A 57,107-nucleotide genomic window follows, 5' to 3' on the forward strand; every position below is an offset into this window, starting at 1 on the left:
CCAGGTGAAGATCGGCCATGCTCCAGACCGCGATACTCTCAGCATGTGTTGGCCGTGATCAACGCAGCCCTTAACGACTTGGCGGCCACCGCAAGATGACACCGAGGCTGCTGCTGGCCGCTTGACGTACTCGACATGCCTCAAGAGATCCCGTGCGGCAGCGGGCCCCAGCCGTCGTCGGCCGGCTGACCAGCGCAGAGATCGAACGAGGGCGGTGAACCTCGTGCACCGAGCGCCGAAGAATCCGACCGCTACGGCTGCCGGCACGTCGACCGGCTGAAGCGCGCCAAAGGCAGAAATGCTTAGCGGCGGCTCGCCGACGCCTGATTGAGCGGTCATAGGGGATAGCTGCACATTCATCTTGGCCAGTCGATGACGGGGCGAGCCGCTGTGCAAGGCATGTGGCCCAATGTGTCCGAGCTACCATTCATGCTCACGCACAGTGATGTGGATTTTGGGGATTGAACCAATCCTGGCCATGCCGTAACCTATGAGCATGTGCACCCACAATGGTGCACAAATGATGCGTACAAGGGTTCGAATCCCCCCTCGGACACAAACAAATTCCTGACGGTGTGCGCTGAGATCGACTGCGGCGCGCACCGTTTGCGTTTCCGGCTGGTAGTTCAGTCGGAGGCCGAGTTGCCGGTAGACCCCGGCCTGTCGGCGGGATCCGCGTTCCGGAGCACGACCAGTCTTCACATCTTGGCAGCGACGTGCGCCTCCGCTACCGTCCATGGGAACGCTCCCATGAAGTTAGAAACATCTATGTGATCAGGAGGCAACACGTCGTGCCTAACCTCTCCTCGCTCCGCCGCAGATCGGCGGCCATCAGCGTGGCGGCCGTCGGGGCCGCCACCGCCGTCGGCGTCTGCCTCGCCGTCGGCACCGCCTCCGCTGGCACGCTGTCCGGATCGCTCTACCGCGACCCGAGCTCGGCCGTCGTCCGCTGGGTCGCCGCCAACCCCGGCGACTCGCGTACCGCTGTCATCCGCGACAAGATTGCGAGTCAGCCGCAGGCCCGCTGGTTCGCCAACTTCAACCCGTCGACCGTGCAGTCCGAGGTCTCCGAGTTCGTCGGCGCCGCCAACGCGGCGCAGCAGCTCCCGGTACTGGTGGTGTACGAGATCACCAACCGGGACTGCGGCGGGGCCAGCGCCGGTGGGGCCCCCGACCTCAACCAGTACCAGACGTGGGTGTCCAACTTCGCAAGGGGACTGGGCAACCAGACGGTCCTGATCATCCTGGAGACCGACTCGCTCGCCCTGCAGACATGCCTGAGCAGCGCCGAACTCAACGCACGCAACCAGGCGATCACGACGGCCACCCGGACCATCAAGTCGGCCAACCCCAACGCCAAGGTGTACCTCGACGGCGGTCACTCCAGCTGGAACAGCGCAGGTGAGACGGCCAACCGGCTCCGGGCGGCCGGCGTGCAGTACGCCGACGGCTTCTTCACCAACGTCTCGAACTTCAACTCCACCTCCGGCGAGGCGAACTTCGGCCGCTCGGTCATCTCCGCCCTCGCCGGCATGGGTATCGCGGGCAAGCGCCAGGTCATCGATACCAGCCGCAACGGGGGTGCCAGCGGGGACTGGTGCGGCGACGACAACACCGACCGGCGCATCGGGCAGTACCCGACGACCAACACTGGCGACGCCAACATCGACGCGTACCTCTGGGTGAAGCCGCCGGGGGAGGCGGACGGCTGCCGCTACACGGCCGGCTCGTTCCAGCCCGACCTGGCCTACAGCCTGGCCAACGGCGCGCCCAATCCGCCCACCGCCCCTCCGACCACGACCCCGCCGACGACCCCGCCGACGACCCCGCCGCCGACCACGGAGCCCCCCACCACCCCGCCGCCGACCGGTAACGGCTGCGTGGCGTCGGTGGCGGTCAACCAGTGGGCCGGCGGCTTCACCGCGAGCGTGACGGTCACCGCCGGCTCTGCGGACATCAACGGCTGGACCGTGACCATCACGCTGCCCGGCGGCGCCGCGGTCACCAGCGCCTGGAACGCCCAGGCCAGCGGCACCAGCGGAACCGTCCGGTTCACCAACGTGGGCTACAACGGACAGGTAGCCGCCCGGCAGTCGACCAACTTCGGCTTCCAGGGCACCGGCACCGGCCCGGGCGCGACGGCCACCTGCGCGGCCGGCTGACAGCACCCCGATGCCGCGGCCCGGCGCGGAGGACCACTCTCCGCGCCGGGCCCGTCCCCGTCCTGCGGGACGGGGTGATCGGTCCGTCGCCGGGCGTCGCGCTGATCGCGCGTTACCGCTCGAGACGGAACCCGTCCGGCGATACGGTCCACCGCCTGCGACCGCCTGTTGGGCGGCCGTCTGCTCTCCCCGCGCGCGAAGCAGGACACGCCGCTGATCCTGACGCAGCCGCGGCCGTCGGTGTCGTCGTTGCTGATCCGGTAGGAGGGGCGGCAGGGCTGGTCAGGGTCGGGCAGGGGCGCTGATGGCCATGACAGCGGTGTCGTCGGTGAGCCCGGCGCCGAAGGTACCGAGCAGGTCGGTGACGGCGGTGATGGCGTCGGCGGCGTTGGTGGGTGCGAGCTGGGCGGCGAACCGGGCGAGGGCGGCCGTTCCGTAACGGCCATCGGCGGTCTCGCTGCTGGCGGGACGGGCCTCGGTCAGTCCGTCGCTGTAGAGGAGCAAGGTGTCGCCGGGGTTCGCTACGACGGTGGTGTTGGTGTATTGGGAGGTCGAGAACGCCCCCACGATGCGGCCCTTCGTCTGTTGGTAGTGGACGGAGCCATCGGCCCGTAGCAGCAGCGGTTCGGGGTGCCCGCCGCTGGCGATGACCGCGGTGAACCCGCCCGTGGCCGGTGTGGGTGTGAGGATGCCGAACACGACCGTGCAGTAGCGGGCGTCCTCGCGGTATTCCTGCCAGAGCACCGTGTTGAGGCTGCGCAGCGCGGTGGCCGGGTCCGGGTTGTAGACGGCTGCGGCACGCAACGTGTAGCGGGCCAGGGCGGTGACGGCGGCCGCTTCGACGCCTTTGCCGCTGACGTCGCCGAGGAAGAATCCCCAGCGGTCGTCGTCGAGGGGGAACAGGTCATAGAAGTCGCCGCCGACTTCGTCGGTCGAGGCCATCCGGTAGTACGCGGCGCTGTCCAGTCCGGGCGGGGTTTGCAGCACGGCGGGGAGCAGGCTGCGTTGCAGTTTGCTGATGAGTTGCCGGAGCCGCTCGTCCTCGCGTTCGGCGGCTCTGCGGGCGTTGAGGAGTTCCTGTTCGTAGGCGCGGCGCATTCTGGCGTCGAAGATGGCCGTCCGGATGAGTGGGGGCTGGCCTTCGCTGCCGGCCTTGACGACAGAGGTGACGAGGACCGGCATGCGGGAGCCGTTCTTGGCGCGAAGTTCGAGGGAGACGCCGCCGATCTCGCCCTGCATGGCCAGCATCGGTGCGAAGTGGGTCTCGTGGTAGATACGGCCCCCGCCGGTGAGAAGGTCGCTGAAGCGGCGCCGGCCGACGAGTTCCTCGCGGCTGTAGCCCAGCCATGCCAGCAGGGTGCCGTTGATCTTCGCAATGGTGCCGTCCAGGAGAGTGGACAGGCTCCCGCAGGGCGCATTCTCGTACAGGTCTTCGAGGTTGTCTTCCAGCAGCGCAGGGAACCCCGCCGCGCTCGGTCGGGCGCTCCCGTCATCGCCTGGACCTTGGCCGCGAGGATCACGCCCGGCGATGGCGGTCATCGGTAGGCGGCCCTGATGAACGACGTGATCTCCGCGGCCGTGGCCTCCGGCGCGCTCAACTGCGGGCAGTGCCCGGTCGCGTCCAGGGTCACCAGCCGACTTCCGGCGATCTGCGCGTGCACGAACGCGCCGACTTCAGGCGGCGCGATGGCGTCCTGGGCACATTGCAGGATCAGGGTGGGCACGCTCACCGCGGCGAGGTCGGCGCGGTTGTCGGACAGGAACGTGGCGCGGGCGAACACCTGCGCCATAGCGGGGTCCGTCCGACAGAAGCTCGCCGTCAGCTCTTCACCCAGCTCCGGCCGTTCCGGATTGCCCATGATCAGGGGTGCCATGTTCGACGACCAGCCGAGGTAGTTGCTGTCGAGTGACTCGAGCAACTCGTCGATGTCATCGCGGGTGAAACCGCCTCGGTAGTTCCCGTCATCGATGTAGCACGGTGAGGGGGTGACCAGGACCAGCGCGGAGAAACGATCCGGTTCGCGGTTCGCGGCGAGCACGCCGATGCTCGAACTGACCGAGTGCCCGACGAAGACCGGCTGCCGAAGGTCCAGGTCATCGCAGATGGCCAGCACGTCATCGGCGTAGCCGTCGAGGGAGGCGTACCGGTCGGCGTCCCACGCCGCCGGATCAGCCTTGCCTGATCCGACGTGATCGAACAACACCACCTGGGCCCATTGTCCGATTTCGGCAGCCACGTGGCGCCACATGTGCTGATCGCACCCGAAGCCGTGCGCGAGCACAACGGTGGGACCGTCCTCACGGCCGGCCAACACCACGTTGTTGCGGTTCCGTACACGCATTCACCTATCCTCCACCACCCGCACCTCGGGACCAACTGCTGCTCACCTGCGCGAACGTCGCCGCGGACCCGCGGTGCCTGCGTCACCGACGCCAGGTGTGGGCATCCGCTCATGCCGCCGACACGGCACGGCTCGTTCGGGGGCGGTCGTCGTCCCATGCGGCCGCGCTGATACGCCAGCCGGCGTCGGTGCGCACGAACTGCATCGACTTCATGCCGCCGCCGGTGTGGGGGGCGCCGTTCACGCGGCCCTGCTTGGAGTACCTCCCGAACCACTGGGCGATGTCGCCGAACACGTCCAGTCGGCCCGACCGGGCTTCTTCGTGGAAGTCGGTGAGCGTGCCGTCGGTGAGCATGGCTCGCCGCGGCTCGATGAACGCGTCGATGTCGTACACCGCAGGGTTCATCCCGCACGTTCGGACGATGATGGCGCCGGGCAGCATCGCGTCGCGCAGTGCCGCCATGCGTTCGTCGACTCCGGAACCGGAGGTGAAGGCGTCGAAGTAGCAGCGGATGAGGGCGTGGATCTCCTCCTGGTCCCCGCTGGTCCTTGCAGGCGTTCGCCAGTCGTCTTCGGTCAACGCGAAAACGAGCTGAGTGGCCCAGCCGCCCTTGAACCAGATGTTGTCGACCAGCCGCGCTTCCTGGACGAAGCCCAGGCGTCGCAGGAGACGGGCCGAGGGCTCGTTCTCGTCGACGCACACCGCGGTGATGCGGTGTAGGCCCAGATCCTCGAAGCCCAGGCGCAGCATCTCGGCGGCGGCTTCGGCGGCGTACCCCCTGCCCTGATGGGCACGCCCGAAGGCGAAGCCGAGCTCCCCCTGCTTGTGCTCGGCGCTGGCCCACTTCAGGAGGACCTCTCCGATCACGGTCCTCGTCTCGCGCAACTCCACGGCGAGCACCAGCCATTGGCCCGGTTCGGTGAGGGTCGCCTGGTCCAGCTTCGCGGTGAGCGCAGCGTTCGTCGCCTCCCGGTCGCGGAGGGGCCACGGAAGGAATCGCACGACCTCGGGATCGCCGTGGAACTCGAGCAGGTCGTCGAGGTCGTCAGCGCGGTGCGGCCGCAGCGCCAGCCGCGGCGTCAGGATCGGGTAGTCGGGTCGAAAGGCTTCGTGCATCATGCGACTCCTCTGGTCGTCCTCGTGGTCAGGGCCGGATCGCGATCTTGACTGCCTGGCGTGTGTCCATGGCTTGGTAGGCGGTGGCGACGGCATCGAGGGGGATCTCGGCCGAGAAGACCGGTGACGGGTCCAGCCGCTCGGCGAGGACGTCGGCAAGGAGGGGCTCCATGTAACGGCGGGCAGGGGCGACCCCCGCCCTCAGGCCGATGTTGTCGCGGAACAGCCGGTAGAGGTCGACACGGTCCACACCGTTCGGCACGCCGACGGACCCGATCGTGCCACCGGACCGGACGAGGTCGATCGCGAGGTCGAGGGCGGACTGGGTTCCTGCGCATTCGGCAACACCCGGCACGCCACCCTCGGTCGCCTCCCGGATGAGGCCGACGGTCGCGGGGTCGTCCGCGGAGAGAACGTCAGTCGCCCCCATGCGTGTGGCGAGAGCGCTCCGGTCGCGGTGACGGCCGACGAGGATGACCCGTGCTGCTCCCGCACGGCGTGCGGCGAGCGTCGCGCAGAGCCCGACGGCACCGTCGCCCACGACGACGGCGGTCGCACCAGGCTGGACTCCGGCCAGCGCGATGGCGTGGGCGCCGGTCGCCATCACGTCGGTCAGCGGTAGCAGCCGGCGCAACAGCTCCGCGTCCGCATCCGCACGCACCGGGACGAGCGTCGCGTCGGCGAACGGCACGCGGACCGCCTCGGCCTGCCCCCCGCCGTTGCCGCCACCCCAGAAGCCGCCGGCAGGGCAGGAGGTGAACCAGCCGTCGCGGCAAGCGGGGCAGGTGCCGTCCGCGAAGGCGAACGGGGCCAGGACGAGATCTCCCGGCCGGACACGAGCGACGTCGGCGCCGACCTCCTCGACGACCCCGACCCACTCGTGCCCCATGCGATCGCCAGGCGTGAACGACTCCTGCCCCCGGTACGGCCACAGATCGGAACCGCACACGGCCGCCAGGGACACCCTCACCACAGCGTCACCACGATGCTCGATCGCCGGGTCGGGGACGTCGATGACGTCCACCCAGCCAGCCGCGTGCAGCACCGTTGCTTTCATGGTGGATGACAGTAGGCTGCAGCAGGCCCTCCGCCCATGCCACTTCGACGGCATCAGCGGGCACCGACCGTCGATAAGGAGTTGATCCCTCATGACAGGCGACAAATCGTCATCGTGGGATGCGGCGGACCTCGCGATCATCCGCGAGCTCTCCCGTGACGGCCGGATCAGCGTCGCCGAGCTGGGCCGCCGTGTGTCGCTGAGCCGCCCCGCAGTCGCTGAGCGGATGCGCCGCCTCGAGGACTTCGGCGTCATCAAGGGCTACGGGGTCCACCTCGACCTCGCCCGGCTCGGGCTGGGCCTGCGCGCCCATGTGTCCCTGCGTCCCCGGCACCGTTCCGTCCGCAATGCCCAGGGCGTGCGGGAGCAGCTGCTCACCATCGGGCACGTGCTCTCCTGCGTCCATGTCACCGGGCACAACTGCTACGAGCTGACCATCGCCGTGCGGGACGCGGAGCACCTGGAGCAGGTCATCGAGCGCCTCACGGAACTGGGCGACACCACCACCAGTGTCGTCCTCTCCGAACCCGTACACCCACGTGACGTCGACATCGCCGCATGGATCCCCGAGAGACGGCCGAGCCAGGCTGCTATCGAATAGCTTGAGCGCGTTCGGCTGTTCCGGACGCCTCCGCCGCCTGCCCGCCGGTGCGGCCGCGGCGCGCGTCCACGACGAGCAGCGTGAGGGCGGCCAGCGTCAGCAGCCCGCCGACGAGTGCCAGCGGGCGTGCCCCCGAGGTGGACAGGAGGGCGCCGCCGAGCAGCGATCCGCCGGCGATGCCGGCGTTGAAGGCGGTGCTGACGCCGGCCGACGCGATGTCGGTGCTGCCCGGGGCCAGTTGCAGCATCCGGCTCTGCACGGCGGAGCCGAACGCCGCGTAAGCGAGACCGATCCCGGCGAGGAGTGCGACCGCGCCGGGCCGGAGCGCGCCGAGCGCGTACAGGCCGAACAGCGACGCCGTGCCGATGCTCAGCGGCGTCAGCAGGGAAGCGATCGGCCGGGTGTCCAGGGTCCGGGCCGCGGCCAGGGTGCCGACGACGCCGGCCGCACCGGAGACGAACAGCAGCGGCGCCAGCACCGCGTCGGCGAAGCCGCTGACGTCGAGCAGGAACGGCGTGACGTAGGTCTGCAGGGTCATGAAGCCGCCGATGCCGAGGGCGGTCGCGATCAGCAACAGGGCGAAGCGCCGCCCGTCCGGTGCGGTGCCCCGGGCGGCGCCGCCAGCGGCCGGGGGATAGGAGGGAAGCAGGACGAGCACCGCGGCGGCGATCGCCAGACCGACCCCGGCCAGCACCGCGAACGCCGCGCGCCAACCGGCCTGTTGCCCGAGCCAGGTGCCGAGGGGTACGCCGAGCACCGGGGCCAGCGTCGCCCCGGTCGCGAACAGCGCTATCGCCCGGCCGCGCACCGCGACCGGGAAGGGCCCGGCCACGGTCGCCGTGGCGATGGACCAGAACAGCGCCTGGGCGAGGGCGGTCACGATGCGGGAGCCGGCCAGCACGGTGTACGTCGGCGCGAGCGCGGCCGTGGCGTTCGCGGCGGCGAACAGGAGCATCGTGGCGCCGAGCAGTTGACGGCGGGGGATCCGCTGGGTCAGCCGGGCCAGCGGCACGGAGGCCAGCACGACCACGACGGCGTACCCGCTGACCAGCAGACCGACCTGCGTACGGGACCGGTCGAGGTCGGGTGCGATGTGGGTCAGCAGGCCGACGGGCAGCAGCTCGGTCGTGATGAACGCGAACGCGGCGAGGGAGAGCGCGACGAGCACGGCCCTGGCCCTTCGCGGCGACACCTCCGGCGCCATGGCCACCCCCTCTGATGGTCACCGTATAGAGGGCGCCCGACCACGACTCGACCCGGGTGTCCGCACCGCTGTAGCGACGGCGACTGTCAGCGGTCCGTAGGACCTCCGCTTTGTGACATCGGGCTTGGCGTCACCGGTTCAGACCCGGGTGATCCGCACCGCGTCGGCGACCACGATCCCGGTTCCGCTGGTCCAGCGGCTCACGCCGACCTTGTTTCCCGTGCCGGCGGCCAGGGTGAACACGCCGATGGAGACCCACCGACCGCCGTTGGCCCGCTGGTCGACGGACACGGACCTGTTCCCTGTGGTGGTCGCTACCAGGTACGGCGTCTGGTTGTTGTAGCCGGCGTCGGCTGGGTACCAGACCGAGATCTCGTAGTTTCCGGTCGCCGGGATGGTCGACCGGTACCAGGCGACGTCGCTGGAGGACAGCGGATTGGCGAATCGGTAGTCGGTGCCGAACCGTTGGCCGGAGTAGGCCGACGTGCCCCATTCGGTGCTCGCCGTGAATCCGCCCGAGGTGCTGTTGTCGATGGTTGTGGTCCACTGCTGCGGCGGGGTCTGGGTAACGCTCACGTCGAGGTAGTTGCGGTCGATGTTCATCGTCACGCCGCCCCACGTCTCGGTGACGTCGCCGGCGTACTGGTGCAGGCGCTGGTGGTTCGCGTAGTAGGCATCGGCGCAGTAACTTCCGGCGTCGGTGTCGGCCACCCCGTTCCACCAGGCGATCCAGATCTGGTCGAGCCGGGTGTAGGTCGGGTTGCCGTACGCGTCGCAGACGTCCTTGATGCCGGACGAGCCGCTGGAGTACATGCCGGCGAGGTAGCCGCGTACGTGCAGTTGCTCGACCCAGCCGGACAGGAACGACAGGACGGCGGCCCGGCACGACGCGTTCGACGGGTACTGCTCGATGTCGTTGTAGATGGTGCTGGCGCTGCCGATGCCCAGTGCCTGGGCGGCATTCGCGGCGCTGTTCGCCGCGGAGGCGCCCTGTGACCGGGCGGTGGTGGGATCGGCGGACATCTTCGGCGTGCGGGTGCCGCACGGTGCCTGGTACCCCAGTTCGATGGGGATCAGCCGCCATCCGTTGCCCGTCTGGTTGGCCACCCAGGTCGCGGTCAGGTTGGGCTGGGCGCAGGAGCGGCTGGCACCGCTGATGTAGATGCCGATCGCCCCGTAGGGCGAACTGGCCCGCCACGCGTTCATCGCATTCTGTGAGGGCGCGGCGCAGGTGTCGAATCCCCGGCCGGTGAAGGTGCCGGGTTGCGGGCCGGTGGCCAGGGGCGCCACTGCGGTCGATGCCTGTGGTTGTGCGGCGGCGACAGCGGTCGACGTGGCCGGTGCCACCAGTCCTGCGGCAACGGTGAGACCGGCCAGCCATCCAGCAATGATCCTCATCGTCGCCTCCGCATGAAAGAATTCTTGCTACCGAGTAGGCGCTGCGAAGATTCTTACCATGAATCGATGAGTAGCGATAGCTGGCCGGGTCGTCCCGGGGCGCGCGGACGCCGCTGGGGGCCAGGCGGATCGCCTGGCCCCCACCGGTCGGTCTGGCGCTGTCAGCCGAGGTACTTCTCCCACGGGCCGGTGATGGCCAGGGTGAGGCCCGGGTCCTGCATGTTGACGAAGAGCACCTTGCCGTCGCCGGTGAAGGTCGGCCCGCAGAACTCCGAGTCGTTGAGCTGGTTGCGGGCGATCGCGTACGTCGGGCCGCCCGGAACCGTGCTCAGCACGTGGGAGGCGCCCGACCCGTCCTCGGCCAGCACGAGGCTGCCCCACGGGGTGACGGTCACGTTGTCCGGGCCGTCGAAGGTGAGGTCGTTGTACTTGACCGGCGTCCCCTCCTCCGAGGCGGTCTGGTGCGGGAAGTACGTCACGAGCTGGATGGTCTGGGCCTTGTAGTTGTAGAACCAGACCATGCCGTCGTGCGGAGCCGCGTCCGCCGGCAGGTCACCCTCGTCCCAGGCGTAGGAGTTGACCACGTACACGCCCTCGTCGGTGCCCCACACGCCCTCGAACTTGCGCCCGCGGGTGACCTGGCCATCGGTGAACTGCTCGCGTACGGGCTTGTTCCGCGCGTCGCGGTCCGGCACCTCGATCCACCGTACGGGGAAGGGGCGGTTCAGCTGGGCGGAGGTCAGGTAGGCGACGTCCGGCAGCACCGAGCCGTCGTCCATGATGATCTGCATCGCGGCGAGGACGCCGGCGTTCGGGGCGAGGCGGGTGAGCACGCCGGGACCCAGCTTGACGCCGCGCGGCGCCGTCCAGCGGTAGAAGAGACCGTTGGGCTCGTCGGCGTCCTCGGACAGGTAGATGCTGGTGCGGTCCTTGTCGACCGCCAGGGCCTCGTGCGAGTAGCGGCCCAGGCACTTGATCGGCCTCGGGTCGGCGCTACCGTCGGCCCACACCTCGAAGACGTACCCGTGATCCTTCTGGTAGACGCCGGACCGGCCGTCCTCTTCCCACTCGTCGCCGGCCCGGTCCTCGGTCTCCTCGCAGGTGAGCCAGGTCCCCCAGGGGGTCGGCCCGCCGGCGCAGTTGGAGATGGTGCCGGAGAGAGCGACGAACTCACCCAGGTTGCGGCCCGCACGGTCCGTTTTGATCACGGTGCAGCCGCCGGCGTCGACTGCGCCCGCGTCGTAGACCGTTCCCTTGACGTGCGGTACGCCGAACTCGGCGCCCGGGTCGATCTCGTGGTTCTGGATCAGGTGGTAACGGCCGTGGCCGGCGTCGTAGACGGCCATGCCGTCGTGGTCGGCCGGGGTCACGCCCTGGCCGCGGTCGAGCCGGGTCACGCCGGTCCGGGTCACCACCGTGTAGCGGAAGCCCTTCGGCAGGGCCAGGATGCCGTCGGGGTCGTCCACGAGCGGCGGGAAGGGCACGTTGCCGGCCGTGAGCGGCGGGTGGGGCCGGCCCGGGCTGGCCTGAGCGAGGGACGGCAGGCCGCCGGCGACGGCAAGGCCCACGCCGGCAGCGGCGCCGCCAGCGAGGAAGGTACGACGAGAGGAAGGCACGTGGATCAGCTCCTGGTCACGACAAAGTGCGGCGACTGACAGCCAACTCCTGCGGACGGACACCGACACATCACCTGAGGGATCGCCGGGTGACATCGGAGTGAAGAATCAGGGCCACTCAGGCGCACCGCCGAGCCGGCGGCGTACGACCTGCGACGACACGGCGGAGCGCGACGGTGCCCGCCCTGTATGTGACCAGGACGGGCACCGTCGCCGCTACCGAGGCGGGTCGCTCAGGTGCTCGCGCCCCGAACCGTGACAGCGTGGCTGGTGTAGGCGTACGCGTAGGTGGCATCGCCGTCGAAGCGGACGTGGTACGTGTACTGGCCGGCCACCGGGGGCTTGTCGGTGATGGTGAACGAGCCGTCGGCCGCGAGCGGCACCAGCGGCAGGTCGGCCCCGACGGAACCATTCTTGTTGGTGTAGACCCGGTACACCACGATCGACCCGGGGGCCGGCGTGGGGACGTTGCCGGCGGTACTCATCCGACCCGTGAGCGTGAGCGGCTTCGTGGCGGTGCCGGTCGTCGGGCCGGTCACGACCAGCGAGGTCGGGTGCTGGGCCACGTCGACCCTGGTCGTGGTCTGTGACCAGCGGAAGGCGGGGCTGCCGTCCCAGGTGGCGGTGTAGCTGACGCTGCCGCCGACCGGTGAGGCGTCGGTGACGGTGAAGGTGCCGTCCTCGGCGGTGGTCACGCCGGGCAGGGTGGCGGTGGTGCCGTTGGGCAGCGTGCGGGTGATCTCGATCGGCTGTGCGCCCGGCGCGGAGTCGTCGGGGAAGGCGAGCCGACCGGTCATGGTGAACGGGTCCAGCGCGGTCGCCGCGGTGGTGGCCGACAGGCTCAGCGTGGACGTCGGCAGGAGGGCGCCCTCCACGCGCCACAGGTAGTACCGGTTGTACGGCCAGTCGTTGAGCAGCGCGTAGAGGTCATCGCCCAGCACGGAGAGACTGCCGGTGACCAGGTCGCCCTTGTAGGTCATCTGGGCCTGCGTGGTCTTCGCCCCGGTGGCGGCGTTGTACACCTCGGCGTAGGGGCCGTAGTTCGCGCCGTAGAAGGCGGTGGCGACGTTGGCGCCGTTCGGGCTGAGTGCGACCGCGCCCGGTGCGCCCGGCTGGTCGGCCCTCGATCCGTAGCTGCGGACCTTGGTCAGGGTCGTGGTGTCCCAGACATCGAAGCCGGAGGTGGCGAAGACCGAGATGGCCTGGGTGCCGTCGGGCGTGATGGTGAGGTCGGTCAGGTTCGACAGGTCGTTGTCGGCGCCGTCGATGACGCCCCGCAGCGTCGCCGGGATCGTGCTGACGTCGTACACCCGAGGACTGGCGGGGTTGATCCCCGCCTCGGCGGTGAAGACCGTGTCGCCGGCGCCGGCGACCAGGGGTGCGCCGTACATGCGGGTGGCGACCTGGACGGGCGTGGGCGCCGCCAGGGACAGGTCGAGGCCGAGGACGCCGCCGACAAAGTCGTTCTTGATGCCGTAGCCGACCCAGAGCTGGTCACCGTCGAGGGACAGGTTCGCCGGGGACCGGTACCCGGCCAGGCTGATCCGTCGGACGACGGCGAGGGTGGCCGCGTCGATCTCGGCGATCTCGTTCGAGCCGGACAGCGCGGCGTAGACCCGGTTGCCGTCGGGCGTGACGGCCAGGCCGGTCGGGCTGGCCAGGCCGGTGATGCTGCCGGTGAGCGTGCCGTGGGAGTCGGCGACCACGATGCGGTCGTTCGCGGAGACGAAGACCCGGCCGCCGGCCGCGGCCGTGTCGACGACGCCGGTAACGCCCTGGATCAGGGTGGCGGTGTCCCTGGCGGCGGCGGGTGCGGTGGTGGCGACGAGGCCGACTGCGGCGGCCATCGTCGATGCCAGGACTGAGCCGATCACTGTGCGGAATCGCACGTGCGGTCCCCTTTCGGTGGTAACCCCGTTGGGCCGCGGCGGCCGGCGGAGCCGGTGCCGGGCCTGCGACAAGATCGTCGCGTCATGGGTTAGGCGGCCGTCCGGCCGGCAGCGTTACACAGTGGACGAAGTTCCAGGATCGTGCGGGGCGATTCGGGGATGATTGCCGTCTCAGGGGCAGGGCACTCCCGCGCAGACGTCGATGATCTTGCCGGTGAGCAGGAATGTCGCCTTCTGCTCCTGCGCTCCAGGCTGGGCGCGCGGGAACTCGTGCGAATCCTCGCCGTACTCCGGGCCGACCGGGGCGAGGTTCGTCGTCGGCGGTGCGTAGGTCGCCCCGCTGTTCCAGATCACGATCGCCGAGCCGGTGTACGGATACGCCCGGATCGGTGTGATACCCCAGTACGGCTTCACGTCGAGTGACCAGCCGTCGGCGAGGGCAGGGGTGTGCAGGCGGGCACCGATGGTGCGGGCCTGCACCTCGGCCGCGGCGGGGGAGACCTGGTGGTCGCCGAAGGCCACGTGCATCAGCACCTGATGCGCCGGGGTGCCCGGCAGCGGATTGCCGGTCATGTGCTGGGCGTACCCGTTGGCCTCGGATCGGTCCCAGAGCATCTGCAGCAGTGCGAAGATCAACTGCTGGTCGACCTCGTCCGGGTAGTACCCGTCCATGACCGATTGGAAGGGGGCGAAGTCCACGCTGCGCTGCAGCAGCGTGGAGTAGTTCATCGCCGGCACGCCGAGCACCGACCGAGTCCAGTCCTGCGCGATGGCGGTGAGCGCCCCGCCGTTGATGCCACCCTGGCTGTTGCCGTCGTAGTGCAGCCCGCCGGCCACGTCGATCAGCGGTTGCCCGACGGCATCCTGGAACGCCGGGTCGGCGGCGAACCCGTCCGGGTGGATCATCGCCCGGCCCAGGAAGAGGAAGTTCAGGAAGCTCTGTTGCAGCCGGTCGGCCACCGCGGGAAAGGCGCTGAGGTCGGAGAAGGCGCCAGCCACGTACGGGACGTCGGCGGCGGCCATGCCGATCCAACTGGTCGCGCAGAAGGTGAAGTCGTACGTGGCCGACATGGTCTTGACGTTGCCGGCGTTGATCTCGGTCGGCCTGCCCAGCAGGCCGTGGCCGTAGAGCGACAGGTGTGCCGGATCGGCGGCGGTGGCGCTGCGCGGGATGTTGCAGACGAAGTCCGCCCGCAGCGTCGCGCCGGACGGCGTGGGCAGCGAGTCCGCCGCCGGTGCTGTCCCGTCGCCGTCGGCCGGCCCGTAGTGCAGTCGCGAACCGGGTTCGCCGCTGCCGACCAGATAGGACGGTACGCCGATGCTGCCGGTCACCTGCCGGGCGATCCGCGCATCCTGCTGGGGCGGGTAGTCGGTCACCTGGGTGACGGTGAACGACGGTGCCGCCTCGCCCAGGGTTGCGAAGGCGCCGTCACGGATCGCCAGCATGCGCCCGGTCAGACCCTGCCGGCTGGCCACGGTGAAGTCCCAGGCCAGGTGGAGGCTGTGCCGCTTGACGCCGACCCTGCTCAGGTCGGCGAGGATCCGCTTGATCTGCGGAGTGCGGCGGTCCCGGGGGCTGAGGCCGGCGCCGGTGACGTACTTCCGGAACGCGGTCGGCGCCGGGATCAGCTCCCTGCTGCGGTCGCGCATGCCACGCAGGCCCACGACGTACCGGGTGCCCTCGGCCAGCGCCACCGCCGGCCGGATGATGAGCAGCTGCCGGTCGGGCTGGCCGGCGGCGTGCGCGTCCAGCTCCGCCCAGTACGGTGTGCGTTCGCCGGTGACCGTGTTGAGCAGCACGATCGGCGCGTCCGGAGCCAGCGAGCGGCCGATGTCGGTGACCGGGGCGATCCCCGTGGCCGCTGCGTCCAGCCCGGGCACGCGCACCAGGATCGGCGAGCCGGGGCTGAACCCGTCCTGTCGGTTCCATTCCGTCGGGTCGATCGGGGTGCCGTGCACGTTGGTGGGCATCGAGGACGCCGCGAGTCGTACCCGCTTGCCGGTGCGGCTGGCTGGATCCGGCACGGTGAAGTAGTCGTTCGGGAACGGCAACAGGCAGGCGGTCGGGTCGATCGGGTCGCAGGCACCGTGCGTGGCCGGGCGCATCGGCACCGCGGGCGGCGCGGCGGGGGCGGCCGTGCCGAGCAGTACGGCACCGGTGGTCACCAGCGCGGACACGGCAAGACGGAGCCGTACGGGGGTGGTCACACGCATCTCCTTTGACGGTGGACGGAGTGGACGGACCCACGGGCCGAGGGTGATGGGAGGAGCCGGAGCTGAGGGTGGGCGTGCTGTTCTTCCTACGCCGCACGGGGGGATCGCGGCAAGGGCGAGGGCACTGTCCCGCGTACGCTGCCGTGGTGCAGATCGACTTGGTTGCCCTGATCGTCGACGAGTACGACCCCGCGATCGCGTTCTTCACCGACGTCCTCGGCTTCGACCTCGTCGAGGACTCCCCATCGCTGACCAATGACGGTCGACCCAAGCGGTGGGTCGTCGTGCGGCCGCCGGGCGCCCAGACGGGGATCCTGCTCGCCCGCGCCGACGGAGACCACCAACGCGCCGCAGTTGGTAACCAGGTGGCCGGCCGGGTCGGGTTCTTCCTCCGCGTCGACGACTTCGACGCGGCTTACCGGCGGATGGCCGAAGCCGGTGTCACCTTCGTCCGGGAACCTCGGACCGAGTCCTACGGCCGGGTCGCGGTCTTCCTCGACATCGCCGGCAACCGGTGGGACCTGCTCGGGGCCAGCTGACCGTCAGTCGGTCCGGGTGCGGAGGCACCGGGTCAGGGCGGGGATCATCACCGTCGCGGCGACGAGATGTAGCCCGAGGAGGGCGGTGGTGGTCGCGGTGTCCGCCCCGGAGATGAGGGGCGGGACCAATGAGATCGCAGTCAGCGACACTGCCGTCCACATGAACCGGTCGGCGGGGCGAGCGCTCCAACGACGAAGAGCGACGGCAACGATGATGCCCACGACCGCGAAGAAGCCGGTCACCACGGCGATCCCGGCCAACGGGATCGTCTCGCCACCATCGGGGACCTCGAAGTCGACGCCAACGGCCCGGGCAAGCGCAGCGGCGAGGGTGGTGGTCACCATCGCTGCGGGCGTGGCGATGAGGCCGGTGCCGGCGAGCCCGCGAAGTCGGTGGGTGTGGCTGGTCTGGCCCGATGCCGGGCCTGCGACGACGCCGGTGTCATTCGTGTTGCTCATGTCGACCTCGCGTCGCGCCACTCCGCCGGGACCACCGCGAGACGCGCGCCACCGCGCAGCGCGAGCGTCCGCACCGGACTACTCTGCGCCGTCCGCCGGCAGGCGCTCCGGCAGCCCGAGCCGCGGGAACTGGTCGTCGTGGAACGTGACGATCTCGGTGATCGCCCCGCCGGTGACGCGCAGGACGTCGATCGTCAGCGGCAGGTACGCGGCCTCCCGCTCCTGCCACAGGTAGAAGGCGACGGCGGGCTGCCGGTTCACCGAGGTGGGGACCGTTCGCAGACCCTTCATGCCATCGAATCCATCCTCGATCCAGCTGTTCACCACCGCGTCGCGGCCGACGTACAGGCCCGGCGTGGGCGGCATCGAGGAGCGGACGTCGTCCCGCAGCATGGCAGCGAGCACGTCGATGTCCGTGGCCACACTGGCGTCGGTGAAGCGGCGCACCAGCTCGCGCGTCCCGGCGTCCTCCTCGCCGCCGGTCCAGTCCTGCCGCTCGGCGGGCAGGTGCTCCCGCATGCCGGCACGAGCGCGCTGCAGCGCGCTGTTCACCGAGTTCACGGAGTCTCCGAGGAGCTCCGCGACGTCCTTCGCCGGCCAGCCGAGCACATCCCGCAGGATCAGCACGGCTCGCGGGCGCGGCGCGAGGTGCTGGACCGCGACCAGGTACGCCAACTCGATCGTCTCCCGCGCGACGGCGACCGTCTCCGGCTCGTCCGCGTCGCCCGCGGGCAGCTCGTCGAGCAGCCGGTCCGGGTAGGGCTGCAACCACGGCACCTCGCCGCCGGTCGCGGGCTGTGGGCGGCGCCTGGCGAGCAGGTCCAGGCAGGCGTTGGTGGCGATCCGGTACAGCCAGGCCCGGAACGTCGACCGCCCCTCGAAGGTCTCCCGACGCCGCCAGGCACGGAGGAACGTCTCCTGCACGGTGTCCTCGGCGTCCTCGAACGACCCGAGCATCCGGTAGCAGTGCACGTGCAGCTCCCGCCGGTGCCGCTGCGCCAGCACCGAGAACGCCGGCTCGTCGACCTCGCCCAGACCGCTCACGCCCAGCTCCTCCAGCCGTGTGTCCGCACTCATCACGTCATCCTTCCGTCTCATGGTGTCCCGACGTAGGTGTGACGGCTGCGGGCACGACAACTCATCACCACGGTTGCCTGGTCAGGATTTTTCGAGCGCCAGGCGGTGGGCAAGATCCACCTGCGGGACCCGTCCGGCGCTGCCGGATCGAATGCGATCACTTTGTTCGGATCTCCCAGACCGGCTCCTGGGGCTCGTCATTGTGCACGATGATGTCGACGTGATCGGTCGGGCGGACCGTAGCGAAATAGAACTGCTGGGAGGGGATGTAACGCTCGCGCCAGCGCCGTTCGACTTCGGCCCGAGATGACACCCGGCGCTCTCGGATCACCGCACGGTCCACTGTCTTCTCGAGCGCGGTTGACACGAAGATGCGCAGATCCCACCTATCGATCAGCTCCGGGCGCATGAGGAAGACGCCGTCGAAGACCAGCACGGCGTTGGCGGTAGCAGTGGTGACCGGCGGGGACAGCACAGTGTCGGCTGTGCGGTCGTAGACCGCGTGTTGAAAGCTTCGATCTCCGCCTGGACCGAGCGGATCAAGCAGAACCCGGGTCAGCGAGTCGTGGTCGTGGGTGTCGAAGTAGCAGCCTTCGGCCGAGTACTCGCCGCGCGGATAGCGCTGTGCCCGGGGGAAGAGGAAATCGTCGATCGTCGCGCGGATGACGTCGCGACCCTGGTCGCGCAAGATTACGGCCAGCTCGTCGGCGAGGGTGGTCTTACCGGCGGCCGGCGGTCCGTCGATGGCGACCCGCGTCGGGTGTGCGACGGTGATGGACCCAACTGCCTCAGCCAGGCGGCCGAGCACGTCGTTGCGGGTGCCGTGGTCCATGTCCTGTCCCCTCGATCAAGCACGAAACGCCCGGATCGTGAGTGCGGCGAAGCGGCGGGAGGCAGCAACCCGAGCGTTTGTCGATGTGCTGTGCAGGCCGCTGTTCGCCATCAGCATGAGGATGAGATCGTCCAGAACGAAGTCGGGCCGCAGCGCACCGGTGTCCTTGGCGCGGCGCGCGAGCTCGGCGAGCGAGTTGAGCGCGCGCTCGCGTCCTGCGGCAAGATCCAGGGCGCGGGGAAAGGCCGAGGTGAACGCGGTGATGAAGCCCCGGTTCCGTGCTTGCAGCTCACAGAGCTTCTCGATCACGTGGCAGAAGCCCTGCCACGGATCTGGGTCGGCGAGCCCTTCCTCGACGATGGCGTGGCACGCGTACATCTGTTCGGTGAAGGCCTCAGCGGCCAGCGCCTGCTTAGTGGGGAAGTGGCGGTACAGGGTGGCGGGGCCGACCTCGGCGCGCCGGGCTATCTCGCGCATCGGTACGTCCATGCCTTCGGTGGCGAATACCGCCCGAGCCGCGTCGAGGATGCGCTCGCGATTGTCGAGGGCGTCCGATCGCAGCTTCTGAGGCAGACGGTTGACCACTCTCTCATATTAGCTAAACGGACGCCGGCGTCCGTTAGCGTTCCCAGGCAGGCAGGGCCGCCACGGCGGCTTCGGTCCAGCTCACGGAGGAACAACTGTGAAGGCAGTCGCGATTGAGAGGTTCGGGGCTCCCGAGGGGCTCGCCGTCGTCGACGCCCCCCGCCCGACGCCGACTCGGGGACAGGTGTTGGTCGCTACTGAGGCGATCGGCGTCGGAGGCGCTGACGTCTTGATCCGAACTGGTGCTCTCGCCGCCTACGGCTTCCGGGAGGGGCATATCCCAGGCGGCGAGGTCGCGGGAACGGTGACGGCGGTGGGCGGCGGCGTCGACCCGGCATGGGTCGGGCGGCGTGTGTGGGCGTTCGCCGGTACGGGTGGCGGCTACGCCGAGCAGGCAATTGCGCCGATCGCGGAGGTCGTACCCCTCCCGGCGGGGCTCTCCGCTGTCGACGCCGTAACGCTCGGAAGCTCCGGGGTCGTGGCCCACTTCGGTCTCTCCCAAGCCCACTTCTCTCCGGGCGAGGCCGTGCTGGTGCGCGGCGCGGCCGGCAGCGTCGGGATCATGGCGGTCCAGCTCGCGAACCGCGGTGGTGCCAGCGCGGTGGCAGTCACCACATCCTCTCCTGGACGTGGCCGTCGACTGCGCGACCTCGGTGCGACCCACCTCCTGGACCGCTCCGGAGCGGGAGGGCCGGACGATCCCGCGGGCTACGACGTCATCATCGACGTCGTAGCCGGTCAGGAGATGCCTTCGTTCTTCGACAGGCTCAACCCCAACGGTCGACTCGTGGTCGTGGGCGCAGTCGGGGGCCAGCCGCCGGCAGACTTCGGCACGAGGTTGATGGCCGCATTCCAGAAGTCGATGTCTTTCGCCACCTTCAGCGCTGCCACGATTGCGGAGCCCACTCGAAATGCCGTCAGGATGGAGCAGTTCGCCGCCGCGGATCGCGGCGACCTCCAGACGGTGGTGCACGAGGTGCTGCCGCTGGAGCACGCCGTACTGGCGCACCAGAAGATGGACGCCGGCGAGGTTTTCGGCAGGATCGTCCTGACCCCGTAGTCACCTGACCACGCGCTCCATGACCTTCACCCGGCACACCTCTGCGCCCCGGGACGGCGTCGGGGCTGCGAGCAACCTAGCGGCTCGGCGATCCGGCCAGGGCGGGCGTCAGGCGCTGCCAGGGGCGGGTGGGCACTATCGTTCTGGCGTGCACATCCGTTTTGACGTCCCAGCCGATCCCGCCTACCCGGGCCGCGTGGCCGCTGCACTCGCCAGTGCTCGGCTGCGCACGTTCGGCTATATCGGCGCCGTGCTGGCGGCGATCGGCGCGATCGGTCTCGCCGTCTCCCGGGGGTTCGCGTGGGGCGAGCAGATCTCGCCGCTGTGGTTGGCGATGATCGTGGGTGGTGTGCTGTCGATGCTGTACTCGCCATGGGTGCGGTTGCGCGCCCGGCGCCGCTCCAGTCGCTACGCGGTCGAGGGCGCCTACGACATCACCGACGACAACATCATGATGCGCAGCGGCTCAGAGTCCGGTGGCATCGCCTGGGACGGAGTCGCCCAGGTGAGGGACACCCCTGACTTCTGGATCGTGTACGTCGGCCGGATGCCGGCGACCGTGATCCCACGCCGGTTGATGTCCGCCGAGGATGCCGAGACGTTGCGAGCCTTTATGGCCGAACGTGGGCTGCTCCGACTTCGGTGAACTCATGTGCCGCGGGCCGCGGGTCCTGGACTGGCGGGTAGCGACGCGCGCACTTCACGCTGCGGGGTAAACGGGGCACTGCCAGGGCGGCTGGCTCAGGCGGCCAGGATGGCGTCGGCCACGGCGTCCGGGTGGGTAAGCATGCCCTCGTGTGTCCCGGCGACCATGACCGGTTCGAGTCCAAGCCGGGCGGCGAACTCGGCCCCGGGTCGAGGCAGTGCGTGGTCGTGCTCACCGAGGACGTACCGGGCGGGAAGACCGAGGGCGGCGAAGTCCGGTACGTCGGGCGCGTCCAGGAAGTAGGCGCCGGGGTGGGGGGTCAGCAGCTCTGCGAGCAGGCGTTGCGCGTCCTCCGCGACGTCCTGCATGAAGGACTGCCGGACGAACTCCACCGTCGGCGGGATGGCATTGTCCGGCGCGGACTCGATCAGGTCGCGGAGGAACGCCGCGATCTCCGGCGGATTGTCGTCCGCCATCGAGCCGCCGGGCACCGGAACCTGCGCGTTGTAATAGACCATCGTGGAGATCCGGTCGGCCAGCCGGTGAGCGGCGGCGGTCATCGGGTAACCCGCCCAGCTGTGACCGACCAGGGTCACCCCGGTGAGCTCTCGCCGTTGCACCTCATCGATCACGTGGTCCACCGCGTCCCGGAGCCGCAGCCCGGCCCGATCATCGCCGTCTGCCAGTCCGGGCAGTGTGAGGGCCACCGCCCGATGCCCGGCGGCGCGTAGGCGCCTAGCCACCGGCCACCAGGACCACCCGCCGTGCCAGGCACCGGGTATCAGCAGGTAGGTCGACGGCTGTGTACGCATGAGGCACTCCAGGGTGTGTGGTTGAAGGGCTTGGCGGGAGGACACACGAGGATCGGAGATCGCGGCGGTCCAGGGCGGTGGCGGTGCCCGCCCCGCCGGCACCAGGGGTGCCGACGGGGCGGCATCGGCTAGGAGTTGGCGGGCTGCTGGGGGAGGCGGCCGGGTGCCACCTCGGCCTGAAGCCAGGCGGGGTACGCGACCGGCGGGGCGCTCACCGCGTCGAGGTCGGCCAGGTCGGCAGGGGTGAGCGTGACGTCCAGCGAGCCGAGGTTGTCGATCAGCTGTGCCGGACGCCGAGCGCCCACGATGGCGCTGGTCACGCCGGGCTGGGCGAGCACCCAGGCGATCGCAATCTGCGCGACGCTGGCCCCGTGCCGCTCGGCGAGCGTCATCGCCCCGAGTGCGATGCGGGAGACGAAAAGACCGGTGTTGCCTAACGTCGCGTACTGCACTGTTTGTCCGTTGCTTGAAGGGGGTGACCGCTCAAATTGCGAGCGGGCAGCTGGTGATGGCTCTTGCGACGGACCGGTCCGGCGCCGGGCCGGAGCTTGAAGACGACGAGGTGGTCAGATGTGGTGCCGGAGCCAGGACACGGCCCGCCTGAGCAGGGCGATGTGTCCCGGCGACTCGTACGACCTGAGGTCGTGGCCGAGGCCGTCGTAGATCACCCGGCTGCTGCCGACGGTGCGTGCCCAGATGAGCGGGTGGGTGACGCCGTTCTCCGTGTGGACGTAGAGCGGCTCACTGTCTCCGTCGTCGATCAGATCCAGGTTGGTGAAGCGCTCGTCGTAGACCTCGAAGTCGCCGAGTCCATCGACGATCGGGTGGTCGACGTCGCTGCGCCGGATGAGGGTCTGGCCGATCGGCGGGTGGAAGGTTCTGTCGTAGTCCCAGACGGCGCCGATCGTGGAGTGCCAGCTGTGCAGGCCCGGGAAGGCGATTGTCGCGCTGTGGGTGGCGAGCAGGTTGCCGCCGCGGGCGAGGAAGGCGTCAAGGATGCGGGCAAAGTCGTCGTCCTCGGGGATCGGCGCCGAGCGGTTGGCGCTCGCGTTGACGACCAGCAGGCCGACACTGTTGAGGGCGGCGTCGAGCTGACCGACAGACGTCACGGTCGTCACGGAGTTCGCGTCGCCGACGATCTCGGCGATCTTTGCGCTGGTCTCAGCCAGTGGGTGCCACGGGTCGGCGTGCGGGCCTTCTCCGCTGAAAATGATGGTGTCGACGGGCTGCGTCATGATGCTCCGATCCTGCTTGTCAATGCCAAGGTGACTGGCCCACGTACGGCCGCGTGAGCGAGCGCCCTGCCGATCGTCGACCGCTGCGAGAGGCGGTCCAGGTGGGTACGGGCCCGGGGCGCTCGGGCGTCAGATTTCGATGATTCCCGAAATCACGAAATGAACGGTAGCATGGCGCCCATGAGAGCTCTGCATCATCCCGACCTTGCCGCAGTCGACCTGGCCACGCTGCTCAACGCGCTCGCCGACCCGGTCCGCTTGAGCGTCGTACGGCAGTTGGCGCAGTCGGGTGGTGTCGTCTGCGGTAAGTTCGAGGCGCTGTCCGAGGTGAGCATGTCGACCCTTTCGCACCACCTGAAGGTCCTGCGTGAGGCCGGTGTCCTCCGCGTCACGCCGAACGGGAGCTTTCGCCGTCACGAACTGCGTGCCGACGAGATCAACGATCGGTTCCCCGGGCTGCTTCCTGCGGTCACCGCCAACCTGGGCGTCTACGAGAGTGCGGGAGCGCTGGCATGACCGACTCCGGATCGGCACCGCGGAGTTCCGCGGGCAGGCTCGGCCTGTCCGCCGACGAGGTCCTGACCACGACCCGCGCCGTGCGCAAGCGTCTCGACCTGGGGCGCCCTGTGCCGCGCCACGTGATCGAAGAGTGCCTGCGCATAGCCATGCAAGCGCCGAGCGGCCGGAACAGGCAGCGCTGGGACTTCATCTTCGTCGAGGACGAGCGGACCCGGGTGGCCGTCGCGGATCTGTGGCGGCGCGGCCTGATGGCCCCGCCGCCGGCTTCCGGGGCGGCCGGCCCCGCCTTCAGCCGCATGGACTTCGCCTCAACCGAGTGGAGTCGCATCGCCGGCAGCCTGCAACACCTCGCCGAACACCTGCACGAGGCACCGCTGCTCCTCATCCCGTGCCTGCGCGTCGAGTCGCGCGCCGAACTTGACAGCGTCCGTGGGCAGGCCGGTGCCTGGGGTTCGGTCATACCGGCGTTCTGGAGTTTCATGCTGGCCGCGCGCGAACGCGGGCTCGGCACCGCGTGGACCACGAGTCATCTCAGCTACGAGCAGGAGATGGCCGACCTGCTCGGCATCCCGTACGACACCGTCGTGCAGGTGGCCCTCACGCCGGTGGCCTACACCCTGGGCACGGACTTCAAGCCTGGGCCTCGGGCCGAACCGGCCGGGTTCGCCCATTGGGATCGTTGGTAGGACGCCGACCGGGCGGGCCCTCGTCCGGATCCGGCGATTCCTTGTCAGATGGTCGCCGAATTGCCGGGCCGGAGGTCGACGAGCACGTCAGTCAAGCCCGCCTCTTCGAAGGCGCGCACGACGTCGTCGGCGTCCTGGGTGTAGTGCCCCCACCCGTCCTGGTGCACCGGCACCACCGCCCGGACACCGAGCAGGGCCGCCGCTCGCGCTGCCAGTTCTGCGCTGAGGGTGAGGAGCCCCTCGCCGCGTACCGCGATCCGGGCCGCGCCGAGGTTGAGAATCGCGATCTCTATCGCTGGGAACTGCTCCGCGACGACCGCCACGACGTCCAATGAGGCATTGTCACCGCTGACGTAGACCGTCGGCCAACCATTCGCCTCCAGCACGAATCCGATGACCGGGCCGTTGACCACGCCGATCTCCGGCGTGCCGTGCAGCGCCGGAACCGCCGTGACGCGGATGTCGCCGACTTCGGCGTGCTCGAACGGCCGGAGGCCGACGGAACGAGGGCCGAGATTCTTTGCTCCCGCCTTGGTGGTGAACACCCGTTGGGCCTGGCGTGCGTACTCCCGTCCGGAGATGTCGAGGTTGTCGATGTGGTGCTCGTGCGATACGAGCACGACATCGACCTGATCGAGGTCCTCAGGCGGCGCGCTCGGGCCGCTCAGCTTGGTCGCGGTGACCGGACCGTTCTGGTACGTCCGCGGTCCGTCGAAGGTCGGATCCAACACGATCCGAGAGCCCGCGTAGTCGAGGACGGCCGTCGGCCCGCCGATGGTGCGCACGGTCAGCGTGTTCATGGTGCTCTCCTTGGTTTTCCTGTTTGTCGGCGTCAGGCCGCAGCCGGCTTTCTGCGGTGGACCCGCGGCGATCCCGCCTCGCTCCACGGGGCTCGTTCGCACGAGGTGCGCAGCCTTGCTTGTGTCCCGAGGCTCCGCCACCGCCTGCTGGGGACCCTGGGGTCATCCCGCCGGGCACCCGGTGGCTGTGTCACCGAAGCGGGATGTCGGTGTCGCTCCCAGGCAACTTCCGGCCGTGGATGCGACGCTCGTCCGCCGTGATGGGGACGTCGTTGATGCTGGCTTCGCGGCGGGTCATGTAGCCGCGATCGTCGAACTCCCACTGTTCGTTGCCGTAGCTGCGCCACCATTGGCCGGTGGCGTCGCGCCACTCGTACTGGAACCGTACGGCGATGCGGTTCTGGTGGAACGCCCAAAGCTGTTTACGCAGGACGTAGTCGAGTTCGCGTTCCCACTTTCCCGTCAGGAACGCTTCGATCTCGTCGCGGCCGGTCAGGAAGGTCGAGCGGTTGCGCCAGGTGCTGTCGGGTGTGTAGGCGGCGGCGACGCGCTGGGGGTCGCGGCTGTTCCAGGCGTCTTCGGCGGCCTGAACCTTGATTCGAGCGGTGTCGGCGGTGAACGGGGGCAACGGGTGTCGCAGCGGTCGGGTGGTGTCGTCGGCGTCAGTGCTCATGGCTGTCCCGGTCTCGGCGCTGGTTGGGGAGGGCGCGGCATCGCAGTTGCTCGCGTAGGGCGTGGTTGTCTGCGCGGAGGCGGGCTAGTTCGTCGCGCATCGGTGCGAGCGCGTCCGAGAGTTCCGCCTCGCTGAAACGAGGTGTGATGTGTTGGGGGCAGTTCCAGTCGTAGCCCTGCACGTCGACGGTGATCAACCGTTCCACCTTGCCCAGTTGCCCGGGCACGCTGAGCCCTTCCATCAGGTCCTCGGGCGTACGGTCCCGCACGTCGGTCACGTGGGCCGTGCCGATGATTTTGAGGCGCCGTTGGTGGGCGTAGTCCATGAGCAGCAGTGATACCCGCGGTGAGGTGCCGAGGTTGCCGACCGACAGATACTGCCGGTTGCCGCGCAGGTCGGCCCAGGCGAGGACGCTGTGCCCGTCGACGGGGTCGAGGACGTGCAGGAAGCCGGGTGGGCCGCCGCGGTGCTGCAGGTACGGCCAGCCGTTCTCGCTGACGGTGGCAAGGTAGAAGCTGTCACGTTCGGCGATGAAGGTGGCCTCACTGGCACCGAGCATTGCGTCGGTGTCCCAGCCGGCGACCATACGCTGGATGGCGGGTCGGCTGCCGTAGCGCTGTTGCGCCGCGGCCACCGACGGAGTGGTCAGTTCTTGCAGGTAGCGATGTGGCATGACGTCTTCCGGGTTGTGGGCCGGGACTGGCGGCGACGGCAGACGCCAGGCAGACGGATGGGTCAGGGCAGGGTTCGGCCGAGGAAGCCGCGAATGAGCGCCGTGATCTCCTCGCCGTGGGTCTCGAGGGCGAAGTGGCCCGCGTCGAGCAGGTGCAGCTCGGCGTCGGGGACATCTCGGGTGTAAGCGCGGGCACCGTCGGCGCCGAAGATCTCGTCGTGTTCCCCCCAGACGATCAGAGTCGGGGGGCGATGGGTGCGGAGGTAGTCCTGGAAGGCGGGGTAGGCGTCAAGGTTGAACTGGTAGTCGTAGAAGAGCTGTAGCTGGACTTCGTTGTTGCCGGGCCGGTCCAGCAGCGCCTGGTCCAAGGCCCAGGTGTCCGGGGTGAGTCGATCGAGGCGGTCGGTGGGCACACCATGCGTGTACTGCCACCGCGTGGCCTCCGGCCGCAGAAGCCTCCGGACCGCGGCTTCGTTGGCGGCGCGGTCCTTCGCGTGGGCGAACAGTACGTCCCAGAACGGAGTGAATCCCTCGGTGTAGGCGTTCCCTGACTGCACGATCAGAGCGGTGACCCGGTGTGGTTGACGTGCGGCGATCCGCAGGCCGATCGGAGCGCCGTAGTCCTGGATGTAGAGCGCGAACCGGTTCAGGCCCAGCTGGTCGAGCAGGCCGAGGGTGACCTGGGTGAGATTGTCGAACGAGTAGTCGAACTCGGTGACCGGCGGGGCGTCGGAGTAACCAAAGCCGATGTGGTCCGGCGCGATGAGGTGGTAGGAGTCGGCGAGGTCGACGATCAGTCGGCGGAACATGTGCGACGACGTGGGAAAGCCGTGCAGCAGCACGATTGTGGGCGCTTGCGGGTCACCGGCCTCGCGGTAGAAGACGGTACGCCCCTCGACGGTCGCGGTGCGGTGATGAACGACCCGCTCGCCGGCCGTGCCGACGGGATCTGCAGCGGTACTCATGGTGCTCCTTCTGTTCCTGAACGGCCGGGACGGCAGGCCATCACCAGAGATCGGCGCCCTCGGCGCGTGTGCTCGTTGGCCGACAGCGGCCTGAACAGGGCGAACGACACAAGCAGCCCCGAAGAGATGCAAATGCCCCACGCGATCTAACCGTCTTAAGCGCCTTGACTGGTAAGACAGTACGACCCTGCGGCTAACCTGTCAAACGGCTAACGGTGGTAAGGTCGGTGGCATGACGCGGCGACCGCTGGTGGGCGAACCCCTCGCACTTGACCTGGTCAACACCCAGTGGGTCGAGCGCGGCCGCATGGTCGACCTGTTCGACGAACCCGGCGGACTACGGGGATGGCTCGCCGAGCACCAACTCCCAGGCGACCCCACAACGGTGGAGATTCCGGTGCGCCAGGCGCGTTCGGCGCTGCGCCGCATCCTGGAGCAGCCCGGCGAGGACGCCGAACGAGGGATCAATGAGATCCTCACCCGCGGTGTCGTGCGCTACACGCTCGGACAGGCGACGGTGCACGAGCACCATGACGTCGACGCCGACTGGCTTCCCTCCTGGCAGGCGGTCACCAACTACCTGGACCTATTGCGCCAGCAACCCACCCGAATCCGACGCTGCGGCAACCCCGCCTGCGTCTTGCACTTCTACGACACGTCGCGCAACGGCACCCGGCGCTGGTGCTCCATGGATGGTTGCGGCAGTCGCGCCAAAGCCGCCCGCCACTACCAACGCCACCGCACACCCAACGGGTAGCCGCATGAAGAACGCCGCAACCGACAAGGGGGCGGAGCGACCTGGGGCGCTGAGTGTCCGTGTTGTGGGAGGGGCTGGCAGCGGCCTTCAGTCGAGCAGGTACGCGTTCAGTCGGTCAGCGAGTTGCTTCGGGTGGCTGAGTGCCACTGAGTGGCACCCGTCGATTTCGTCCGGGGTGGCACCGAGCCGGTCGGCGGCCACCCGGCGCTGAAAGTCCGCCGTGAAGAACCGGTCGTCGCGGGCGACGAGGACCTTCGTCGGCACGTCCGGCCAGGCGTCCAGGGGCCACGGCTCGTTCCCTTCCGCGCTGACCTGGTCCCGGCTGTGCGCCGCTGCCTCCGCGACGATCTCGGCCGGCACACCGTTGTAGAACTGCTGCTCCTCGCTGAGCCCTTCCGCGCCGCGGTAACCGGTGTTGCCCCACCAGTCCGCGGGCCTCTCACCGGGCGCCGGGACCATCGGAGTGAGCAGGACGATCAGCCGCACAGGCAACCTGTCTGCGATCAGCGGCGCGGTGAACGCACCATAGGAGTGTCCGACGACCACAAGGTCGCTCCGGTCGCCGACAGCGTTGAGGACCGTTGCGCAGAACTCGTCAAACCCGGCCGAGCTGTCCTCGATCGGCAGTTCCGGCACCACCACGTCGTGGCCGCGGTTGGTCAGCTCAGGGACCAGAAGGTGCCAGTCCCAAGCGCTGCCCCCGCCGCCGTGGATCAGAACGAAAGTCGCCATGACCCGAAGCCTCACAGCCCGGTACGACAACCCGCCACTCGGCCGGCTGGCCACGCCAGGCAGCGCTGGTGGTGGCTCGGGTCCACCGGTCAGCGGCGGCCGGTGGCCAGGGCGACGAGGTACTGTCCGCCGCCTGCGTCGACGCTTGCCGTCACCGGCAGTCCGGGCACCAGCCGGGAGAACCGGTCGACCAGCCAGTCCGCCGTCTCCTGGGCGTCCTTCCTGCTCGCACAGCGGGCGACCAGCTCACGGCCACCCTTGCGTTCGAGTCGCTCCGCGACGGTGATCAGCGGCGCGGGCTCCACCACGTGCAGACGGTCCGGCCAGGCGATGACCACCTTGACCGCGCCCTTGCGAGTGTTGCAGGCACGGTGCGCGAGTCGCTCGGCGACCTTGGCCTTCCTGTCGGCGGTGCGGCTGTCGACGCTGGGACCACGCGGGTCGTTCACCGACATGTCGGCGTCGACCGGCTCGTCGCACACCCAGCACCGCCAACTGTCACGCCTGCCGACGTCATCGAGGAGACTCATCCGAGCAAACTAGCCTGTCAGCCCCCGGTCAGCGGCAGCCCTGGCCGCGAGGAGGCCTCCGATCCCGGGGATGAGCGCGAGCAGCCACACCCGGTGGCGCCGTTCCATCACGAGGATGGCCGTGATGACCGTGGCGGTGTAGGCAAGCCCGTGCACAGGACCGAGGACACGTGAGACGTCCGGCAGGTGGACGGTGACGACGTTCATGAGCATCAGCACGAGGGTCACGAGTTCCGCCGTGCCGACGATCTGCAGGACGCGACGCGGGCTCACAGTCCGACTCCCGTGGTCGAGCCGGGACGGTAGATCATCAGGACGACGACGATCGCCCAGAGCAGGTTGAACACGCCCGTCAGCATCCCGAGGCGGCGTGCCATCCCGTCGGGCGCCACCTCGCGGGCGTCCTCCACGCCCGTGTCGAGCACGCCGACGACGCGCCTCTGACCAGGCAGGATGAACGCCACCAGCACCGCGGCCGCAGCGGCAGTCAGGATCATGGACACGATCAGCCAGGTGTCGCCGAGCACGCCGATACTCGCGCCCGTAGCGAGGCCGAACACCGGAACGAGCACGCCGATCACCGCGTAGACGCGCGTGATGCGGTGCAGGATCCGCACCGCAACAGCCGTCCTCGGGTCGCCGGGTGCCGCGAGGGCGAGACGCGCGTAGCGCGGGAACATGCTCGCCGCGATGGCGACCGGGCCGATCGCGAGAATGGCCGCGAGCACATGGACCGAGAGCAGGAACGCACTCACGCGCCGATCCGCTCGCCGGTCACGCGCGTCCGGGGCAGACGCCCGGCACGGGACTCGCCGGAGAGGGTGTCGCCGTCGACGATGACGTCGTAGTCGAGGTTGAGTCGCAGCGGCTTGGTGATGCTCTGCCGCCAGGTGACGCGCTGGCCGGTTGGCTCGTCGTCGATCACGACGTCCGTGAGGGGGATGGTCTCGCCAGCGCCGGTCGCGCTGCCGGCGACCACGCCGTCCTCTTCCTCGAAGTGGTATTCGGCCTCGATGGTGCCGACGGGCGTCTTCATGCGCAGCAGCCAGGTGCCGGCGATGGTGTTCATCTGCTTGGTGACCTTCATTGTCGGAGGGGCCGGGTGGATGGGTCAGGCCGCAAGCTGACCGGTGGTCTTCCAGGTGGTCCCGCGACGCTCGTACTCGAACAGCTCCTCCACGGCGTGCGCGGTCTGCGAGCCGAAGTCACGGTCGAGCAGGTAGAGGGCCACGTCGAGGCCCGACGTGACGCCGCCGCCACTGATGAGGTCGCCGTCGTCCACCACGCGAGCGCGGATGGCGTTCACCCCCGTGGCGTCGAGCATGTCGATGCCGAGCCCGTGCGTGGTCGCGGTGCGGCCCTCGAGGAGACCGGCCAACGCGAGTGCGAGTGATCCCCCGCAGAAGGCCGCGACGGTGATGTCCGGGTTGTCGAGCGCGCGACGGATCAGGGGCATGGCGTCGCTCGACGCGAACCGGCCCAGGAGTACGGGGATGGTCTCGACTCCGGCGTCCGGGTCTCCGTCGAGGGGGCCGACCGCCCCGGGGACAACCACGTAGCCGGGTGCGTCCGGGTCGAGTGTGGCGGTGGCCGTCAGGGTGATCCGCGGATTGCCGGATCGCACCACGCCGGGGCCGCTCGCGCTGACGAGCTCCACCGCGAGCGCGCCACCGAGCAGATCGCTCCCGGCGGTAAGCACTTCGAACGGGGCGACGACGTCGAGCGGGTCGAACCCGTCGAAGAGCACGAACTGGGCGTGGAGATGAGGCATGAAGGATCCCCTCGGTGGACGTTCCCTCCATGTTTGCGATCCACCGCAGGGGACGCCAATGGCTGTCGGGACAGAATGCGCCTGTATCTGGCCACCCCGCGAAGTGCTTATCCTGTAGGGGTGTACACCGTCGTCGTGCTCGCGCTCCCCGATGCGATTGCCTTCGATATGGCCACCCCTATCGAGACCTTCGGGCGGGTACGCCTGCCGGACGGCCGCCCGGGATACCGGCTCGTCGTCGCCGGGCACGAGCCGTCCGTCCAGGCCGGTCCGCTGCGCCTGACCGTTGATGAGGACCTGGACGCGATCGAGCGCGCAGACCTCGTCATGGTGCCCGGACGGAACGACCCGTTGCGGCCGTCGCCGCCCGCTGTCCTCGCAGCCCTGCGGGCCGGAGCGGAGCGCGGGACCCGAATCGCGTCGATCTGCGTCGGCGCGTTCACGCTGGCCGAGGCGGGCCTGCTCGATGGTCGAGACGCGACGACCCACTGGCTCGCCGCCGACGAGCTAGCCCGACGGCATCCCGCTGTCCGGATGAACCCCGACGTGCTCTACACGGACAACGGGAGCATCCTGACGTCGGCCGGAGCCGCGTCCGGCCTCGACCTGTGCCTGCACATCGTCCAGCGCGACTACGGGGTGGCCGTCGCGGCGGACGCCGCCCGCCTTGCCGTCGCGCCGCTGCACCGGCCGGGAGGGCAGGCGCAGTACATCGTTCGGAACCGCCCGACGCGCCGGATGTCGACTCTGGGACGAGCGCTCTCGTGGATCGAGGCGAACGCGCACCGGGACCTCACGCTCGCGGACATCGCCGCCGCGGCCGGCATGAGTGTGCGCACGTTGACACGTCGATTCAAGGACGAGACAGGGCAGAGCCCCATGCAGTGGGTGTCGGGGGTACGCATCCGTCACGCGCAGGACCTGCTTGAAACCACCGACCACACCGTCGACCGGATCGCTGCCCAGACCGGGTTCCCCACGACGAGCAACTTCCGTTCCCAGTTCGGGCAACTCCTCGGCGTCACGCCCGGCGCGTACCGTAGGGTCTTCCGTCCGCAGGCGTCGGGTGAGGCCGACCGCCGGGATCGGTAGCCCACGCCTGCGGGGGCACATGAGCCTGCCGCGCGACTACCTCAGGGGGCGGAAGTAGTGCCGGACCGCGTAGCGGTAGACCTCCTCACCGAGTTTCGCCCCCTCGACGTCAGCACTGCGGAAGTGGACGCCGCCCCAGACGCGCGCGCCGATGAGCTCGTTGAGCGCTTGCGAGAAGCTGGTGAACTGCCTGGTCGTACCGGAGTCGACGCTGGATCCGCTGAACGCGATGTCGTCCCGGCCGAAGAAGTGCCGGTACAGCGACATCCGCGCGCCGGTGCCGCAGGCGTGGCCGGAGGGGTACTCGGGGAAGGGGGGCGTCACGAGCAACGACTGCCAGCCTGGGTCGGCGGTCGTCCTCGGGTTGCCGTCGGTGTCGGCCAGTTGGATCGCCGTAATTGGACGCCAGTAGCTCCACAGGTCCTTCTGGCTGAAGCACGCCACGCCTGAGTCGGCCACGATGAGGTCGGTCATCGCGAAGAAGCGCGCGGTCTGCAGGGCGTCCAACTGCTGGGCGGTGGCGAGCTGGCGCTTGATCTCCCAGGACGCGGAACGCCGGTCGTGCCACCAGATCGCGGCCTCCGTCTGGTCCCGGCTGCGCACCGTGCTCGTCGCCGAGCCGAATTCCTTCACCTCGTCGAGGTCGCGGGTGTACGCGTCGCTGGTCAATCGTGGCGGCTCGGGTGTGCGGACCATCGACGCCCGAGGGATGAGGAACGGCCGCATGTGCCCGGTCCACGCGCCCTGGGACAGGAACAGCGGCGGCGTGGGTCGCCACTGGCCGGGCCGTGTCCCGTTCTTCCACTGCTGGTCGCCGAACGCGCCGTCGTCCTGCCGTGCGGTGACCATCGCGGCCGCGGCTCGTGCCCCGATCGTGATGCCGCCCTGCTTCGACCGCCCGTCGGGAACCGTGGCGAGAGCCGCGTCGTACTGCGCCCGGAGCCGCTCCCGCTGACCGGGGAAGAGGGCGGCCAGCACGGTGTGGGCGGCGGCGGCGACGGCAGCGTCCGTCGACTCGGTGCCGCGCGACGGCGGTGCGACGAGGTACGGCTGGTACGGGGTGCCGGCGATCGCGTTCAGTGCGTCGTAGACGGCTCCGCTCACCATCGCGAAGCTGCGCACCTGCTCGTTGGGTTGCTGAGCCGCGACGTCCCAGATCGCCGTCTGGGCATTGAGGTCCCATGTGACGACCGGATTGGCGGAGCCGGTGCCGGAGGTCGCGGCTGCGGCGTAGGGCGCCGGCCCGGTCATCGTGGAGGCGACCAGCGAGCCGAGCGCGATGGTCGCGGGAATGATGCGTGACCAGATCGCACGGCGTCTGTGGCTGCGGCTCGTCATGATCTCCCCGTCGGCAGGTTGTCGATGCTGGCTGTCGAGAGCACGCGACGTACGAAGCGGAATCGATGACTGTCGAACATAGCATCGCCCGGCCTCGATGGTTGCCCCTTCGGTCGCCTCCCGGTGGCGGCCGCCTCGCCGACGTTGCTACAGTCGGGTTGTTGCTGAAGCAAATTTATCGTCAGCAACTACTTTGTCGAAAGGATGCCTTCGATGACCAAGCTCTCCGTCATCTACTACTCCTCGACCGGTACGGTCCACGCCATGGCCAGGCGGCTCGCCGAGGCTGGCGAGAAGGCCGGGGCCGAGGTGCGTCTGCGCCAGGTTCCGGAGCTTGCCCCGGAGGAGGCCATCGCCTCCAACGCCGCCTGGAGCCAGCACTTCGACGCCACGAAGAACGAGGCGAAGGCGACCGCCGACGACGTCGTCTGGGCCGACGCGGTGCTGTTCGGCACTCCCACCCGCTACGGCAACGTCTCCAGCCAGCTGAAGCAGTTCATCGACACCCTCGGCCCGCAGTGGGGGCAGGGGCTGCTGGCCGACAAGGTGTACGCCGGCTTCACCGCATCCATGACCGCGCACGGCGGCCAGGAGTCGACGCTCCTGGCGCTCTACAACACGATCCACCACTTCGGCGGTCTGGTCGTCGCCCCCGGCTACACCGACCCGTTGAAGTTCGGCGACGGCAACCCGTACGGCGTCTCGCACGTCACCGGCGGCGGCAACGACGCTCCGCTGGGCGACGCTCAGCTCAACGCCCTCGACCACATGGCTCAGCGGGTTGTCAAGATCGCGGGCAAGCTCAGCGCCTGACAGTCGTACGAGCCCGCAGGAGGCCAAGGGCCGGTTTCCCGTGCTGGGAGACCGGCCCTGGCCTGCCTCGCCGGGACTCGAGGCTGACCTCACGCTGACCGGAATCTGTCGGACGTCATGGGCTCAACCGGACCGATGTCATGCGCTGATCGTCCCTGTGGAAAGGACCGTTGGCATGTCCCGCTGCCGGACGGCCTGTCAGACAGAAGCGAATCGTCCAGGCTTCGAGTTCGAATGAACATTCCCGGCGGGCCGCCGCGAACCTAGCGTCGGAACCCGCCGTGCAGGGGATCCGCCCGCTCGGTTCCCGCACGGCACGGAGACGATGTGGTCAACGAGATCGGCACGACGGCGCTGCCCGAGCGCCTCGAGCCCGAGGTGGAGACGCGAGCGGACGCCGTCGTTCTGCGCGTACGACGCGACGGACGGACCGTCCTCGACGGGGTCCGGCTGGGCATCCGCGTCGGCGGCGTCGACCTGGACGTCGGTTCGGTCCTCCTGCGCTCCCGACGCCGCGACGTCACCGGTGAGTGGACCGCCTGGTCCGGCAAGGCCACGGGAACCCACCGTTACGCGCATCGTGAGACGGTCCACGAGCTGCGCCACGCCAGTGGCCTCGAGTGGCAGATCCACGTCAGGGCCGGTGCGGACGGGGTGGCCGTCCGCTACGTGCTCGCCCGCCTGGAGGGCCACGGCCGCCTCGACGCCGACCGCACCCGGCTCACCTTCGACGCCGACGCCCGCGTGTGGGCGCTCGACTACCAGACCTGGTACGAGACGCCGCGCTTCGGCGCCGACGTCGCCAGCTGACGCAACCCCTCCGGCGGCCGACTCGTTGGTGCGACAGGGGCGGACGGAGGCGGACGATGGCGGCGGGACCCGGTGCCGCACTGCTGCGCCCGCCCACGAGTTCGGGCCGCGCCACCTTCCTGGAGCTCTTCTTCGACCTGGCCTTCGTTGTTGCCCTCACCCGGGTCTCGCAGCGATTCGCCGAGCTGAACGATGACACCGGCTGGGCGCTCGTCGAAGGGTTCGGTCGTACCCTGCTGCTCTTCCTGGCGCTCTGGCTGATCTGGTCACACACCACCTGGATCACCAGTCGCTACGAACCAGAGCGGTCGATCATCCAGGCCGTCGTGGTCGGCACCATGTTCGCCGGCCTGGTGATGGCGGTGACGCTGCCCCGCGGCATGGAGGAGCGAGCGCTGCCGTTCGCGGTCGCGTACCTGATGGTGATGCTGGTGCGGCCGCTGGTGGTCGCCGCCGCGCTGCGTGGCCATCCACGACGGCTGGTGCCCTTCCGGCTTGCCGCATGGGCCGCGGCGAGCGCGCCGCTCTGGCTGGCCGGCGCGTTGGGCCCCGACCGGCTTCGCCTGCCGCTGTGGGCTGCCGCCCTGGCTGTCGACTACCTCGCCTGGGCCCTGGGCTGGCCGCTGCCGTGGCTCGGGGCCTCAGCGGTGGGCCGCTGGCGGATCGCCGGGCCGCATCTCGCCGACCGTCATCAGCAGATGTTCCTCATCGCGCTCGGTGAGTCGATTCTGGTCATCGGCATGGTCTTCAGCGGCACGGACTACTCCGAGGAGCGGGCGGCCGCCTTCGGGGTCGCGTTCGCCACCAGCGCGCTGCTCTGGCGGATCTACTTCCACCGCGCCGGTCTGCTGCTGACCGAGGCGTTGGGTCGGGCGGGTATGCCCGGGCGGTTGGGTACGGCGTCGGAACGGACGCATTTGCTGATCGTGCTCAGTGTGCTCGTCACCGCGGTCGGCTACGAGTTGGTGATCGATGAGCCGTTCGGGCCGCCGCGACCCAGCTGGCTCCTGTTCGTGGTGGGCGGTCCGGTGCTCTTCCTCGTTGCCCGGATGCGGCTGGAGTACGAGATCTTCGGCCGGGCCTCCCGATCCCTGGTGATCGGGTTGGTGGCCCTGCTGCTGTTCACGTTGGCGTTGACCCGCTGGGCGCCGATGGTCGGGCTGAGCGTGGTGGCCGGCGTGCTGGCCCTGGTCGCGCTCCTCGACGCGTTGCGGAACCGGGGACGGCCGCTGGAGGTTTCCACCTCGCCGATCGGGCGGGAGGCATCCGGCGATCGGGACTCCGAGGCGTGACCGCGCGGCCGTGCACAGTGCTAGCGGGCGGATTCGGTCGACTGGCGCTCGGTATTGATCCGCAGGAGTCCCTCGATCCCCTGCAGGAAGGTCTCGGACACCAACACGGGATCGAAAAGGCATCCGGCCGCCATGGCGCCGTCGCGGAGCATGACGAAGTGGCGCGCGGCGGGATCCGCCGTTTCCTCGTGCACCTGCGCCATCAGCGTGGTGAGCGTGTCCAGGAACCATTGCCGGTGGGCGATGATCTCCTGGCGTACGGGATGGTCGGTCTCGGGATACTCGGCCGCGGCGTTCAGGAAGGCGCATCCACGGAACCCGGGGGACTGGATGGTCTGAGCGACGGACCCGGCAATGGCCAGGAGCTGGTCGACCGCCGACGGGTTGGTGGCGATGGCCGCGTCGATCGACCCGCGATCCAGCTGATGGACATCACGCAGGTAGGCGAGGATGAGGTCTTCCTTGCTGGGGAAGTGCCGGTAGAAGGTGGCCCGGGTCACTTTCGCCTCGGCGATGATCCGGTCGACGCCGACGGAGTGGATGCCCTCCGCGTAGAAGATCCTGGTGGCCGTGGTGAGGAGCCGGAGTCGTGCCTCGGAGGGCCGGATGTCGGGTTCGCGGCGGGTCATACCCCCATCTTAGCGAACAGAACGTTCGGTCTGGAGACGCGCAAGGGGTCGTGTCGGACCTCCCACCCAGCAGATAGAACGTTCAGTCTTGACATCTTGAGGTCGGCTCGCGATACTGAACATGACAGAACGTTCGTTCTCCTCAAGCCCCTGAAGGGTCACCGTGGCCACCATTGCTGCCTCGCCCGGCATCTCCCAGACCGCTTCCGCACTGCGGCGGCTGTACTTCACCCGCTTCGCGTTCGCCATCGTGTGGGCACTCGTGACGATCGCGACCGCCAAGGAGATCGGCCCACTCACGGTGGTGCTGTTCGTGCTCTACCCGCTGTTCGACGTGGGTGCCGCCATCTACGACCTTCGCTCGTCGCGCACCACCGGCTCGCCGACCCTGCTGTACGTGAACATCGCGGTCAGCCTGATCACCGCCGTCGGCGTGGGTGTCGCCTGCGCGTCCGGCGTCCCCGCTGTCCTGCGGGTCTGGGGTGCCTGGGCGATCGTGGCCGGGCTGGTCCAGCTGATCGTGGGTGTCACTCGCCGCGGGATGGGCGGCCAGTGGCCGATGATCATCAGTGGTGGCATCTCGGTTCTGGCTGGTGGGTCCTTCATCGCCGCGGCTTCCGCGGACAACCCGTCGCTGACCAACGCGGCTGGCTACGCCATCCCCGGCGCCATCTTCTTCCTCATCGCCGCCTTCCGCCTCGGCCGCACCGCGAAGGGCAACTGACATGACCACCATCGAGTACGACGTCGTCGTGATCGGCGCGGGTCCGGTCGGAGAGAACGTCGCCGACCGGGTCGTGCGGGGCGGCCTGACCGCCGCCATTGTGGAGCGGGAGTTGGTCGGCGGGGAGTGCTCGTACTGGGCCTGCATGCCGACCAAGGCGCTGCTGCGCAGCGCGTCGGCGTTGCGGGCGGCCCGCCAACTGCCGGGTGCGCGGGAGGCGGTGACGGGAAACCTGGACGCCGCCGCGGTGCTCGGCCGCCGGGACTCCTTCGCGTCGCACTGGAAGGACGACGGGCAGGTGTCCTGGCTCGAGTCGGCCGGGATCGCGCTGCACCGTGGGCAGGGGCGGATCCGTTCGGCCCGGGTCGTCGAGGTGACCGGCGTCGACGGTGTCACGACGAGGTTGACCGCCCGGCACGCGGTGGTCGTGGCGACCGGAAGCAGCGCTCTGCTGCCGGACATCCCGGGCCTGCGGGAGGCGGCGCCGTGGTCCAGCCGCGAGGCCGCCTCGGCCCGGTCGGTTCCCCACCGGCTCGCCATCATCGGTGGTGGCGTGGTGGCGGCCGAGATGGCGACCGCGTTCGCCGCTCTGGGGTCTTCGGTGACGGTGCTGGCCCGTGACGGTGTGCTGCCGTCGGTGGAGCCGTTCGCGGCTGAGTTGGTCACGGAGTCGCTGCGCGAGACCGGCGTGTCGGTACGCGTCGGCGCGGAGGCCGTCGCCGTCGACCGCGACGACAGCGGGGCGGTCCACATCCGGACCGCTGGTGGTGATCAGGTGGAGGCCGACGAGGTTCTCGTGGCGATCGGCCGTACGCCGAACACGCAGGACATCGGACTGGAGAGCGTTGGGCTGGCGCCGGGTGCCTGGCTGGCGGTCGACGACACTCTGCGCGTCGTCGGCGGCGGGGAGTGGCTGTATGCCGCTGGTGATGTGAACCGGCGGGTGTTGCTGACCCATCAGGGCAAGTACCAGGCGCGCGCGGTGGGCGACGTGATCGTGGCCCGGGCGAAGGGCGAGAGGGTCGAGGACGGCCGGTGGGGTCGGCACGTGGCGACGGCTGACGAGCGTGCGGTGCCGCAGGTGGTCTTCACCGACCCGGAGATCGCATCGGTGGGGCTGACCGCGGCTGCGGCCGAGGCGGCCGGACTGCGGATCCGGGTCGTGGACTACGACCTGGGCGCCGTTGCCGGCTCTTCCCTGCACGCCGACGGCTACAAGGGACACGCCCGCATGGTCGTCGACGAGGACCGGAAGGTGATCGTCGGCTTCACCCTCGCCGGCCCGGACGTCGCGGAGCTGATCCACGCCGCGACGATCGCCATTGTCGGCGAGGTCCCGCTGGACCGGCTGTGGCACGCGGTTCCGGCATACCCGACCGTCAGCGAGGTCTGGCTACGGCTGCTGGAGGCATACGGCCGCTGACGGTGAACAACCGAGCGCTCGTCCCGTCGCTGGTCGCGCCGGGGCGAGCCTGCCGTCCGCTCGCCGTGGATGCCGTCAACACCCACACGGATCTTCGGAACTCAGCTGGAAGCGGTCTCAGCGATCAGGTAGTTGGCGACCAGGTTCTCGGCCGAGAAGATGACCGGCCCCTCGTCGACGATGGCGCAGCCGCAGAGCTGCTGCACGGACCGGAAGCTGACATTGCCGCCCGACGGCACGTTCAGCTGCACCACGTCCGGCGGGACACCGGTCGTCAGCTGCGAGAAGTCGGGGGTGTCGTGCCCGATGGCGTTGATGCAGAACTGGCAGAAGAACGACTGGATCAGGAAGGCCGCCGCGCCCACCGGCGCGCCGCCCAGGCCCGGCAACTGGTCGACGACGTTCGTACCCCATGCCGGGTTGGGCAGGTACCCGAGGCCGAGGCCGAGATTATTTCCCGTCGTCGCGATCAGGGCGGCGTCAACGACACCGGTGAAGGCCGAGTCACCGGTCCAGATGCCGGACCCGACCACCGACAGGCTGGGAGTGGATGCGTACGGGTCGGGTGTGGCGCCCACCCCGGCGCCGATGCCGAGGAAGTCCGAGTCGTCCTCGGCGAACTGGTACGAGAAGCCGGCGATCGCCGCGGTGGCGTACATCGGGGGGCCGCCGGTGGACACCGGTGACGACGACGTGCCAGACGACATCTGGTCGACGGTGATGCCGTTCTGGTTCTGCAGGAACAGGCCGGGCGGGTTGGTGGAGCCGAGCCACGCGATGACCGCGACCTCGGCCCACGACCCGTCAAGGTCGACCTGGTCGAGGAGCATCTGCTGGTCGATGATGAGCGACGTGGTGCCGACGCCGGTGCCGTCGCGCGGGCGCAACGCGAGGCCGATCCGCTGGATGACCGTCCCCAGTTGCAGGGTTTGCAGGTTGAACTGCTGCAACGCGTAAGCGTAGGCACCGATCGTGCTCGGGAACGTGAATGTCGCCGAGCCGTTGCCGGTGATCATGCTGGTCTGGATGGCGATCGACACGATTTCCTCCGGTCAGGCGAACTGGGCGATCACGGACAGCGTCGCGCTGCTGTCCGAGCAGATGTAGTGGTGGGCCCCGGAATCCGGGTTGAACAGGTTGAGCACGACGCTTCCGGAGACGGTGGAGGCGCCGATGCTCAGGTCACCCGCCTGCATCACCTGGATCAGCTGGAACTCGGCGGTGTCGTCGTAGACGATGCTGACGTCCTGCAGCAGCAGCGCGGCTTGGGCGACCGACGAGTAGCCGGACGGAATGGTGAAGTCCACGAAGAACACTCCGGTCATGCCCTGCTGCCCCTCCGGAACGAGCCAGGTCACGCTCGCCGCCTGCACGTCGAATCCGACGAGATCGGTGCCGTAGGAGAGGAGCCCGACGTCGACCGTGCCGGTGGTCGAGAAGTTCGTCAGGCCGACGCTGCCGTTGACCGTCACCTGGTTGCCCACGGGAGACGCCACGCTCGACGCGAGTGTGAGCCCGCCGATCTCGCCGGTGCCGTCGCTTGCGGCGACGGAAAACCCGGAGAGGAAGGCCAGGCTTGTGGTGTTGTCCCCGATCGGGACGACCGACGAGTCCTGGCCGGAGGTCAGGCCGAAGGCTGTGGCACAGACCGGTGCCGACGTGTACGGCGTGCCGATCACCGCCAGCACGCTGACCTGCGCGACGCTGCCCGGGCCGCTGTCGGAGTTGGGCGGGTCGATGGCGCTGTCGCCGTCATAGTCGGTGAGCATGACGTTGCCGCCGACGGCGACGACGGTGCCGATCAGATTGGGGGTGAGTGACACCCCGACCGCGCCCGCGTCCTCCGCCCACCAGAGCGAGTTGGTCTGGTAGTTCAGGACGAAGCCGCTCATCGCGACGGCGTACGCCAGGATCTGCTCGCCGCTGTCGATGTCCGCGGTGAAGTCGAACACCACCGGCGAGGCGAACGGGTTCGCGTCGGGCATCGCCTGAGTGCGGACACTGAGATGGGCCACGTCTCTCCTCTACGGGGTGCCGCCCCCGATCAGGGGCGGATGGAATCGGGTCAGGTGGCGTACCGGAGATCGCTGTAGCCGACGAAGGCACCGAGCACGACCGGCAGCGTCACCACGCCGAGTCCGGCGGCCGGCACCATGACCTGGAACGGGTCCGCGCGCCACGCGGACTTCAGGGCGGAGACGGGAGCGAAGACTTCGTCGCCGGCGTTGACCGCCACACCCCCCAGGGGGGTCAGCGCGCCGAAGCCGGTGTACTCGAGGATTCCGACGGTCAGGCCGGTGGTGAGTGGGACATGGTTGATGGTGTTGGTGAGCAGCTGCTTCGTCGTGCCCTGCGCGGTGCCGCCCACGATCCCGGCGGCGAGGTTCGGCACCAGCCGGGGGCGTGCGTAGGTCCATGCCCGCTGGGCCCGGGAGGCTGGCGCGGCCTCCTCCGGTGCGGCTGCGGCATTCGGCTCGTGCGCCGCCGTGGGTTGGGCGTCCTGGGGGGCCGTCACCTCCTCGATATCGTCTGCGGCACCGGCGGGTGGCGGTGGCGCTGGCACGACGGGCGCGGTGCCCACCTGCTCCGGGACCTGACTCGCCGCCGCGCCGGCAGCCGACAGCCCGGCCGTGAACGCGGTGGCGATGCCGCCGGTGATGAAGCCGCCCACCGTGCCGGCGGCCGCTCCGGCCCCGAACTCCTCGCCGAACGTCTTCGCGTTCCACATTCCCGGCGGCGTCTCCACGCTGTAGAGCAGGCCGCTGCCCGCGGCGCCCATCACCGCGCCGCCGACGGCGCCGATGCCGGCCCCGGTGGCGGTCGCGGCGAGGAGCCCCTGGGCGGCCATCGCCGCGGGCACCAGCGTCGCGGTCGCGCCGGCGCTGACGACCACGGTGGCCAGGACGACCAGGAAGAGGCCAAATTCGATGCTGCTTTCCTGAAGGGTCGTCAACTGGCCGCTCGGGTCGGTCAGCAGGGTCGGCTGGTTGCCGACGTAGACGTAGGGGCTGGCGTACTGGGCGGCCGGATCGGGGTTGAGGAACCGCGCGACGCACGGGTCGTAGAGCCGGGCCGGGAAGGCGTACAGGCCGGTCTCGGCGTCGAACTCCTGGCCGGTGAACAGGATCGGGAGGAAGCCCGGCGCCGGTTCGTGCGCGAGCACCTGGCGGCCGAACACGTCGAACGAGTACGCCGAGACCAGCGCTCCGGTGCTGTCCAGGACGAGCCGGGGGGAGCGGAGATGATCGGTCACCACGGAGTAGCGCTGGTTGCCGCGGACCATGGCGACCAGTCCGGTCGGGCCGTGCACCCAGGCGGTCGGCACACCTGACGGGTCCACGGTGAGCAGGGGGCCGGGCACACCGGCGTGCACATAGAGCGTTGGTGCGGAGTCGCCGCCGCGCCACTTCATCCGGCGGTGACCGTTCACGTCGTACGCGAAGGTCAGCGACTGTCCGGTCTGACCGTTGGTGATGGTTGCCGGCAGTGCCGTGGTGTCGAGGTAGCTGAGGGTCAGACCGTCGCCGCGTGCCTCGACCAGGCCGTTCGGTTGGTACGTGTAGGTCGTGGGCTCGCCGCCGTCGGGGGTCACCGCGGCGAGTTGGTTCGTCCCGGGGGTGTAGGTGAAACAGGCGGGGCCGGAGCCGCCGGTGGCGAGGGTCTGGACGTTGCCGTTCCAGTCGCTGCAGCCGTCCGCGTCGACGTAGCCGACGTCGACCGATCGCGTGCCGGCCGCGTCGGCCGCGCAGAGCAACTGTTGCAGGGGGTCGTAGTCGTACCGCACGGAGGCGGCGTCCGCGACTCCCGCACCCGTCGTCGCCTCGACCAGCGTCGCGGGGTTGCCGGCGGGATCATAGGTGAGCGCGAGTGAGAAGGCGGCGTCGTCGGTCTGCACGCCGAAGGAGGTGAGCCGACCGACCGGGTCGTACGTGGCCGAGCCGGCGGGCAGATCGCCGTAGGTGTGGCTGATCGGGCGGCCGAGCGGGTTGTAGGTGAGCGTCACGAAAGGCACACCGTCGGCGTCGGTGATCGCCAGTACGTTGTCCCGGCCGTCGTAGGTGTAGGCGACGCCGCTGAGGCCGGTGGATGATCCCTCGGGGTAGCCGATCCAGGTGACCCGGCCCTGGTTGTCGAAGTCGTAGGTGGTGGTGAACGTGCCGAGCGTCGTGCCGCCCTGGCTCACCGTCGCTGTCCGGCTCGCCAGCACCCCGGTCGGAGCCCAGCCGTACGCCTCGGCGACCTGGTACTGCGAAGCGCCGGTTCCGGTGAGCGCCACCGTGGCGACGAGTTGGCCCAGCGCCGTCGGATCGGTTCCGTCGCCGTCGTAGGTCCAGCACCGGGTCTGTTGGTAGGGGACCTGCGTCTGGTCCTGCGGCCAGGCTGGATCGTCGGCGTACTGCTGCAACTGGGCGGCGGTGGTGGGGGTCCAGTCGAACGTGACGGTACCGGCCGACAGGTGCCGGCCGAGCGCGTCCCACGTGTGGTAGGCGACCAGCCCGGCGGCTGCCGCCGCGGCGTCCTGGACGAAGCGCACCCGTCCACCGCTGTCGAACAGGTAGCGGATGGTGCCGGTGTCCGGCGCCGACTCCTGGATCAGCTGCCCGACCGTGTTCTCCTGCCGCACCAGCGTCTGCGCCGGGTCGTCGAACGTGAACGAGTCGGGCAGGGCGTGGGCGGTGCCGAGGGTGCCGTCGCCGTAGTTCGGCACGATCGTGTCGAGCGCGACCGCACCGCTGTCCGGGGTGAACCGCCCAGCGTGACGGCGGGAGGCGTCGAGCAGATGCGACATCGTCGTCTTCGTCTGACTGGTCCGCGTGACGAGGTGGAACGTCGTGTCCGGCGGGTCCAGGCCGTACGGCAGATCTCCCGCGTTGCTGCCATAGCCGAACTGCACGGTCGGACGGCTCGCCGGCGTGGTCGAGCCGAGGTCGACGATCGCCTGGTCCGCACCGGGAAAGCCGAGCTCGACCTGGCGGGCGAGTGGCGACGGCTCGAGCACCCAACGCCGGTACGGGTAGCCGCCGTCGTCGGTGTCGTTCGTCCCGTCGTACCAGTCGGCGACGTCGCCGCTCATCGTCGCGGTGCCGTCCAGCCCGGCGAGGAAGGTGGCCAGGTCGACCAGCCCGGGACGGTAGGTGAGCACGGGCAGGGACGCGCCGCTGCCGAAGAGCCCCGGCACCGGAAGCGTCTGCACGATCCTCCGATGCCGGCCGTCGCGGATCGACTGTGTGAGCAGGTAGTCCTCGTCGGTGAGCAGGTGCTCCTGGCGGGCGACCCCGGTCGCGTCGCTCTGCTTGACCCGCAGGGCCGGACCCGCGAGAACGACCAGGTTGGCCAGCCCGACAGCGTTGCACCCGGTGCTGATGCTCGGCGTGCCCTGAGCCTGGCTCGACTGGGCGAAGAGCAACTGCCCGTCGGCGTGGAACAGCAGCTGACCGCCGACCAGGGTGAGCAGGCACCAGGTCGGTAGTCCCGGCACGGCGGCCAGGGCCGGGATCGTCGTGCCGTCGAGGGTGAGCAGCCACTGACCGCTGACGTGGTCGAAGGTGACCGTGGCGGCGTCGCCGACGGCGATCGCGAAGTCGTCGGTGAGTTCGAGCGGGCCGCCGCCGAGCGGGGCCAGCTCGACGTACACGGCGTACGTCGGGGGCAGCGGGCACGCGTAGCCGATGGAGTCGCTCTGCCCGGCCGACGCGTGCGCGAGGATCCCGGCGCTGGCGGCGAACGCCCCGACGCGTGACGGCGTCCACTCGGCTTGCCAGGCGTCGCCGTCCCGGAAGCTCTGGTAGCTGCCACCGAGCAGGCACCGGATCGCCAGGGACGCGTTCGGGTCGGTCGACGCGAACCCGGACGGATTGCCCCGCCGGGAGAGGTAGCTCAGCCGCATGGCAGAGGGCATGCCGGCGGAGGTGGTCTTGCCGACCTCGCGCAGGAAGGTGTCGCGGATGGTGTGCCAGGTGTGCCCGGCACGGTCGATCCGGTCGAGCGGGACCCGGCTCGTCGGGTCGTACGTGCGGGCGACGAGCTGCGCGGTCAACGGGGTCAGGGTCAGGTCGTCCACCCGAACCGGCACCGCCGTGGTGTTGGCGGCGGTGACGGAGAGCGTCGCCCCATCCGTCGACGCCGTGACGGTGATCGGCACGCACTGGTACGACCAGGCGCCCCCGGTGTCCGGAAACGGAAGCTCGACCACCGTGGGCGTGCCACCGACGGTGACGGTCAGGGTCCAGCCGGAGTCGGCCTGAACGAACCCGGGGTCGGTCTTGCACCAGGCGCTGAAGACGTAGGTTTCGCCCGCCCGTGGCGCGAGCGCTGCGCGGGCCGCGCCGGCGCCGGCGCCGGGCAGCAGCAGGCTGACCGAGCCGGTGCGCGCCTCCGTCGTGTCCCAGGTGGCCCCGCCAGTCAGGGACCAGCCGCCCAGGTCCTCGTAGGGTTCGAAACCGCAGAAGGTGGCCTCGCCGTCGGCGAAGCTGGCGTTCGCGGCGTGCGCGACGTCGAGCAGCCCGTCGACCGAGGTGAGCGTCGCGTGTGCGGTGCCGGCGGGGTCGACCGATTCCAGGACCGACCCCCGTGCGTCCAGCACCGTCGCGGTGCTGGTCGTCAACCAGTACGCCGGGTCGGGGGCTCCGTCGAACGGGAAGATTCCGCTGTCCTGGCCCGACGGGTCGCCGCTCCACGCCCAGTGCTGCGTCGCGGCGAGCAGTGAGATCCCGGTGCCCGGTTGCGACCAGGGCGACCAGGTGGTGGCCGTCGAGCTGGCGGTGACCGGATCGGCGTCACCCACGGTGACCGTTTCCCGCACCGCCACGACGGGTTGCAGCAGGTTCGCCGCGAGCAGCGGAGGATAGACCTGGTGGCCGTAGCAGCGTTCCTCGACGTGCGTTTCGGCCGCCCCGGCGAGGGTGGTGAGCTGCCAGCAGCGTCCCACCACGACACCGGCGAACGGGGCTGGCAGCCCGGCTGGCAGGTAGGTGAGCGCGGTGACCATCGGGACCCCGTCCTGCCGCTGCACCACCGCCTCCGGTCGCACGTACCCGCCGAACAGCGGCAACGGCGACGCGCCGGGCTGGGGAGACGAGCTGCGGGTGTCGAACATGGTCCACGCCGTGGTGCGGCTCTGCACCGCCGCGCCGGAGAAGGCCCGCACCGCGTCCGACGGGTCCGGGTCACCGGTGTAGTCGAGGTTGTAGACCGCGTCGTTGCTGGGATCGTTCACCGACCAGTAGCGGTATCCGCCGTCGACCTGGAGGTACTGCACGGTGGCGGCATCGCCGAGCGTGACGCCGCCGGCCGTGAAGGCCTGGGCGAGCCCGGGTGGGACGGGCTGCGGCGGGCCGGGCGACGCTGCCGGATCCAGTCCGAGCGCGGCGTCGAAGTCGGTGGCGAACTCGAACCCGCCGGAGAAGACGACGGCCTGCTGCAGGAGCCCGTCGAAGAGCATCTCGGTCGATCCGGGGACCGTGCCGTTGAGGTAGGAGAAGACGGTACGGCCGTACGTCGACGTCGCCGGGTCGGTGGTGCCGTCGTACACCGCTGAGCGGTAGTACTTGACGACCTGCCCGGTCGGATCACACGTCGCGCTCGCGGGATTGAACTCGTACGCGGTCGAATACGTGCCGCCGAAGCCGTCGGTGACGGTGAGCGAGGCAACCGGATAGTCGGTGACCGGGCCGTTCATCGCCTGCCCGGCGTAGCGGAACACCTGGTAGGAGGATGCCTGGCTGAATCCGCCCTCGTTGGCTGCGTAGGCGACCAGGGACGACGGCCCGGACGCGAGCTGGCCGTCCGGATCGCCGGGCGACACACCCGGCACGTAGTAGGCCGAGCCGGCGAGCACGTCGGGGAGCGGCTGCAGCACGCCGCCGTTGCGCAGAACGAGCAGCTGGACCGCGTCGTTCGCCGGGTCGGCCGCATCGGTGACCAGGTAGGCGAGGTAGCTCGGCGCCTGGTTGGCGATGCTGCGGGAATCGACGTCGGCGGCGAGCTGCGAGGTGGAGGTCAGCTCAAAAACCGGCTGCTGGACCGAGTCGCACCAGGTGGTGGACGTGCCCCGGTAGTACACCGCGTTGCGGGCGACGACGAAGTCCCCACCAGACGCGGACGGCCAACCCTGATCGGCGACGGTGCCGCCGGAGGGCAGCGCGGTGAGGATCGGCGTCGGCTGCTCGGGGAATCCGCCGCCGTCCGGGTCGTAGGCCAGCAGGCCGGTTACCGCGTCGGTGTCGTCGTTGGCTACCTGGACCGCGACGTCGTCTCCGTACGCGAAGGCCAGCCACCCGTAGCCCTGCATGGACGTGGCGAAGCTCGCGGTGTGCCAGGTGCCCGCGTCGAACCGGAACAGGTTCTCCCGCGCGGCCACGAACCCGCCGTTGACCACAACCGGCCCGGGCGGCCACGAGACGCCCTGCTGCCCGTCGATCGGCTCGGCCGCCAGCCCGCCGACGTACGTGGTGTCGACGAACTGGTAGTCGAGATCCCAGCGCAGCAACTGCACACCATAGGTTGAGCTCGAGCCGGCCGGGCCTTCGGCGAATGACAGCGCGACGAGGGACGGGCCGACGTCCCAGACGACCTGGTAGCCGTCGTTGAAGCTCACCTGACACGGCAGGGTGACGCTGCTGCCGTCGTGCCAGAGCGCGCCGGGGTCGAGCCAGCAGAGCGACAGGTCGGTGCCGGCCGTCGTCGTGCTGGCGACCAGCAGGCACTCGGCGTCGCCGAGAACGAACAGCGGTGACGATTCGGTGCGGACCGGATCCTCCAGTCCGCTCCAGCCATCGCGCCAGTTCCACGCCCACTGGTAGAGCAGGTAGGTCGACGACGTGGCCAGCACGGCGGCGACGAAGGCCGCGCCGGCGGTCAGGCTGACCTGGCCCGCCAGCGCGGGCACGCTGGTCGCGCACCATTGGTCGGGCTGTCGCGGGGTGCGGTTGTAGAGCGTGACGGCGCTGGTCCCGGACTCGGTGCCGAGCGCCAACGCGAACGTGTCGGCGGCCGTGACGGTTTGGGTGTCGTCGGCGTCGAGCGGGTTCGTGGGATCGTCGTAGACGGTACCGCCGCACCAGTGTGACCAACGGCCGAGCCAGGTGTACACATCGAGTGTCGCCATCGTCCGTGTGGCGCTCAACCAGACCGACACCACATAGTCGGGGCCGCTCCACACCAGGGGTGTAGCACCCGCGCCGAGGGCGTCCGGCGGCTCGATCTGCGGGGTCGCCCGGTCGCAGATGTCCAGGCAGGACGACGCGTACGCCCAGGTGGCAACGGCTCCCTGGGGATAGGTGATGGAGCACAGCGCGCCGACGTTCGGGGAGTCCGCGGCGTCGAGGTAGTAGTCGAAGGCGTAGCCGGGCAGGCTCGCGCCGTAGCTGTTGCGCTCGGTGACGCCCGTCAGGTAGCGCTTGGCGGCGGTGACCGACAGCCCGGCCGGCGTCGTCGAGACCACCTGCGGCGCGCTGTAGGTCAGGTCGATCGCGAAGATCAGGTCGCCATCCGCGGCCATGACGTCGAGGCCTTGCAGGTAGAGCGTCTCGTAGCGGTCCTGGTAGGCGTTGGGCGTGGCGAGGTTCGACGGCGGGCTCTCGGGCCCGTCGGCCGGGACGAGTTGCTTGTGTGGGTCGAGGTACTCCTGCGCGTCCGCGGTGAAGGTCTTGTCACCGTAGCGGAACAGCACGACCTGACCGGCGACACTGGTCACGCTGGTCGGGTAGATCGCCTTCGTGTACGGCAGCCCGGTGCCGACCAGCTGCTCGGCGTTGTTGCCGAGCAGGCCGTCCTCATCCCGGGGAAACTCGTTGTACGCATAGCCGACGCAGGAGCCCCACCGATCGCGGCGGGTGGTGAGGTTCCACGCCCGGGCGTACTGGGCCTGGCCCGTGCCGAGCATCGACGGCCCGGACCAGGTGCCCGACGGTCCTCCCCATTTGACCGCCCACTCGATGCTGTTGCCGGCGCTGGTCGCGTAGCCCTGCGCGGTGCCGCCAAGCCCACCGCCAAAGACTCTGACCTCGGCCGAGTCGGTCGTGACCTCCCATTTCTCGTACTCCGGGTAGTACGAGATCTGCCAGAACAGGTAGTCCTGTGTCTGGTACCGCAGCCCGCCGTCCTGGACGTCCGCGCCGTTGGCGCTCACGTTGACCGCGAAGACCCGTTCCCAGGTGGGATCGCTGATCGTCCAGCCCGATGCGGCATCGCCGGTCACGCTTGCCGCCGGGGCCAGCGGAAGCCCCTGGGCCGCGAAGGCCGCGACCACCTCGTCGGACACCGGCCCGCTGACGAGGGTGCCGACGGTCGCCTGGTCGAGCTGGGCGCGAAGCCAGGGGCTCGCGTCGGGTACCAGGGCGTTCGAGACGCCGCCCGACCAGTAGACGTATTCGGCGCCGACAGCGCTGACAGAACCGGAGAAGCAGGCCTCGATACGGTCCCACGCGAGGTACCAGCCGAGGCCGACGATTCCGGTGGGAGCGTCCAGGTTCCACTGGTCGACCTGGTCGCTGACGTTGCTCCGGTACTGCAACGCCACCCCGACGGCGAGAGTGTCGTCATCCGGCACACCGGGCAGCTGGACGAGATTCTGCGGGTAGTTGAGGTCGCCTCGGAACAGGTTCACGTTCCGCGACAACTTCCCGACGGCCCCCACCTCGAACTGCGCAGGGTCGACGGCAGGAACCTCGTTGGCCATCAGGACCCCCGCCTCGCGCAGCCTGTCGGCACCTGCACCCACGTCCTGCCCAGGAGTCGGCGCACTGCGAGGCACCCTGCTCTCGACCGTGGGCTACTCGCACATGTCTACCCCAACAAACAGGCGAAAAGGCGCATATCGGCACATATGCACCAACCCTGGTGTTCGACTGCGGTGAGCCTTCGGGCGGTGGTGGTGCGTTGGCGGTCCAGGCCGGACGGCCAGTGGCTTGCGCCGTATCGGCGGCTCGGGGACCTCGGCGCGAACGTCTGAACCCGGAACATTACGACTTGACGAACGGCATGTTATCGCTCACAGTCGATGGCTAAGGACGACGACAACCGCGGCTTACCGGGCAGGCCCTACTTCGTCGACCTGGAATCAGGCGTGCGTTAGGGCATGCAGACGTCTTGTTAGCGCTGACATCTTCCGACGCCTGCGCCCGGCCACGCGTCGCGGTGCGCCCATCTTCGGGCAGACCGTTCGGCTCTTGGTCATTGGAGGAGGATCATGTCTGCCTTTGGTAGATCTCCATCAATCTCACCGCCCCCGCGGCGGCGCGGGTTCCTGCTGCGGGTCGTCGCCGCCGGCGTGGCGGTGGTCGTCGGTGGTGCCGCCGCCGCGGTTGTGTCGTCGACACCCGCCGCCGCGGCGACGGTCGACACGAGCGCGTGGTACGTGTTGATCAACCGCAACAGCGGCAAGGCGTTGGACGTGTACAACCTGGCCACCAACGACGGTGCGCGGATCACGCAGTGGGCGCGTAACAACGGCAACCAGCAGCAGTGGCAGTTCGTGGACTCCGGTGGTGGCTACTACCGGCTGAAGTCGCGGCACTCCGGCAAGGTGTTGGACGTCTACAACTTCTCGACCACCAACGGCGGCAGCATCGTGCAGTGGAGTGACGGTAACGGGACCAATCAGCAGTTCCGGTTGGCCGACTCCGACGGTGGCTACGTCCGGTTGATCAACCGGAACAGCAACAAGGTGGTGGAGGTGCAGGGGGCCTCGACCGCCGACGGCGGCAACATCGTGCAGTACGACGACTGGAACGGCAGCAACCAGCAGTGGCAACTCGTGCGCGTCGACGGCGGGGGTGACCCGACCACGCCACCACCCGGCACGTGCGCTCTGCCGTCGACGTACCGCTGGACATCGACGGGCTCGCTGGCGAACCCGAAGTCGGGGTGGGTCTCGCTCAAGGACTTCACCTACGCCCCCTACAACGGCCGGCATCTGGTCTACGCGACGACGCACGACACCGGGACGAGGTGGGGGTCGATGAACTTCGGCCTCTTCACGAACTGGTCCGACATGGCCTCGGCCAGTCAGAACACCATGTCGTTCTCCACTGTCGCGCCCTCGCTGTTCTACTTCGCGCCGAGGAACATCTGGGTGCTCGCCTATCAGTGGGGTGGGACGGCGTTCTCCTACCGGACGTCGAGCGACCCCACCAACCCGAATGGCTGGTCGTCGGAGCAGGTGCTCTTCTCCGGAAGCATCTCCGGCTCCGGTACGGGACCCATCGACCAGGCGCTCATCGGTGACAGCACGAACATGTACCTGTTCTTCGCCGGCGACAACGGCAAGATCTATCGGGCCAGCATGCCCATCGGGAACTTCCCGGGCAGTTTCGGCTCGACGTCGACGGTGATCATGAGTGACACGACGAACAACCTGTTCGAAGCCGTTCAGGTCTACAAACTTCAAGGTCAGAGCCGCTACCTCATGCTGGTCGAGGCGATCGGCTCGCAGGGTCGCTACTTCCGCTCGTTCACGGCCACCAGCCTGGGCGGTTCGTGGACGCCGCAGGCCGCGACCGAGAGCAATCCCTTCGCCGGCAAGGCCAACAGTGGCGCCACCTGGACCAACGACATCAGCCACGGCGAGCTGATTCGCGGCAACGCCGACCAGACGATGACCGTGGATCCCTGCAACCTGCAGTTGCTGTACCAGGGCCGTTCCCCCAACTCCGGCGGCGACTACGGGCTCCTGCCGTACCGGCCGGGTCTGCTGACACTGCAGCGCTGACGGGTCGATCCTGAGAGCCGCGCGACGCGATGCCGAACAGGTGGACGTTGTCGCGGTTCGCTATCAGGGTCGAGCTGAGCTGAAGGGACGGGCTCGGCGCAAGGCCGAGCCCGTCCCAGGTCACGCGGCGGGACCGGTGACGGCGCGGCAGGTGCAGTCAGCATTGTTAGCGACCACACGGCGACCTTGCACCGGTCTACTCCCTTTGGAATGTCAGGGACATACCGATCAGTCGATGTGGCCGAAGGCTGAGAAATAGATGATTTCCTACGTCTTGACGGACGGGATGTTATCGCTCACTCTCGATGTCTAGGACGACCGCATCCGCGGCTCACCGGGCGAGCCCCCGCTGGTCGGCCTCGCGATCACGACGTCCCCTCAGGGCATGCGGACGTCACCTCAGGACATCTGCTGGCGACAGCGACCGGGCTGCGCGTGCCGGTGCCGTCCACCTCACCGACCGTCCGCGAGCCGCGCCCGCCGTCCCGGACCGGCTCCCCGAGCGAACTGGCACATCACCACCACCGCTCAAAGACTGAGAAGGAACGCCATGACATCCAAGAGAACCGTGTTGTCGACGATGGCCCTCGCCGTCGCGCTCACCGCGGGTATGACGGCGACGCTGGCCTCCACGGCCAGTGCCGGGACCACCCTGAAGGCGTCCGCAGCCGAGAAGGGCCGCTACTTCGGCGCGGCCGTCGCGACGGGCAAGCTCTCCGACAGCCAGTACGTCGGCATCCTCAACCGCGAGTTCAACAGCGTCGTCGCCGAGAACGAGATGAAGTGGGACGCCACCGAGCCCCAACAGGGCCGGTTCAGCTACACCGGCGGCGATCGTCTCGTCAGTCACGCTCGGGCCAACGGCATGACCGTGCGGGGTCACACCCTGCTCTGGCACGCGCAGCAACCGGGTTGGGCGCAGGGCCTCTCGGGTAGCGCGTTGCGCAACGCCGCGATCAACCATGTCACCCAGGTGGCCACGCACTTCCGAGGCCAGATCCACTCCTGGGACGTGGTGAACGAGGCGTTCGCCGACGGTGGCGGCGGCGGACGGCGTGACTCCAACCTCCAGCGCACGGGCAACGACTGGATCGAGGCGGCGTTCCGCGCTGCCAGGTCGGCCGATCCCGGCGCCAAGTTGTGTTACAACGACTACAACACCGACGGCGTCAACGCGAAGTCGACCGGTGTCTACAACATGGTGCGGGACTTCAAGGCTCGGGGCGTACCGATCGACTGCGTCGGTTTCCAGTCCCACCTGGGCACGTCGCTGCCGGGTGACTACCAGGCCAATCTGCAGCGCTTCGCCGACCTCGGTGTCGACGTGCAGATCACCGAACTCGACGTCATGACCGGTTCCAACCAGGCCAACATCTACGCCTCCGTCACGCGCGCCTGCCTGGCCATAGCGCGCTGCAACGGCATCACGGTGTGGGGTGTGCGGGACAGCGACTCCTGGCGCGGCACCGACGACGCTCTGCTGTTCGACCGATCGGGCAACAAGAAGGCCGCGTACAACGCCGTCCTCGACGCACTCAACGCCGGTAGCAACCCGCCCACCACGCCCCCGCCCGGCACTCCGGACACGACCGCGTGGTACCTGCTGGTGAATCGCAACAGTGGCAAGGCGTTGGACGTGTATAACCTGGCCACCAACGACGGTGCGCGGATCACGCAGTGGGCGCGTAACAACGGCAATCAGCAGCAGTGGCAGTTCGTGGACTCCGGTGGTGGCTACTACCGGCTGAAGTCGCGGCTGTCGGGCAAGGTGTTGGACGTCTACAACTTCTCGACCACCAACGGCGGCAGCATCGTGCAGTGGAGTGACGGTAACGGGACCAATCAGCAGTTCCGGTTGGCCGACTCCGACGGTGGCTACGTCCGGTTGATCAACCGGAACAGCAACAAGGTGGTGGAAGTGCAGGGGGCCTCGACCGCCGACGGCGGCAACATCGTGCAGTACGACGACTGGAACGGCAGCAACCAGCAGTGGCAGCTGATCCGCATCGGGTAGCCGCGACCCCTCGAACATGCCGAAACGGCGCCCGGTTTCCGCCCGCACGGTGAGCGCGGGAGCCAGATGACGCACCGCCACGGTCAGCGCGGTCCGCGCGTGCGGTTCCGCTCGCGGGTGACCCCGATCGAAGGAGCGGCAGTTGCGGAGCTGACCCCTGACGGGGTGACCGGCCGGGTGGACGTGCTGTCCACCCGGCCGGTCTGCGGGTCAGGGGCCCGGGGTCACGCGCGGCTCCACCGCTGGTTCGTGTTGCCGTGGCAGGACCAGAGGATCACGGTCGTGCCGTTGGCCGTGCCGCCGTTGTTGACGTCGAGGCAGAGCGACGGGAAGCGGACGTTGCTGACCGTGCCGTTGCCGTTCAACGTCCACTGCTGGTTGGTGCCCCCGTTGCAGTCCCAGATCTGGACCCGGGTGCCGTTGGTCGCGGTGGTGGGGACGTCCAGGCACTTGCCGAGGATCCGCAGCGTCTGGCCGTTCTGGCTGATCTGCTGGTTGGGGTTGCCGTGGCAGTCCCAGATCAGCGTGCCGGTGCCGTTGGCGCTGTTGGAGTTGTCCAGGTCGAGGCATCGCCCGGCCGACTCGCTGCGCAGGCGGAACGTGGTGGGCGTCGGCGGGTCGGTGGTGCCGCCGCCGCTGACGCGGTACACCACGGTGCCGTGTGCCGGGACGCTCGCGGAGATGCCCCCGGTCGTCGTGGAGGTGCCGTTGGTCCACGCGTCCCGCAGCGTGAACGAGCTGCCGGTCTTGCCGATCGCCGCGGCGGTGGTGGAGATCGTCGTGGTGGAGCCACCCTGGTTGAACAGGGCGACGGCGACGTCACCGTTGGCCAGCCGCTTGGCCAGGATCCGCCGGGTGCCGTCGTTGGAGACCTGGACGGCCTGGAGACCGAGCGGGTCCTGGTTGATGGCGATCAGGTTCTGGTTCTTCAGGATCGTCAACGTCGCCGCGTTCGCCGAGCGCAGGTCGTTGCCCATCATGAGCGGCGCCGCCATGATCGACCAGAGCGCGAAGTGGCTGCGCATCTCCGTGTCGTTCATCCCCCCGTTGCCGACCTCCAGCATGTCCGGGTCGTTGAACCCGCCCGGCGCGGCGTACCCGGCCAGCGGCGCGGTGACGTTGACGATGTTCTGGATGCCCATCGGGTAACCGTTGGTCTGGCCGGTGTCCCACGCGTTGGTGATGTCCTCGGTGGTCCGCCAGAGGTTCGCCACGTCGCTCCAGTTGCGCTGCGGCCCGGTCTTCTCGTGGATGCTGTTCGGGTTGATGCTGTAGACGATCGGCCGTCCGGTGGCGGCCAGCGCGTCACGCATGATGCCAAACCTCGCCACCTGGTCGTTGATGGTCCCGGTGGGGGAGCACCAGTCGTACTTCAGGTAGTCCACGCCCCAGGCGGCGAACTGCCGGGCGTCCTGGTACTCGTGCCCCAGGCTCCCCGTGGAGCCGGGAAAGGCGTCGAAGTACTGGGCGCAGGTCTGGTCCAGTGGACCCTGGTAGAGGCCGAACAGTAGGCCCCGCGCGTGCAGGTAGTCGCCGAGCGCCTTCATGCCGCTCGGGAACCGCTCCGGGTGGGCCTGCAGGTTGCCCTGCGCGTCCCGGTTGGGGTTGAACCAGCAGTCGTCGACGACGACGTACTTGTACCCGAGATCCCGCAGGCCGTTGTTCACGATCGAGTCGGCCATCTGGCGGATGAGGGTCTCGTTGATGGAGCAGCCGAACGTGTTCCAGGTGTTCCAGCCCATCGGCGGGGTGCGGGCGACGCCGTTGTTCAGCGCCTGCGCCGGTTGCGGGGCGACGAGGCCGCCGGCGAAGGCGGTCGCGACCCCCACCGCCAGGACGCCCAGGACGGCGGTCGTCCATCTCCTGCGTCTGTTCACGTGTTCCTCCTCGGAGAACTGCGGCCCGGCGTCGTGAGCCGGTGCCGTGACTGGTCGGAACGGCTGGGCCGTAGGCGGGTGTCGTTGTGCCCGTCCGTGCTGGCGGCAGGTTGCCGTGGGGAGGCCGCCTGGCCACGTGCAGAGCCGAGGCGCCGATGCTCTGGTCGCGTCGGTCGTCCCGCTGGTGCCAACCCGTCGGCTCCAGCCGTGGCTGCCGTCCAGCGATGACGGGACGATTGCAGGGATGTTATCGCTGACATTCACCGATGTAAATCAGAGACATCTGATGTCTCTGCTGGCGTGTGTGCTGCGGTGGTCAGGAGAGGCGGACGGCGGCATCGGCGCAGATCACGAACCATGTGGTCGGGAACTTCGGGCCGGCGCGCCGCCGACCATGCGATGGCGCTGCGGTTCTGGGCCGAGTGTTACGCCTTGACTAACGGCTTGTTATCGCTCACAGTCGATGGATCGGAACGCTGGCCGTCGGCCCGCCGGACCGAAGATCAATCCCTTACGGGTCGTCCGGGCTGCGCCTCCTGGGCAGGGGCGCACCGACCTGTCGAACGATCACGTTGCGCTGCGGATCAGACCTGGTGGCGTCCGCCGCCCGATGAGGGGTCCGCCCGACCAGCTCTGGTTCGTGGTTGTCTCCCGAAGGAGGATCATGGTTTCCAATGGTGGTCCCACCTGGGCCGTGTCAGGGCGGCGCGGGTGGTTGTCCCGCGTCGCCGCGGCCGTGGTGGCGGTGCTGATCGGGGGCACCCTCGTCGCCGTGTCCCCGACTCCGGCGTCAGCGGCGACGGTGGACCCGAACGCCTGGTACGTGTTGGTGAACCGCAACAGCGGTAAGGCGTTGGACCTGTACAACATGGCCACGGCCGACGGGGCGCGGATCTCCCAGTGGTCGCGTAACGACGGCAACTGGCAGCAGTGGCAGTTCGTCGACTCCGGTGACGGCTACTACCGGTTGAGGTCGCGGCACTCGGGCAAGGTGCTCGACGTGTCCAACGCGTCGACGGCCAACGGTGCGGCAATCGTGCAGTGGGCCGATCACAACGGGAGCAACCAGCAGTTCCGGCTCGCCGACTCGACCGACGGGTACGTGCGGTTGATCAATCGAAACTCCAACAAGGCCATGGAGGTGCAGAACGCCTCGACCGCCGACGGGGGCAACGTCGTGCAGTACGACGACTTCAACGGCAACCACCAGCAGTGGCAACTGGTCCGGGTCGGCGACTCGGGCAACCCCGGCGGCACCTTCACCAACCCGGTCGTCTGGCAGGACTTCGCCGACGTCGACATCATCCGCGTCGGCGACGTCTACTACATGTCCGCCTCCACCATGCACTACTCGCCCGGCGCTCCCGTGCTGCGCTCGTGGGACCTGGTGAACTGGGAGTTCGCCGGCCACTCGGTGCCCCGGCTGGACTTCGGC

50 protein-coding genes (2 of these 50 cut by a window edge) are annotated in these 57,107 nt (G+C 69.3%); 18 read left to right on the forward strand and 32 right to left on the reverse strand.

Annotated elements, in window-relative coordinates; genetic code table 11:
• Together M8C17_RS19960 and M8C17_RS19965 are read left to right on the forward strand one after the other, a co-directional pair.
• Nucleotides 1-58 carry the 3' end of a hypothetical protein gene (locus M8C17_RS19960; protein ID WP_252418030.1) on the forward strand. 299 nt of this gene lie to the left of the window's left edge, so only the last 58 of its 357 coding nucleotides appear in the window; its start codon lies off the left edge, out of view; it ends in the stop codon at nt 56-58.
• A gap of 733 nt (nt 59-791) precedes the next feature.
• On the forward strand, nt 792-2,162 hold the full coding sequence (locus M8C17_RS19965) for a glycoside hydrolase family 6 protein (RefSeq protein WP_252418031.1): 1,371 nt from the start codon (nt 792-794) through the stop codon (nt 2,160-2,162).
• A 282-nt stretch (nt 2,163-2,444) separates the two neighbouring features.
• Here the strand turns inward: M8C17_RS19965 and M8C17_RS19970 are convergent, their stop codons facing one another.
• From M8C17_RS19970 to M8C17_RS19985, 4 genes are all read right to left on the reverse strand, one after another.
• Nucleotides 2,445-3,701, reverse strand: coding sequence for a PP2C family protein-serine/threonine phosphatase (locus tag M8C17_RS19970; protein WP_252418032.1), 1,257 nt, complete (start codon nt 3,699-3,701; stop codon nt 2,445-2,447).
• Nucleotides 3,698-4,480 carry an alpha/beta hydrolase gene (locus M8C17_RS19975; protein WP_308209522.1) on the reverse strand — a complete coding sequence of 261 codons (783 nt, stop codon included), beginning with the start codon at nt 4,478-4,480 and terminating at the stop codon, nt 3,698-3,700. The genes M8C17_RS19970 and M8C17_RS19975 overlap by 4 nt, the downstream gene beginning before the upstream one ends.
• Before the next feature lie 133 nt (nt 4,481-4,613).
• On the reverse strand, nt 4,614-5,624 hold the full coding sequence (locus tag M8C17_RS19980; RefSeq protein ID WP_252418034.1) for a GNAT family N-acetyltransferase: 1,011 nt from the start codon (nt 5,622-5,624) through the stop codon (nt 4,614-4,616).
• 25 nt (nt 5,625-5,649) lie between these two features.
• A complete protein-coding gene (locus M8C17_RS19985) occupies nt 5,650-6,645 on the reverse strand; it encodes an alcohol dehydrogenase catalytic domain-containing protein (protein ID WP_252418035.1) in 996 nt (331 codons plus the stop codon).
• A gap of 124 nt (nt 6,646-6,769) precedes the next feature.
• Between M8C17_RS19985 and M8C17_RS19990 the strand changes: the two genes are divergently transcribed.
• Entirely contained in the window at nt 6,770-7,279 is a 510-nt protein-coding gene (locus tag M8C17_RS19990) for an Lrp/AsnC family transcriptional regulator (protein ID WP_252418036.1), read from the forward strand.
• On the opposite strand, the gene M8C17_RS19995 is transcribed toward M8C17_RS19990, so the two are convergent.
• From M8C17_RS19995 to M8C17_RS20015, 5 genes are all read right to left on the reverse strand, one after another.
• Nucleotides 7,269-8,483: an MFS transporter gene (locus M8C17_RS19995; protein WP_252418037.1), complete on the reverse strand. Its 1,215-nt coding sequence runs from the start codon at nt 8,481-8,483 to the stop codon at nt 7,269-7,271. The genes M8C17_RS19990 and M8C17_RS19995 overlap by 11 nt on opposite strands.
• Before the next feature lie 138 nt (nt 8,484-8,621).
• A complete protein-coding gene (locus M8C17_RS20000; protein WP_252418038.1) occupies nt 8,622-9,881 on the reverse strand; it encodes a glycoside hydrolase domain-containing protein in 1,260 nt (419 codons plus the stop codon).
• Between the two features lie 161 nt (nt 9,882-10,042).
• Nucleotides 10,043-11,497: an alkaline phosphatase PhoX gene (locus tag M8C17_RS20005; protein WP_252418039.1), complete on the reverse strand. Its 1,455-nt coding sequence runs from the start codon at nt 11,495-11,497 to the stop codon at nt 10,043-10,045.
• 233 nt (nt 11,498-11,730) lie between these two features.
• A complete protein-coding gene (locus M8C17_RS20010; protein ID WP_252418040.1) occupies nt 11,731-13,386 on the reverse strand; it encodes a hypothetical protein in 1,656 nt (551 codons plus the stop codon).
• A gap of 171 nt (nt 13,387-13,557) precedes the next feature.
• Nucleotides 13,558-15,594 carry a hypothetical protein gene (locus M8C17_RS20015; RefSeq protein ID WP_252418041.1) on the reverse strand — a complete coding sequence of 679 codons (2,037 nt, stop codon included), beginning with the start codon at nt 15,592-15,594 and terminating at the stop codon, nt 13,558-13,560.
• A gap of 149 nt (nt 15,595-15,743) precedes the next feature.
• On the opposite strand from M8C17_RS20015, the gene M8C17_RS20020 reads away from it, so the two are divergent.
• The gene (locus M8C17_RS20020) at nt 15,744-16,139 is read left to right on the forward strand and encodes a VOC family protein (RefSeq protein ID WP_252418042.1); all 396 of its coding nucleotides are present in this window, start codon (nt 15,744-15,746) and stop codon (nt 16,137-16,139) included.
• 3 nt (nt 16,140-16,142) lie between these two features.
• Here the strand turns inward: M8C17_RS20020 and M8C17_RS20025 are convergent, their stop codons facing one another.
• The 4 genes from M8C17_RS20025 to M8C17_RS20040 all read right to left on the reverse strand — a co-directional run bounded on the left by M8C17_RS20025 (nt 16,143) and on the right by M8C17_RS20040 (nt 19,092).
• Complete coding sequence (locus M8C17_RS20025; protein ID WP_252418043.1) at nt 16,143-16,598, reverse strand: DUF6069 family protein; 456 nt, start codon at nt 16,596-16,598, stop codon at nt 16,143-16,145.
• 78 nt (nt 16,599-16,676) lie between these two features.
• Complete coding sequence (locus M8C17_RS20030) at nt 16,677-17,675, reverse strand: RNA polymerase subunit sigma-70 (RefSeq protein ID WP_252418044.1); 999 nt, start codon at nt 17,673-17,675, stop codon at nt 16,677-16,679.
• Nucleotides 17,676-17,832: 157 nt separating this feature from the next.
• Nucleotides 17,833-18,507, reverse strand: coding sequence for a cytidylate kinase family protein (locus M8C17_RS20035; RefSeq protein ID WP_252418045.1), 675 nt, complete (start codon nt 18,505-18,507; stop codon nt 17,833-17,835).
• Nucleotides 18,508-18,522: 15 nt separating this feature from the next.
• Nucleotides 18,523-19,092 carry a TetR/AcrR family transcriptional regulator gene (locus M8C17_RS20040; protein WP_252418046.1) on the reverse strand — a complete coding sequence of 190 codons (570 nt, stop codon included), beginning with the start codon at nt 19,090-19,092 and terminating at the stop codon, nt 18,523-18,525.
• A gap of 97 nt (nt 19,093-19,189) precedes the next feature.
• On the opposite strand from M8C17_RS20040, the gene M8C17_RS20045 reads away from it, so the two are divergent.
• Entirely contained in the window at nt 19,190-20,152 is a 963-nt protein-coding gene (locus M8C17_RS20045; RefSeq protein ID WP_252418047.1) for a zinc-binding dehydrogenase, read from the forward strand.
• A 148-nt stretch (nt 20,153-20,300) separates the two neighbouring features.
• Nucleotides 20,301-20,798, forward strand: coding sequence for a YcxB family protein (locus M8C17_RS20050; protein WP_252418163.1), 498 nt, complete (start codon nt 20,301-20,303; stop codon nt 20,796-20,798).
• A 95-nt stretch (nt 20,799-20,893) separates the two neighbouring features.
• Here the strand turns inward: M8C17_RS20050 and M8C17_RS20055 are convergent, their stop codons facing one another.
• The 3 genes from M8C17_RS20055 to M8C17_RS20065 form a co-directional block, all read right to left on the reverse strand.
• Nucleotides 20,894-21,610, reverse strand: coding sequence for an alpha/beta fold hydrolase (locus M8C17_RS20055; protein WP_252418048.1), 717 nt, complete (start codon nt 21,608-21,610; stop codon nt 20,894-20,896).
• A gap of 128 nt (nt 21,611-21,738) precedes the next feature.
• Complete coding sequence (locus tag M8C17_RS20060; protein WP_252418049.1) at nt 21,739-22,062, reverse strand: aldo/keto reductase; 324 nt, start codon at nt 22,060-22,062, stop codon at nt 21,739-21,741.
• Between the two features lie 114 nt (nt 22,063-22,176).
• On the reverse strand, nt 22,177-22,845 hold the full coding sequence (locus M8C17_RS20065) for a ThuA domain-containing protein (RefSeq protein ID WP_252418050.1): 669 nt from the start codon (nt 22,843-22,845) through the stop codon (nt 22,177-22,179).
• A 180-nt stretch (nt 22,846-23,025) separates the two neighbouring features.
• Between M8C17_RS20065 and M8C17_RS20070 the strand changes: the two genes are divergently transcribed.
• Nucleotides 23,026-23,361 carry a helix-turn-helix transcriptional regulator gene (locus M8C17_RS20070; protein WP_252418051.1) on the forward strand — a complete coding sequence of 112 codons (336 nt, stop codon included), beginning with the start codon at nt 23,026-23,028 and terminating at the stop codon, nt 23,359-23,361.
• Nucleotides 23,358-24,050 carry a nitroreductase family protein gene (locus M8C17_RS20075; RefSeq protein ID WP_252418052.1) on the forward strand — a complete coding sequence of 231 codons (693 nt, stop codon included), beginning with the start codon at nt 23,358-23,360 and terminating at the stop codon, nt 24,048-24,050. Before M8C17_RS20070 ends, M8C17_RS20075 begins: the two co-directional genes overlap by 4 nt.
• Nucleotides 24,051-24,094: 44 nt before the next feature.
• On the opposite strand, the gene M8C17_RS20080 is transcribed toward M8C17_RS20075, so the two are convergent.
• The 4 genes from M8C17_RS20080 to M8C17_RS20095 form a co-directional block, all read right to left on the reverse strand.
• Complete coding sequence (locus M8C17_RS20080; RefSeq protein ID WP_252418053.1) at nt 24,095-24,937, reverse strand: MBL fold metallo-hydrolase; 843 nt, start codon at nt 24,935-24,937, stop codon at nt 24,095-24,097.
• Nucleotides 24,938-25,040: 103 nt separating this feature from the next.
• Entirely contained in the window at nt 25,041-25,523 is a 483-nt protein-coding gene (locus tag M8C17_RS20085; protein WP_252418054.1) for a nuclear transport factor 2 family protein, read from the reverse strand.
• Entirely contained in the window at nt 25,513-26,196 is a 684-nt protein-coding gene (locus M8C17_RS20090; RefSeq protein ID WP_252418055.1) for a pyridoxamine 5'-phosphate oxidase family protein, read from the reverse strand. The genes M8C17_RS20085 and M8C17_RS20090 overlap by 11 nt, the downstream gene beginning before the upstream one ends.
• A 62-nt stretch (nt 26,197-26,258) precedes the next feature.
• Complete coding sequence (locus tag M8C17_RS20095) at nt 26,259-27,161, reverse strand: alpha/beta fold hydrolase (protein ID WP_252418056.1); 903 nt, start codon at nt 27,159-27,161, stop codon at nt 26,259-26,261.
• Nucleotides 27,162-27,393: 232 nt separating this feature from the next.
• On the opposite strand from M8C17_RS20095, the gene M8C17_RS20100 reads away from it, so the two are divergent.
• Nucleotides 27,394-27,918 (forward strand): CGNR zinc finger domain-containing protein, encoded by a 525-nt coding sequence (locus M8C17_RS20100; RefSeq protein WP_252418057.1) that lies wholly within the window; start codon nt 27,394-27,396, stop codon nt 27,916-27,918.
• Between the two features lie 87 nt (nt 27,919-28,005).
• On the opposite strand, the gene M8C17_RS20105 is transcribed toward M8C17_RS20100, so the two are convergent.
• From M8C17_RS20105 to M8C17_RS20130, 6 genes are all read right to left on the reverse strand, one after another.
• Nucleotides 28,006-28,650 (reverse strand): alpha/beta fold hydrolase, encoded by a 645-nt coding sequence (locus tag M8C17_RS20105; RefSeq protein WP_252418058.1) that lies wholly within the window; start codon nt 28,648-28,650, stop codon nt 28,006-28,008.
• Nucleotides 28,651-28,739: 89 nt separating this feature from the next.
• Entirely contained in the window at nt 28,740-29,180 is a 441-nt protein-coding gene (locus M8C17_RS20110) for a hypothetical protein (RefSeq protein WP_252418059.1), read from the reverse strand.
• 9 nt (nt 29,181-29,189) lie between these two features.
• A complete protein-coding gene (locus M8C17_RS20115) occupies nt 29,190-29,453 on the reverse strand; it encodes a hypothetical protein (RefSeq protein ID WP_252418060.1) in 264 nt (87 codons plus the stop codon).
• On the reverse strand, nt 29,450-29,935 hold the full coding sequence (locus M8C17_RS20120; protein WP_252418061.1) for a hypothetical protein: 486 nt from the start codon (nt 29,933-29,935) through the stop codon (nt 29,450-29,452). Before M8C17_RS20120 ends, M8C17_RS20115 begins: the two co-directional genes overlap by 4 nt.
• On the reverse strand, nt 29,932-30,267 hold the full coding sequence (locus M8C17_RS20125) for a hypothetical protein (protein WP_252418062.1): 336 nt from the start codon (nt 30,265-30,267) through the stop codon (nt 29,932-29,934). Before M8C17_RS20125 ends, M8C17_RS20120 begins: the two co-directional genes overlap by 4 nt.
• Nucleotides 30,268-30,291: 24 nt before the next feature.
• On the reverse strand, nt 30,292-30,951 hold the full coding sequence (locus M8C17_RS20130) for a DJ-1/PfpI family protein (protein ID WP_252418063.1): 660 nt from the start codon (nt 30,949-30,951) through the stop codon (nt 30,292-30,294).
• A 75-nt stretch (nt 30,952-31,026) separates the two neighbouring features.
• Here M8C17_RS20130 and M8C17_RS20135 point away from each other — a divergent pair, with 75 nt between their 5' ends.
• On the forward strand, nt 31,027-32,043 hold the full coding sequence (locus M8C17_RS20135) for a GlxA family transcriptional regulator (protein ID WP_252418064.1): 1,017 nt from the start codon (nt 31,027-31,029) through the stop codon (nt 32,041-32,043).
• A gap of 36 nt (nt 32,044-32,079) precedes the next feature.
• On the opposite strand, the gene M8C17_RS20140 is transcribed toward M8C17_RS20135, so the two are convergent.
• Nucleotides 32,080-33,381, reverse strand: coding sequence for a vanadium-dependent haloperoxidase (locus M8C17_RS20140; protein WP_252418065.1), 1,302 nt, complete (start codon nt 33,379-33,381; stop codon nt 32,080-32,082).
• A gap of 204 nt (nt 33,382-33,585) precedes the next feature.
• On the opposite strand from M8C17_RS20140, the gene wrbA reads away from it, so the two are divergent.
• The 3 genes from wrbA (at nt 33,586) to M8C17_RS20155 (ending at nt 36,296) form a co-directional block, all read left to right on the forward strand.
• Entirely contained in the window at nt 33,586-34,194 is a 609-nt protein-coding gene (wrbA, locus tag M8C17_RS20145; RefSeq protein ID WP_374558710.1) for an NAD(P)H:quinone oxidoreductase, read from the forward strand.
• A gap of 327 nt (nt 34,195-34,521) precedes the next feature.
• Complete coding sequence (locus M8C17_RS20150) at nt 34,522-35,004, forward strand: glycoside hydrolase family 97 N-terminal domain-containing protein (RefSeq protein ID WP_252418067.1); 483 nt, start codon at nt 34,522-34,524, stop codon at nt 35,002-35,004.
• 56 nt (nt 35,005-35,060) lie between these two features.
• Complete coding sequence (locus tag M8C17_RS20155) at nt 35,061-36,296, forward strand: low temperature requirement protein A (RefSeq protein ID WP_252418068.1); 1,236 nt, start codon at nt 35,061-35,063, stop codon at nt 36,294-36,296.
• A 20-nt stretch (nt 36,297-36,316) separates the two neighbouring features.
• Here M8C17_RS20155 and M8C17_RS20160 read toward each other — a convergent pair whose 3' ends face one another.
• A complete protein-coding gene (locus M8C17_RS20160) occupies nt 36,317-36,925 on the reverse strand; it encodes a TetR/AcrR family transcriptional regulator (protein WP_252418069.1) in 609 nt (202 codons plus the stop codon).
• Between the two features lie 163 nt (nt 36,926-37,088).
• Here M8C17_RS20160 and M8C17_RS20165 point away from each other — a divergent pair, with 163 nt between their 5' ends.
• On the forward strand, nt 37,089-37,649 hold the full coding sequence (locus M8C17_RS20165) for a hypothetical protein (RefSeq protein ID WP_252418070.1): 561 nt from the start codon (nt 37,089-37,091) through the stop codon (nt 37,647-37,649).
• Nucleotide 37,650: 1 nt separating this feature from the next.
• Nucleotides 37,651-39,072, forward strand: a complete 1,422-nt coding sequence (locus M8C17_RS20170; RefSeq protein ID WP_252418071.1) for an NAD(P)/FAD-dependent oxidoreductase — start codon at nt 37,651-37,653, stop codon at nt 39,070-39,072.
• Between the two features lie 101 nt (nt 39,073-39,173).
• Here M8C17_RS20170 and M8C17_RS20175 read toward each other — a convergent pair whose 3' ends face one another.
• Genes M8C17_RS20175 through M8C17_RS20185 form a run of 3 tightly spaced genes read right to left on the reverse strand, consistent with a single transcriptional unit; the run spans nt 39,174 to nt 49,678 of the window.
• Nucleotides 39,174-40,112 carry a hypothetical protein gene (locus M8C17_RS20175; protein ID WP_252418072.1) on the reverse strand — a complete coding sequence of 313 codons (939 nt, stop codon included), beginning with the start codon at nt 40,110-40,112 and terminating at the stop codon, nt 39,174-39,176.
• Between the two features lie 12 nt (nt 40,113-40,124).
• On the reverse strand, nt 40,125-41,087 hold the full coding sequence (locus tag M8C17_RS20180; RefSeq protein WP_252418073.1) for a hypothetical protein: 963 nt from the start codon (nt 41,085-41,087) through the stop codon (nt 40,125-40,127).
• A 50-nt stretch (nt 41,088-41,137) separates the two neighbouring features.
• Nucleotides 41,138-49,678 (reverse strand): RHS repeat domain-containing protein, encoded by an 8,541-nt coding sequence (locus M8C17_RS20185; RefSeq protein WP_252418074.1) that lies wholly within the window; start codon nt 49,676-49,678, stop codon nt 41,138-41,140.
• 582 nt (nt 49,679-50,260) lie between these two features.
• Here M8C17_RS20185 and M8C17_RS20190 point away from each other — a divergent pair.
• Both M8C17_RS20190 and M8C17_RS20195 read left to right on the forward strand, forming a co-directional pair.
• Nucleotides 50,261-51,781: a non-reducing end alpha-L-arabinofuranosidase family hydrolase gene (locus M8C17_RS20190; protein ID WP_252418075.1), complete on the forward strand. Its 1,521-nt coding sequence runs from the start codon at nt 50,261-50,263 to the stop codon at nt 51,779-51,781.
• Nucleotides 51,782-52,331: 550 nt separating this feature from the next.
• The gene (locus M8C17_RS20195; RefSeq protein ID WP_252418076.1) at nt 52,332-53,795 is read left to right on the forward strand and encodes an endo-1,4-beta-xylanase; all 1,464 of its coding nucleotides are present in this window, start codon (nt 52,332-52,334) and stop codon (nt 53,793-53,795) included.
• Between the two features lie 224 nt (nt 53,796-54,019).
• Here the strand turns inward: M8C17_RS20195 and M8C17_RS20200 are convergent, their stop codons facing one another.
• Nucleotides 54,020-55,537 carry a ricin-type beta-trefoil lectin domain protein gene (locus M8C17_RS20200; RefSeq protein ID WP_252418164.1) on the reverse strand — a complete coding sequence of 506 codons (1,518 nt, stop codon included), beginning with the start codon at nt 55,535-55,537 and terminating at the stop codon, nt 54,020-54,022.
• Nucleotides 55,538-56,336: 799 nt separating this feature from the next.
• Here M8C17_RS20200 and M8C17_RS20205 point away from each other — a divergent pair.
• Nucleotides 56,337-57,107 carry the start of an RICIN domain-containing protein gene (locus tag M8C17_RS20205; protein ID WP_252418077.1) on the forward strand. 1,311 nt of this gene lie beyond the right edge of the window, so only the first 771 of its 2,082 coding nucleotides appear in the window; its start codon is at nt 56,337-56,339; the stop codon falls past the right edge of the window.

This window comes from Micromonospora sp. RHAY321, from assembly GCF_023896955.1.
Lineage (GTDB): Bacteria > Actinomycetota > Actinomycetes > Mycobacteriales > Micromonosporaceae > Micromonospora.

Excerpts from the sequence above, each read along its gene's own strand:
- M8C17_RS19970 (WP_252418032.1), bottom strand. The coding sequence starts at position 3,701 with ATGACCGCCATCGCCGGGCGTGATCCTCGCGGCCAAGGTCCAGGCGAT.
- M8C17_RS19980 (WP_252418034.1), bottom strand. The coding sequence starts at position 5,624 with ATGATGCACGAAGCCTTTCGACCCGACTACCCGATCCTGACGCCGCGG.
- M8C17_RS19990 (WP_252418036.1), top strand. The coding sequence starts at position 6,770 with ATGACAGGCGACAAATCGTCATCGTGGGATGCGGCGGACCTCGCGATC.
- M8C17_RS19995 (WP_252418037.1), bottom strand. The coding sequence starts at position 8,483 with ATGGCGCCGGAGGTGTCGCCGCGAAGGGCCAGGGCCGTGCTCGTCGCG.
- M8C17_RS20000 (WP_252418038.1), bottom strand. The coding sequence starts at position 9,881 with ATGAGGATCATTGCTGGATGGCTGGCCGGTCTCACCGTTGCCGCAGGA.
- M8C17_RS20025 (WP_252418043.1), bottom strand. The coding sequence starts at position 16,598 with ATGAGCAACACGAATGACACCGGCGTCGTCGCAGGCCCGGCATCGGGC.
- M8C17_RS20030 (WP_252418044.1), bottom strand. The coding sequence starts at position 17,675 with ATGAGTGCGGACACACGGCTGGAGGAGCTGGGCGTGAGCGGTCTGGGC.
- M8C17_RS20035 (WP_252418045.1), bottom strand. The coding sequence starts at position 18,507 with ATGGACCACGGCACCCGCAACGACGTGCTCGGCCGCCTGGCTGAGGCA.
- M8C17_RS20055 (WP_252418048.1), bottom strand. The coding sequence starts at position 21,610 with ATGCGTACACAGCCGTCGACCTACCTGCTGATACCCGGTGCCTGGCAC.
- M8C17_RS20065 (WP_252418050.1), bottom strand. The coding sequence starts at position 22,845 with ATGACGCAGCCCGTCGACACCATCATTTTCAGCGGAGAAGGCCCGCAC.
- M8C17_RS20070 (WP_252418051.1), top strand. The coding sequence starts at position 23,026 with ATGAGAGCTCTGCATCATCCCGACCTTGCCGCAGTCGACCTGGCCACG.
- M8C17_RS20075 (WP_252418052.1), top strand. The coding sequence starts at position 23,358 with ATGACCGACTCCGGATCGGCACCGCGGAGTTCCGCGGGCAGGCTCGGC.
- M8C17_RS20085 (WP_252418054.1), bottom strand. The coding sequence starts at position 25,523 with ATGAGCACTGACGCCGACGACACCACCCGACCGCTGCGACACCCGTTG.
- M8C17_RS20090 (WP_252418055.1), bottom strand. The coding sequence starts at position 26,196 with ATGCCACATCGCTACCTGCAAGAACTGACCACTCCGTCGGTGGCCGCG.
- M8C17_RS20095 (WP_252418056.1), bottom strand. The coding sequence starts at position 27,161 with ATGAGTACCGCTGCAGATCCCGTCGGCACGGCCGGCGAGCGGGTCGTT.
- M8C17_RS20100 (WP_252418057.1), top strand. The coding sequence starts at position 27,394 with ATGACGCGGCGACCGCTGGTGGGCGAACCCCTCGCACTTGACCTGGTC.
- M8C17_RS20105 (WP_252418058.1), bottom strand. The coding sequence starts at position 28,650 with ATGGCGACTTTCGTTCTGATCCACGGCGGCGGGGGCAGCGCTTGGGAC.
- M8C17_RS20110 (WP_252418059.1), bottom strand. The coding sequence starts at position 29,180 with ATGAGTCTCCTCGATGACGTCGGCAGGCGTGACAGTTGGCGGTGCTGG.
- M8C17_RS20125 (WP_252418062.1), bottom strand. The coding sequence starts at position 30,267 with ATGAAGGTCACCAAGCAGATGAACACCATCGCCGGCACCTGGCTGCTG.
- M8C17_RS20130 (WP_252418063.1), bottom strand. The coding sequence starts at position 30,951 with ATGCCTCATCTCCACGCCCAGTTCGTGCTCTTCGACGGGTTCGACCCG.
- M8C17_RS20135 (WP_252418064.1), top strand. The coding sequence starts at position 31,027 with ATGCGCCTGTATCTGGCCACCCCGCGAAGTGCTTATCCTGTAGGGGTG.
- M8C17_RS20140 (WP_252418065.1), bottom strand. The coding sequence starts at position 33,381 with ATGACGAGCCGCAGCCACAGACGCCGTGCGATCTGGTCACGCATCATT.
- wrbA (WP_374558710.1), top strand. The coding sequence starts at position 33,586 with ATGCCTTCGATGACCAAGCTCTCCGTCATCTACTACTCCTCGACCGGT.
- M8C17_RS20155 (WP_252418068.1), top strand. The coding sequence starts at position 35,061 with ATGGCGGCGGGACCCGGTGCCGCACTGCTGCGCCCGCCCACGAGTTCG.
- M8C17_RS20160 (WP_252418069.1), bottom strand. The coding sequence starts at position 36,925 with ATGACCCGCCGCGAACCCGACATCCGGCCCTCCGAGGCACGACTCCGG.
- M8C17_RS20170 (WP_252418071.1), top strand. The coding sequence starts at position 37,651 with ATGACCACCATCGAGTACGACGTCGTCGTGATCGGCGCGGGTCCGGTC.
- M8C17_RS20190 (WP_252418075.1), top strand. The coding sequence starts at position 50,261 with ATGTCTGCCTTTGGTAGATCTCCATCAATCTCACCGCCCCCGCGGCGG.
- M8C17_RS20195 (WP_252418076.1), top strand. The coding sequence starts at position 52,332 with ATGACATCCAAGAGAACCGTGTTGTCGACGATGGCCCTCGCCGTCGCG.
- M8C17_RS20200 (WP_252418164.1), bottom strand. The coding sequence starts at position 55,537 with ATGGGCTGGAACACCTGGAACACGTTCGGCTGCTCCATCAACGAGACC.